59 protein-coding genes (1 of these 59 running past the window's edge) are annotated in these 57,671 nt (G+C 45.1%); 57 read left to right on the top strand and 2 right to left on the bottom strand.

Annotated elements, in window-relative coordinates:
• The 3 genes in view from EDD74_RS02025 to rseP are tightly spaced (at most 9 nt apart) and all read left to right on the top strand, a layout consistent with a single transcriptional unit that may run on beyond the window.
• Window positions 1–584: the 3' portion of a phosphatidate cytidylyltransferase gene (locus EDD74_RS02025; RefSeq protein ID WP_008975835.1), read on the top strand. Its footprint begins 256 nt before the window's first position; only the last 584 of its 840 coding nucleotides appear in the window; its start codon lies off the left edge, out of view; it ends in the stop codon at window positions 582–584.
• A 9-nt stretch (window positions 585–593) separates the two neighbouring features.
• On the top strand, window positions 594–1,736 hold the full coding sequence (locus EDD74_RS02020; RefSeq protein WP_008975834.1) for a 1-deoxy-D-xylulose-5-phosphate reductoisomerase: 1,143 nt from the start codon (window positions 594–596) through the stop codon (window positions 1,734–1,736).
• 3 nt (window positions 1,737–1,739) lie between these two features.
• Window positions 1,740–2,774: an RIP metalloprotease RseP gene (rseP, locus tag EDD74_RS02015; RefSeq protein ID WP_116442131.1), complete on the top strand. Its 1,035-nt coding sequence runs from the start codon at window positions 1,740–1,742 to the stop codon at window positions 2,772–2,774.
• Window positions 2,775–2,938: 164 nt separating this feature from the next.
• Here the strand turns inward: rseP and rpsT are convergent, their stop codons facing one another.
• A complete protein-coding gene (rpsT, locus tag EDD74_RS02010; RefSeq protein ID WP_009261739.1) occupies window positions 2,939–3,202 on the bottom strand; it encodes a 30S ribosomal protein S20 in 264 nt (87 codons plus the stop codon).
• 188 nt (window positions 3,203–3,390) lie between these two features.
• On the opposite strand from rpsT, the gene gpr reads away from it, so the two are divergent.
• The 54 genes from gpr (at window position 3,391) to rsfS (ending at window position 56,598) form a co-directional block, all read left to right on the top strand.
• Complete coding sequence (gene gpr, locus EDD74_RS02005) at window positions 3,391–4,359, top strand: GPR endopeptidase (RefSeq protein WP_016440455.1); 969 nt, start codon at window positions 3,391–3,393, stop codon at window positions 4,357–4,359.
• Between the two features lie 123 nt (window positions 4,360–4,482).
• The gene (locus EDD74_RS02000) at window positions 4,483–5,637 is read left to right on the top strand and encodes a stage II sporulation protein P (RefSeq protein ID WP_016438993.1); all 1,155 of its coding nucleotides are present in this window, start codon (window positions 4,483–4,485) and stop codon (window positions 5,635–5,637) included.
• 114 nt (window positions 5,638–5,751) lie between these two features.
• A complete protein-coding gene (locus tag EDD74_RS01995) occupies window positions 5,752–7,674 on the top strand; it encodes a DNA gyrase/topoisomerase IV subunit B (protein ID WP_008975829.1) in 1,923 nt (640 codons plus the stop codon).
• Window positions 7,675–7,690: 16 nt separating this feature from the next.
• Window positions 7,691–9,931 (top strand): DNA gyrase/topoisomerase IV subunit A, encoded by a 2,241-nt coding sequence (locus EDD74_RS01990; protein WP_116442132.1) that lies wholly within the window; start codon window positions 7,691–7,693, stop codon window positions 9,929–9,931.
• 162 nt (window positions 9,932–10,093) lie between these two features.
• On the top strand, window positions 10,094–10,561 hold the full coding sequence (gene rimP / locus EDD74_RS01985; protein WP_009261743.1) for a ribosome maturation factor RimP: 468 nt from the start codon (window positions 10,094–10,096) through the stop codon (window positions 10,559–10,561).
• A 20-nt stretch (window positions 10,562–10,581) separates the two neighbouring features.
• Complete coding sequence (gene nusA, locus EDD74_RS01980) at window positions 10,582–11,715, top strand: transcription termination factor NusA (protein WP_008975826.1); 1,134 nt, start codon at window positions 10,582–10,584, stop codon at window positions 11,713–11,715.
• Between the two features lie 15 nt (window positions 11,716–11,730).
• Window positions 11,731–12,009, top strand: coding sequence for an RNase P modulator RnpM (gene rnpM, locus EDD74_RS01975; protein ID WP_009261744.1), 279 nt, complete (start codon window positions 11,731–11,733; stop codon window positions 12,007–12,009).
• Window positions 11,990–12,319, top strand: coding sequence for a L7Ae/L30e/S12e/Gadd45 family ribosomal protein (locus EDD74_RS01970; protein WP_009261745.1), 330 nt, complete (start codon window positions 11,990–11,992; stop codon window positions 12,317–12,319). The genes rnpM and EDD74_RS01970 overlap by 20 nt, the downstream gene beginning before the upstream one ends.
• A 14-nt stretch (window positions 12,320–12,333) precedes the next feature.
• Window positions 12,334–14,901 (top strand): translation initiation factor IF-2, encoded by a 2,568-nt coding sequence (gene infB / locus EDD74_RS01965; protein WP_008975823.1) that lies wholly within the window; start codon window positions 12,334–12,336, stop codon window positions 14,899–14,901.
• Between the two features lie 126 nt (window positions 14,902–15,027).
• Window positions 15,028–15,387, top strand: a complete 360-nt coding sequence (rbfA, locus tag EDD74_RS01960; RefSeq protein ID WP_008975822.1) for a 30S ribosome-binding factor RbfA — start codon at window positions 15,028–15,030, stop codon at window positions 15,385–15,387.
• 14 nt (window positions 15,388–15,401) lie between these two features.
• Window positions 15,402–16,346, top strand: a complete 945-nt coding sequence (locus tag EDD74_RS01955) for a DHH family phosphoesterase (RefSeq protein ID WP_008975821.1) — start codon at window positions 15,402–15,404, stop codon at window positions 16,344–16,346.
• 42 nt (window positions 16,347–16,388) lie between these two features.
• A complete protein-coding gene (gene truB, locus EDD74_RS01950; RefSeq protein WP_008975820.1) occupies window positions 16,389–17,294 on the top strand; it encodes a tRNA pseudouridine(55) synthase TruB in 906 nt (301 codons plus the stop codon).
• Between the two features lie 38 nt (window positions 17,295–17,332).
• The gene (locus tag EDD74_RS01945) at window positions 17,333–18,247 is read left to right on the top strand and encodes a bifunctional riboflavin kinase/FAD synthetase (protein ID WP_008975819.1); all 915 of its coding nucleotides are present in this window, start codon (window positions 17,333–17,335) and stop codon (window positions 18,245–18,247) included.
• A 188-nt stretch (window positions 18,248–18,435) separates the two neighbouring features.
• On the top strand, window positions 18,436–18,702 hold the full coding sequence (gene rpsO, locus EDD74_RS01940; RefSeq protein WP_008975818.1) for a 30S ribosomal protein S15: 267 nt from the start codon (window positions 18,436–18,438) through the stop codon (window positions 18,700–18,702).
• Window positions 18,703–18,937: 235 nt separating this feature from the next.
• Window positions 18,938–21,025, top strand: coding sequence for a polyribonucleotide nucleotidyltransferase (locus tag EDD74_RS01935; protein ID WP_016438987.1), 2,088 nt, complete (start codon window positions 18,938–18,940; stop codon window positions 21,023–21,025).
• A 167-nt stretch (window positions 21,026–21,192) separates the two neighbouring features.
• Complete coding sequence (gene spoIIIAA, locus EDD74_RS01930) at window positions 21,193–22,158, top strand: stage III sporulation protein AA (RefSeq protein WP_009261751.1); 966 nt, start codon at window positions 21,193–21,195, stop codon at window positions 22,156–22,158.
• Window positions 22,149–22,670, top strand: coding sequence for a stage III sporulation protein AB (locus EDD74_RS01925; protein ID WP_039861331.1), 522 nt, complete (start codon window positions 22,149–22,151; stop codon window positions 22,668–22,670). Before spoIIIAA ends, EDD74_RS01925 begins: the two co-directional genes overlap by 10 nt.
• A 12-nt stretch (window positions 22,671–22,682) precedes the next feature.
• Window positions 22,683–22,877 carry a stage III sporulation protein AC gene (gene spoIIIAC, locus EDD74_RS01920; protein ID WP_008975814.1) on the top strand — a complete coding sequence of 65 codons (195 nt, stop codon included), beginning with the start codon at window positions 22,683–22,685 and terminating at the stop codon, window positions 22,875–22,877.
• A gap of 23 nt (window positions 22,878–22,900) precedes the next feature.
• Window positions 22,901–23,287: a SpoIIIAC/SpoIIIAD family protein gene (locus tag EDD74_RS01915; protein ID WP_008975813.1), complete on the top strand. Its 387-nt coding sequence runs from the start codon at window positions 22,901–22,903 to the stop codon at window positions 23,285–23,287.
• 26 nt (window positions 23,288–23,313) lie between these two features.
• The gene (locus EDD74_RS01910; RefSeq protein ID WP_116442133.1) at window positions 23,314–24,507 is read left to right on the top strand and encodes a stage III sporulation protein AE; all 1,194 of its coding nucleotides are present in this window, start codon (window positions 23,314–23,316) and stop codon (window positions 24,505–24,507) included.
• Window positions 24,508–24,527: 20 nt separating this feature from the next.
• Window positions 24,528–24,908 (top strand): stage III sporulation protein AF, encoded by a 381-nt coding sequence (locus EDD74_RS01905; protein WP_008975811.1) that lies wholly within the window; start codon window positions 24,528–24,530, stop codon window positions 24,906–24,908.
• A complete protein-coding gene (locus tag EDD74_RS01900) occupies window positions 24,901–25,452 on the top strand; it encodes a hypothetical protein (protein WP_008975810.1) in 552 nt (183 codons plus the stop codon). The genes EDD74_RS01905 and EDD74_RS01900 overlap by 8 nt, the downstream gene beginning before the upstream one ends.
• On the top strand, window positions 25,449–26,102 hold the full coding sequence (locus tag EDD74_RS01895) for a SpoIIIAH-like family protein (RefSeq protein WP_008975809.1): 654 nt from the start codon (window positions 25,449–25,451) through the stop codon (window positions 26,100–26,102). The genes EDD74_RS01900 and EDD74_RS01895 overlap by 4 nt, the downstream gene beginning before the upstream one ends.
• A gap of 70 nt (window positions 26,103–26,172) precedes the next feature.
• Window positions 26,173–27,765 carry a peptide chain release factor 3 gene (locus tag EDD74_RS01890; protein ID WP_116442134.1) on the top strand — a complete coding sequence of 531 codons (1,593 nt, stop codon included), beginning with the start codon at window positions 26,173–26,175 and terminating at the stop codon, window positions 27,763–27,765.
• Window positions 27,766–27,842: 77 nt separating this feature from the next.
• Window positions 27,843–28,223: an Asp23/Gls24 family envelope stress response protein gene (locus tag EDD74_RS01885; protein ID WP_008975807.1), complete on the top strand. Its 381-nt coding sequence runs from the start codon at window positions 27,843–27,845 to the stop codon at window positions 28,221–28,223.
• A gap of 154 nt (window positions 28,224–28,377) precedes the next feature.
• A complete protein-coding gene (gene nusB / locus EDD74_RS01880; RefSeq protein ID WP_116442516.1) occupies window positions 28,378–28,782 on the top strand; it encodes a transcription antitermination factor NusB in 405 nt (134 codons plus the stop codon).
• A 4-nt stretch (window positions 28,783–28,786) separates the two neighbouring features.
• On the top strand, window positions 28,787–30,019 hold the full coding sequence (xseA, locus tag EDD74_RS01875; protein WP_116442135.1) for an exodeoxyribonuclease VII large subunit: 1,233 nt from the start codon (window positions 28,787–28,789) through the stop codon (window positions 30,017–30,019).
• Window positions 29,991–30,212 (top strand): exodeoxyribonuclease VII small subunit, encoded by a 222-nt coding sequence (gene xseB, locus EDD74_RS01870; protein ID WP_008975804.1) that lies wholly within the window; start codon window positions 29,991–29,993, stop codon window positions 30,210–30,212. The genes xseA and xseB overlap by 29 nt, the downstream gene beginning before the upstream one ends.
• Window positions 30,202–31,092 carry a polyprenyl synthetase family protein gene (locus tag EDD74_RS01865; protein ID WP_116442136.1) on the top strand — a complete coding sequence of 297 codons (891 nt, stop codon included), beginning with the start codon at window positions 30,202–30,204 and terminating at the stop codon, window positions 31,090–31,092. Before xseB ends, EDD74_RS01865 begins: the two co-directional genes overlap by 11 nt.
• An 11-nt stretch (window positions 31,093–31,103) precedes the next feature.
• Window positions 31,104–32,978, top strand: coding sequence for a 1-deoxy-D-xylulose-5-phosphate synthase (dxs, locus tag EDD74_RS01860; protein WP_116442137.1), 1,875 nt, complete (start codon window positions 31,104–31,106; stop codon window positions 32,976–32,978).
• A gap of 6 nt (window positions 32,979–32,984) precedes the next feature.
• Complete coding sequence (locus EDD74_RS01855; protein WP_008975801.1) at window positions 32,985–33,794, top strand: TlyA family RNA methyltransferase; 810 nt, start codon at window positions 32,985–32,987, stop codon at window positions 33,792–33,794.
• Window positions 33,795–33,812: 18 nt separating this feature from the next.
• Window positions 33,813–34,646 carry an NAD(+)/NADH kinase gene (locus tag EDD74_RS01850; RefSeq protein ID WP_008975800.1) on the top strand — a complete coding sequence of 278 codons (834 nt, stop codon included), beginning with the start codon at window positions 33,813–33,815 and terminating at the stop codon, window positions 34,644–34,646.
• 5 nt (window positions 34,647–34,651) lie between these two features.
• Window positions 34,652–35,101: an arginine repressor gene (gene argR / locus EDD74_RS01845; protein WP_008975799.1), complete on the top strand. Its 450-nt coding sequence runs from the start codon at window positions 34,652–34,654 to the stop codon at window positions 35,099–35,101.
• A 15-nt stretch (window positions 35,102–35,116) separates the two neighbouring features.
• Window positions 35,117–36,805, top strand: coding sequence for a DNA repair protein RecN (gene recN / locus EDD74_RS01840; protein ID WP_008975798.1), 1,689 nt, complete (start codon window positions 35,117–35,119; stop codon window positions 36,803–36,805).
• Window positions 36,806–36,982: 177 nt separating this feature from the next.
• Window positions 36,983–38,020: a SpoIVB peptidase gene (gene spoIVB, locus EDD74_RS01835; RefSeq protein WP_116442517.1), complete on the top strand. Its 1,038-nt coding sequence runs from the start codon at window positions 36,983–36,985 to the stop codon at window positions 38,018–38,020.
• 105 nt (window positions 38,021–38,125) lie between these two features.
• On the top strand, window positions 38,126–38,926 hold the full coding sequence (spo0A, locus tag EDD74_RS01830; protein ID WP_008975795.1) for a sporulation transcription factor Spo0A: 801 nt from the start codon (window positions 38,126–38,128) through the stop codon (window positions 38,924–38,926).
• Window positions 38,927–39,011: 85 nt separating this feature from the next.
• A complete protein-coding gene (gene glgA, locus EDD74_RS01825; RefSeq protein WP_116442138.1) occupies window positions 39,012–40,451 on the top strand; it encodes a glycogen synthase GlgA in 1,440 nt (479 codons plus the stop codon).
• A 54-nt stretch (window positions 40,452–40,505) separates the two neighbouring features.
• Window positions 40,506–41,372 (top strand): methylenetetrahydrofolate reductase [NAD(P)H], encoded by an 867-nt coding sequence (gene metF, locus EDD74_RS01820; RefSeq protein WP_008975793.1) that lies wholly within the window; start codon window positions 40,506–40,508, stop codon window positions 41,370–41,372.
• 5 nt (window positions 41,373–41,377) lie between these two features.
• A complete protein-coding gene (locus tag EDD74_RS01815) occupies window positions 41,378–42,025 on the top strand; it encodes a vitamin B12 dependent-methionine synthase activation domain-containing protein (RefSeq protein ID WP_008975792.1) in 648 nt (215 codons plus the stop codon).
• A gap of 3 nt (window positions 42,026–42,028) precedes the next feature.
• A complete protein-coding gene (locus EDD74_RS01810) occupies window positions 42,029–44,449 on the top strand; it encodes a homocysteine S-methyltransferase family protein (protein WP_116442139.1) in 2,421 nt (806 codons plus the stop codon).
• Between the two features lie 225 nt (window positions 44,450–44,674).
• Window positions 44,675–46,189 carry a 4Fe-4S dicluster domain-containing protein gene (locus tag EDD74_RS01805; protein WP_008975790.1) on the top strand — a complete coding sequence of 505 codons (1,515 nt, stop codon included), beginning with the start codon at window positions 44,675–44,677 and terminating at the stop codon, window positions 46,187–46,189.
• Between the two features lie 506 nt (window positions 46,190–46,695).
• Complete coding sequence (alaS, locus tag EDD74_RS01800; protein WP_116442141.1) at window positions 46,696–49,335, top strand: alanine--tRNA ligase; 2,640 nt, start codon at window positions 46,696–46,698, stop codon at window positions 49,333–49,335.
• Between the two features lie 196 nt (window positions 49,336–49,531).
• Window positions 49,532–49,708, top strand: coding sequence for a 30S ribosomal protein S21 (rpsU, locus tag EDD74_RS01795; RefSeq protein WP_008975787.1), 177 nt, complete (start codon window positions 49,532–49,534; stop codon window positions 49,706–49,708).
• 127 nt (window positions 49,709–49,835) lie between these two features.
• The gene (locus EDD74_RS01790) at window positions 49,836–50,420 is read left to right on the top strand and encodes an HAD family hydrolase (RefSeq protein ID WP_008975786.1); all 585 of its coding nucleotides are present in this window, start codon (window positions 49,836–49,838) and stop codon (window positions 50,418–50,420) included.
• Between the two features lie 18 nt (window positions 50,421–50,438).
• The gene (locus EDD74_RS01785; RefSeq protein WP_009261772.1) at window positions 50,439–51,758 is read left to right on the top strand and encodes an aspartate kinase; all 1,320 of its coding nucleotides are present in this window, start codon (window positions 50,439–50,441) and stop codon (window positions 51,756–51,758) included.
• 22 nt (window positions 51,759–51,780) lie between these two features.
• Window positions 51,781–52,239, top strand: coding sequence for a CBS domain-containing protein (locus EDD74_RS01780; protein ID WP_008975784.1), 459 nt, complete (start codon window positions 51,781–51,783; stop codon window positions 52,237–52,239).
• Window positions 52,240–52,327: 88 nt separating this feature from the next.
• Window positions 52,328–52,636, top strand: coding sequence for a 50S ribosomal protein L21 (rplU, locus tag EDD74_RS01775; RefSeq protein WP_008975783.1), 309 nt, complete (start codon window positions 52,328–52,330; stop codon window positions 52,634–52,636).
• 8 nt (window positions 52,637–52,644) lie between these two features.
• Complete coding sequence (locus tag EDD74_RS01770) at window positions 52,645–52,977, top strand: ribosomal-processing cysteine protease Prp (protein WP_116442142.1); 333 nt, start codon at window positions 52,645–52,647, stop codon at window positions 52,975–52,977.
• A 4-nt stretch (window positions 52,978–52,981) separates the two neighbouring features.
• Window positions 52,982–53,266 (top strand): 50S ribosomal protein L27, encoded by a 285-nt coding sequence (rpmA, locus tag EDD74_RS01765; protein WP_008975781.1) that lies wholly within the window; start codon window positions 52,982–52,984, stop codon window positions 53,264–53,266.
• Between the two features lie 140 nt (window positions 53,267–53,406).
• Window positions 53,407–54,693 (top strand): GTPase ObgE, encoded by a 1,287-nt coding sequence (gene obgE, locus EDD74_RS01760; protein WP_008975780.1) that lies wholly within the window; start codon window positions 53,407–53,409, stop codon window positions 54,691–54,693.
• A gap of 38 nt (window positions 54,694–54,731) precedes the next feature.
• Window positions 54,732–55,022 (top strand): ribosome assembly RNA-binding protein YhbY, encoded by a 291-nt coding sequence (gene yhbY, locus EDD74_RS01755; RefSeq protein WP_008975779.1) that lies wholly within the window; start codon window positions 54,732–54,734, stop codon window positions 55,020–55,022.
• 15 nt (window positions 55,023–55,037) lie between these two features.
• The gene (gene nadD, locus EDD74_RS01750; RefSeq protein WP_008975778.1) at window positions 55,038–55,649 is read left to right on the top strand and encodes a nicotinate-nucleotide adenylyltransferase; all 612 of its coding nucleotides are present in this window, start codon (window positions 55,038–55,040) and stop codon (window positions 55,647–55,649) included.
• On the top strand, window positions 55,646–56,245 hold the full coding sequence (yqeK, locus tag EDD74_RS01745) for a bis(5'-nucleosyl)-tetraphosphatase (symmetrical) YqeK (protein ID WP_008975777.1): 600 nt from the start codon (window positions 55,646–55,648) through the stop codon (window positions 56,243–56,245). Before nadD ends, yqeK begins: the two co-directional genes overlap by 4 nt.
• Window positions 56,246–56,247: 2 nt before the next feature.
• Window positions 56,248–56,598 carry a ribosome silencing factor gene (rsfS, locus tag EDD74_RS01740; RefSeq protein ID WP_116442143.1) on the top strand — a complete coding sequence of 117 codons (351 nt, stop codon included), beginning with the start codon at window positions 56,248–56,250 and terminating at the stop codon, window positions 56,596–56,598.
• Between the two features lie 86 nt (window positions 56,599–56,684).
• On the opposite strand, the gene EDD74_RS01735 is transcribed toward rsfS, so the two are convergent.
• Window positions 56,685–57,509 carry a MerR family transcriptional regulator gene (locus EDD74_RS01735; RefSeq protein ID WP_116442144.1) on the bottom strand — a complete coding sequence of 275 codons (825 nt, stop codon included), beginning with the start codon at window positions 57,507–57,509 and terminating at the stop codon, window positions 56,685–56,687.
• Window positions 57,510–57,671 lie beyond the last annotated feature (162 nt).

Here is a 57,671-nt window from a genome sequence, read left to right as displayed (position 1 = left end):
ATGAGATTACCTGCATCGGAATACTCTTTTTGATCGTGTTGATGGCAGTTTATGTGTTTTCTTTTCCGAAATATCGCTCAGAGCAGGTGATGCTGACTTATTTCGGAATGTTTTATGTGGCAGTGATGCTTTCTTACATCTATCAGACAAGACTGCTCCCACACGGGGCATTTCTCGTAGGACTTGTGTTTATCTGTTCCTGGGGATGTGATACTTGTGCGTACTGTGTCGGAATGCTGATCGGTAAACATAAGATGGCTCCGAAGTTAAGTCCGAAGAAGTCTGTGGAAGGTGGTATCGGTGGGATTGTAGGCGCTGCACTTCTTGGAGCGCTCTATGCTGCGGCAATCAATTATTTCGCGCCGGATGTGCAGGCAAGTGCATTCGCGTATGCATTTATTTGTGCAGTGGGCGGTATGATCTCACAGGTGGGAGATCTTGCGGCATCTGCAATCAAACGAAACCATGATATCAAGGACTATGGCAAGCTGATTCCGGGGCACGGCGGTGTGCTGGATCGGTTTGACAGTGTGATTTTTACAGCGCCGGTGATCTATTATCTCGCTGTGACGATAATGAAGTAGGTGAATAAGATGAAAAAGATAGCAATTTTAGGTTCGACAGGCTCCATCGGCACACAGACGTTGGAGGTTGTGAGAGAAAATAAAGATATCGAAGTATCAGGACTGGCTGCGGGGAATAATATAGAACGACTGGAAGCGCAGATTCGGGAATTTGCACCGAAAGTTGTGGCAGTCTGGAGTGAAGAGCGCGCAAAGGAACTGGCAGATAAGGTCAGAGATCTTGATGTGAAGATTGTATCTGGGATGGAAGGGTTGATTGAAGTATCCACACTTCCGGAAGTGGAGATCTTAGTGACTGCAATTGTAGGAATGATCGGGATTCGACCGACGATTGCGGCAATTACGGCCGGCAAACATATTGCGCTTGCAAATAAGGAGACACTTGTGACTGCGGGGCATATTATCATGCCGCTGGCAAAAGAACACGGAGTGTCGATCCTTCCGGTGGACAGTGAACACAGCGCCATTTTTCAGTCTTTGCAGGGCGGACAGGAGCGGGCGCTCCATAAGATCCTGCTCACAGCTTCCGGGGGACCATTCCGCGGAAGAAGATGGGAAGACCTTCAGAACGTCCAGGTGGAAGATGCCTTGAAGCATCCGAACTGGGAGATGGGAAGGAAGATTACGATCGATTCTTCTACGATGGTCAACAAAGGGCTGGAAGTGATTGAGGCAAAATGGCTCTTTGGAGTGGATGTAGATCAGATTGAGGTTGTTGTGCAGCCGCAGAGTATCATTCACTCCATGGTAGAATATGTAGATGGCGCGGTCATCGCCCAGCTTGGCACACCGGATATGAAGTTGCCGATTCAGTATGCACTCTACTACCCGGAGCGCAGATATCTGCCGGGAGACCGGCTGGATTTCAGAGGGCTTGCACAGCTGACCTTTGAGGAGCCGGATTTGGAGACCTTCTATGGGCTGCGGCTGGCATACGAGGCAGGAAAGGCAGGCGGAAGCCTTCCGACGGTGTTCAATGCTGCAAATGAAAAGGCAGTGAGTAAGTTCTTGAACCGGGAGATCAGATTTTTGGAGATACCGGAGATGATCCAGGCATGCATGGAGGCGCATAAAAATATCGCCAATCCTTCTGTGGATGAAATACTGCAGACAGAGGCAGAAACATATGACTATATAGAAAGCAGGTGGTAACAGATGGGCATTCTTCTTGCCTTGTTACTTTTTAGTTTCATTGTAATTGTCCATGAACTTGGACATTTCTTACTAGCAAAGAAAAATGGGATTGATGTATCAGAATTTTCTCTTGGAATGGGACCGAGGATCCTAAGCTTTGAGCGGGGAGGCACGAGATACTCGTGGAAACTTTTGCCGTTTGGAGGATCCTGTATGATGGGCGAAGATGAGATTGACGATCAGTCGGCGGGAAGCTTTAACAGCAAATCGGTTTGGGCAAGGATTTCTGTCATAGCGGCAGGACCGGTGTTTAATTTTATTCTCGCGTTTATCTTTGCGGTGATCCTTGTTGCCTGGGTTGGTTATGATCCGGCCGTTGCAGACGATGTGATTCCGGGGTCAGCGGCAGAGGAAGCCGGATTGCAGAAGGGCGATGTCATTGTGAAGATGAATCACAAGGATATCAATCTCTGGAGAGAGGTACAGGTATATAATCAAATGCATCAGGGGGAGACAGTCACGGTCACTTATGAGCGGGATGGAAAAGAACATCACGTAGATATCAAGCCGCGGATGGATGAAGAAACGGGGATGTATCTGCTTGGTCTGACCGGAAAGGCACAAAATGAGAAGGCAGATGGACTGAAGGCGCTTCAGTATGGAGCCTATGAAGTGAAATATTGGATCTGTACGACATTGGATGGCTTGAAGATGCTTGTCACCGGAAAAGTCGGTCTTGACCAGATGGCCGGCCCGGTAGGAATTGTAAACCTTGTAGATGATACTTATGAGGCTGCGAAACCGGCGGGAATGGCAATTGTATTCCTGAATCTGATGAACATCGGAATCTTGTTATCGGCAAACTTAGGGGTGATGAATCTGCTTCCAATTCCGGCGTTAGATGGTGGAAGACTGGTATTTTTGATCCTGGAAGTGATCCGTGGCAAGCGGATTGCGCCGGAGAAAGAGGGAATGGTCCATTTTGCAGGATTTGTGCTGCTTTTTGGATTGATGATCTTGATTTTATTCAATGATGTGAAAAATCTGTTTCTGTAAGATTTTTCCAGATCAAAGGATATGTGCAGGCGCTCTTTTATAAGAGCGCCTGCTGTGAGAGAAAATTAGGATTTTGTAGGAATTGGTCCTATGAAATAAAAAAAGAAGTAATCACATGACGGTATGATTACTTCTTTTTATTTCTATTTGATTAAGCTTTCTAATTAAGCAATTCCGTTAACAGCTTTTGTTAAACGAGAAACTTTTCTAGCACAAGTGTTCTTGTGGTAAACACCTTTAGAACCAGCTTTGTTGATCTCAACGATAGCAGCTTTTAAAGCTTCTTCAGCAGCAGCTTTGTCGCTGTGAGCAACAGCAGTCTCTACTTTTTTCACGTAAGTTTTTACTTTTGATTTAATTGCTTTATTTCTAGCAGCTTTTGTTTCGTTTACTAAAATTCTTTTTTTTGCAGATTTAATGTTAGCCAAATCGTACACCTCCAAATATGTGATTTTTTATTTTCTATTCGTTAGGGTAATTCGGCAGATTCGGACACGGACGTTCTGTCGAACACACTTATTTAGTTTAATGGATAGAATCTGTTCTGTCAATACATATTTCCCATTTTTTTGTAAAAACTATTAAAAAACAGAGTGGAAATGAGGGGAAGAATGTAATGTTGGAAAATTATAATATTCGTACAGACTTGGCGCTGGAGACAAGGGAACGGTTTGTGTCGGATCATGTGGAGATTCCGGGTGTGAGTGTGGAAGAGACTTACGACGAGGAGAGAGAGATCCGGACGACCCGCGTCGTTGTTGAGACAGAGAATGGAGCAAAGATGATGGGAAAGCCAGTCGGCACATATCTGACCATCGAGGCGCCGAATATGGCTGTGCCGGATGAAGATTATCACAGGGAAATTTCAAAAAAGCTGGCAGAGGATATCAAAGAACTCATACCGGAACGAAAGGAGGAAGTATCTGTTCTTGTGGTAGGGCTTGGAAACCGCGAGGTGACACCGGATGCACTCGGACCTTATGTGGCAGATCATCTGCATGTCACACGGCACATCGTAAAAGAATATGGAAAATATGCGATGGGAAAAGATCAAGTATATCTTGTCAGTGCTGTAGTGCCCGGGGTTACGGGGCAGACGGGAATGGAGACGCTGGAGATTGTGAAGGGGGTTGTGGAGGAAACGGAGCCGGATTTTGTTGTGGCGATCGATGCACTTGCGGCGAGAAACAGTAAAAGATTAAACCGGACGATTCAGATTACAGATACCGGAATCTGTCCGGGATCTGGTGTGGGGAACCATAGGCTGGCATTAAACAGTGAGACGTTGGGTGTCAAGGTGATCGGGATCGGTGTTCCGACTGTGGTAGATGCGGTGACGATCGTCAATGATACGATGGAAAACTTCATTGTAGCGTTGGAGTCTTCTGAACTGCTAAAAAGTGTAGGGGAGACACTGCGCAGTTACAACGAGGCAGAGAAGCAGGAACTGATCCGGGAGCTGATCGCTCCGCATCTGAATGGGATGTATATGACACCAAAAAATATTGATGACACTATCAAGCGGGTGAGTTTTACAATCTCGGAGGCATTAAATATCTTGTTTTCGGAAGGGACAGCCTCATAAATTTTTTGTTTGGCTCATATAGTTTAAAGGCAGGGCGATTGTGGCAGGATGGACAAGAGCAGCAGAAAATAGTGGGGAAGTGGATGCGTGAAAAAGAGATGGAAGCTGACAGGGACAGGAAGTATGACTGGAAAGATCGCAGTCTTTCTTGTGTTTTTATGTATTTTGCAAAATATGGGGACAGTTTTTGATAAAAAGGCAGTGGCAAAAAGTGTGCAGAAGAGGGCAGAGGAGCGATACCTGCCTTCTCTCTCTTATTTAAAAGCGGAACCTGTTCTTGCTCCGGGGGAGTGGATCGCAAAGCAGGCGATGCAGATTTTGCCTGCCGGTGGATATCTGCGGCGCCAGAAAGTTTATCGGGCATCGCTGGAGGATGAAGAAACGTACGAGATGATCTTGAAAAAGCAGGCGGAGGATGAAAATGAAGTGGGGGCAGATGGAAAACTGGTGAATCCAGAGAAAGCGGTAACGGTAGAGGAGCCGCCCAAGATGGCTCAGGTTCCCCCGGAGATGTCTATCGAGAAGCTGCGGGATTTTGATTATCTGCTCAGCAATTTTTATACGGTGGACAGTGCGACTATGATTGGGCCGGATCAGTTGAATGCGGATGACCTCCTGTCAAGGAGCATGAAGATTGAAAAGCAGGGAGATGCACCGAAAATTCTTATTTTCCATACGCATTCGCAGGAAGCTTTCATCGATTCCGTGGAGGGAGATACAGACACAACGATCGTCGGGATGGGGAAGCTTCTTGCAGAGCGGTTAAATGCACTTGGGATTCCGACGATCCACCATCCGGGTGTCTACGATCTGATCAATGGACAGTTGGACCGGAGCGCAGCATATGAGTATGCGGAGGCGGGAGTACGGCCAATCCTTGAAGAACATCCAAGCATCGAAGTTGTGATCGATCTTCACCGGGACGGCGTGGGTGAGGATACGCATCTGGTGACAGAAGTAAATGGAAAACCGACTGCGCAGATTATGTTTTTTAATGGGTTGAGCCGGACAAAGGATAACGGAGATATCGCATACCTTCCAAACCCATACATACAGGACAATCTGGCATTTTCACTTCAAATGAAGCTGGCGGCAGAACAGATGTATCCTGGATTTACAAGGAGGATCTTTCTCCGTGGGTACCGCTACAGTCTGCACATGCGCCCGAAGTCGCTTTTGATCGAGGCAGGGGCGCAGACAAACACGGTAGAGGAAATGAGAAATGCGATGGAACTGCTTGCAGTGACACTTCAGAAAGTGATTGTAGAAAATCCATAAAAACAGGAGTTTAGAAGCGGAAAGAACAGCTGTTCGAAAATAAAGTTGAAAATCCTGAACATTTGTGGTAGAATGTGTGAAGCTTTGATAAAGAACGTGAAAGGACAGGGGTAAATGGCTAAGAAAAATACATATGATGCAGATAGTATTTCGGTGCTCGAAGGGCTGGAGGCGGTCCGGAAGCGTCCGGGAATGTATATAGGAAGTGTGTCTACAAAGGGACTGAATCATCTGATCTATGAGATTGTGGATAATGCGGTGGATGAACATCTCGCCGGATTCTGTAATAAGATCAGTGTTTTTTTAGAAAAAGATGGTTCAGCTACGGTGGAGGACAATGGACGAGGAGTTCCAGTCGGCATGCACCAGAAGGGAATTTCTGCAGCGAGGCTTGTCTACACGACCTTGCATGCGGGAGGAAAGTTTGATGATTCGGCTTACAAGACAAGCGGTGGACTCCATGGTGTCGGATCTTCCGTAGTCAATGCGTTGTCAGAATATATGGATGTGAAGATCAGCCGGGACGGCGGGGTACACCATGACCGGTATGAGCGGGGGATTCCGGTCGTAGAGCTGGAAGACGGCCTTCTCCCGGTGATCGCAAAGACGAGAAAGACCGGTACACTTGTGAATTTTTTGCCGGATGGAGAGATTTTTGAGAAGACAAAGTTTAAGGCAGATGAGGTGAAGAGTCGTCTGCATGAAACGGCGTATCTGAATCCGGAACTGACGATTATCTTTGAGGATCGGAGACGAGAGCAGACAGAACATATTGAGTTTCATGAGCCGGATGGGATCATCGGTTTTATTAAAGATATGAACCAGAAGAAAGAGGTCATCCATGAGCCAGTCTATTTTAAAGGGGAAGCAGAAGGCATCGAGGTGGAAGTGGCATTTCAGTATGTCAATGAGTTCCATGAAAATGTGCTTGGTTTCTGCAATAACATTTACAATGCGGAGGGCGGTACGCACCTGACTGGATTCAAGACGACGTTTACTACAGTTATCAACCAATATGCGAGGGAACTTGGAATTTTAAAGGAGAAAGATTCCAATTTTACCGGAGCAGATATTCGAAACGGGATGACGGCGATCGTCTCGGTAAAGCATCCGGATCCTAGATTTGAAGGACAGACGAAGACGAAGCTTGACAATCCAGATGCATCCAAAGCTACCGGAAAGGTGACCGGGGAAGAGATTGTTCGCTACTTTGACCGAAATCTTGAGACGTTGAAGAAGGTGATCGGCTGTGCAGAGAAAGCGGCGAAGATCCGCAAGACAGAAGAACGTGCAAAAACGAATCTGCTGACGAAGCAAAAATATTCGTTTGACAGCAACGGAAAGCTTGCAAACTGTGAGAGCCGTGATGCATCAAAGTGTGAGATCTTTATCGTTGAGGGAGATTCGGCGGGAGGATCCGCAAAGACGGCGCGTGACCGGATGTATCAGGCGATCTTGCCGATCCGTGGAAAGATTTTGAATGTGGAGAAGGCAAGCATTGATAAAGTGCTGGCAAATGCGGAGATCAAAACGATGATCAATGCGTTTGGGTGTGGGTTTTCAGAAGGATATGGGAATGATTTTGACATCAGTAAGCTCCGCTATGATAAGATCATTATCATGGCAGATGCAGATGTGGACGGAGCGCATATTTCTACATTGCTTCTGACCTTATTCTATCGCTTTATGCCGGAGTTGATCTTTGAGGGACATGTCTATATTGCGATGCCGCCGCTTTACAAGGCGATGCCGAAGAAGGGTGAGGAAGAGTATCTGTATGACGATAAGGCACTCGAACAGTACCGGAAGCGTCAGACCGGTCCGTTTACTCTGCAGAGGTACAAAGGTCTCGGGGAGATGGATGCAGAGCAGCTTTGGGAGACCACATTGAATCCGGAGACAAGAATGTTAAAATTGGTAGAGATTGAAGATGCGAGAATGGCATCTAGTGTGACAGAGATGCTGATGGGAAGTGATGTTCCGCCGAGACGTGCATTTATCTATGAGAATGCGGCAGAGGCAGAACTGGATATATAGTTAGGTGAGGTAAAATATGAACGAGCAGCAAGTGATAAGAACCGAGTATTCGGATGTGATGAAGAAGTCTTACATTGATTATGCGATGAGTGTCATCATAGCAAGAGCACTGCCGGATGTCCGGGATGGTTTAAAGCCGGTACAGAGAAGAACGCTCTATGATATGTATGAACTTGGGATCAGATATGACAGACCATACAGAAAGTGTGCCCGTATCGTCGGAGATACGATGGGTAAATATCACCCACACGGTGACAGTTCCATCTATGAGGCGCTGGTTGTTATGGCGCAGGATTTTAAAAAGGGAATGGTGCTGGTAGACGGTCACGGGAATTTTGGGTCGATAGAAGGGGACGGCGCTGCGGCGATGCGTTATACGGAGAGCCGTCTGGCCAAAATCACGCAGGAAGCGTATCTGGCAGATCTTGATAAAGACATTGTAGATTTTGTGCCAAATTTTGACGAGACAGAAAAAGAGCCGGAAGTGCTTCCGGTCAGAATTCCGAACCTCCTTGTCAATGGTGCGGAGGGAATCGCAGTCGGTATGGCCACGAGTATCCCGACACATAACCTAGGTGAGGTGATCGATGCAGTAAAGGCATACATGAGGAACAATGAGATCACAACGGAAGAACTTCTGACATATCTGAAGGGGCCGGATTTCCCGACCGGGGGCATCGTAGTCAACAAAGATGATCTGCCATCCATCTATGAGACCGGTACAGGAAAGATTAAACTTCGCGGAAAAGTAGAGGTAGAGAATGGAAAAGGCGGAAAGAAACGTCTGGTCATCTCTGAGATTCCTTATACGATGATCGGCGCAGGGATCGGAAAGTTTTTGAACGATATCTGTGCACTGGTGGAGGCAAAGAAGACAAATGATATCGTAGACATCTCGAATCAGTCTTCCAAAGAAGGGATCCGTATTGTTCTCGAACTGAAAAAAGATGCGGACATTGAAAACCTGAAAAACATGCTCTATAAGAAGACGCGTCTGGAAGATACGTTTGGGGTGAACATGCTTGCAGTTGCCGATGGAAGACCGGAGACGATGGGGCTCCGCCAGATCATCGAACACCACGTAGATTTTCAGTTTGAACTGATGACGAGAAAATATAAGACATTGCTTGCAAAAGAACTTGCGAAAAAAGAGATTCAGGAAGGTCTGATCAAGGCGTGTGACGTCATTGACTTGATTATTGAGATCTTAAGAGGCAGCAAGTCGATCAAAGATGCGAAGGAATGCTTGATCCACGGAACTGTGGAGAATATTACGTTTAAGACAGCGGCATCCAAGAAAAAGGCAGCAAAACTGTGCTTTACCGAGAAGCAGGCAACAGCGATTCTGGAGATGCGCCTCTATAAACTGATCGGTCTGGAAATCGAAGCGCTGATGAAGGAACATGAAGAGACGTTGAAAAACATTGAAAAGTATGAAGATATCCTGAATAATTATGATTCGATGACGAATGTGATCATTGATGAACTGGAAGGATATAAAAAAGCTTACGCAAGAGAACGCCGTACTGTGATCGAGAATGGAAAAGAGGCAATTTATGAAGAGAACAAGGTGGAAGAACAGGATGTGATCCTGCTTCTGGATCGCTTTGGATATGCAAAGACTGTGGATGTAGCAACGTATGAGCGGAATAAAGAAGCCGCAGACAGCGAGAACAAGCACATTGTTCCGTGTAAAAATACTGGAAAAGTTTGTATTTTTACGAATACCGGAAAGATGCATCAGGTAAAAGTCTCAGATATTCCATATGGAAAGTTTCGAGATAAGAGTGTTCCGATCGATAATCTGGGGAACTACGACAGTGCGCAGGAAGAGATCGTATATCTCTGTGCGGAAGAAGAATTAAAAGATGCGAAACTGCTATTTGTGACAAGGCAAAGTATGCTAAAACAAGTGGCCGGAGAAGAGTTTCTTGTATCAAAGCGGACGACTGCGGCAACGAAGCTTCAGGAAGCGGACGAAGTCGTTGCGGTTATAAAGGTTTTGGAAGAGCAGAATATCGTGCTTCAGACGGAAGGAGGATATTTCCTGCGGTTTCTTCTTTCGGAGGTGCCGGAGAAGAAAAAAGGTGCAGTCGGTGTGCGCGGAATGAAGCTGCAAAAGAGTGACCGGATTGAGCAGATTTATCTGTTTGCAGACGGGGTTGACACAAAGGGAAGTTATCAGGAAAAAGAAGTTTCCTTAAACCGGCTCAAGTTAAATAAGCGGGATGGAAAAGGGACGAAGACACGATTATAAAGCGAAAGCGGCAAAAAGCGCTTGCTTTTCCCAGAGAGTTGTGCTATGCTCTTTAATAGATTGATATGTAACTGACAGAAGAGTGGGCAAGACGTCCACTCTTCTTTGTATCATGCAGATTTGTCAGAGACGAAAGAACAAGAACAGAAAGGAAGAGATGATTTGTCAAAAAGAGAAGTATATGAACAGAAAACAGAAGAACTGATTCTGCCGATCGTGGAGGGCAATGGATTTGAACTGGTAGATGTGGAGTATGTAAAGGAAGGAAGCAACTGGTACCTGCGCGCTTATATCGATAAACCGGGAGGAATTGCAGTAGATGACTGTGAAGTAGTCAGCCGTGCATTTTCAGAGATTCTGGACCGGGAAGATTATATCGAGGATACTTATATTTTTGAAGTCAGCTCTCCGGGACTTGGAAGACCGCTAAAGAAAGAGAAAGATTTTAAACGCAGTCTGGGAGAAGAAGTGGAGATCAGAACGTACCGTGCGATCGACAGACAGAAGGAATTTACCGGTATTTTAAAATCGTATGACAAAGACACTGTCACTATCGAATATGAAGATGGTGAACCGAAGACATTTGAGAGAAGCGAGATCGCATTGATCCGTCTTGCACTTGATTTTTAAACAGTTAGGAGGAAATAGAAATGAACACTGAGTTATTAGAAGCGCTGACGATCTTAGAAGAGGAAAAAGACATCAGCAAAGAGACCATGTTAGATGCAATTGAGAATTCATTGATGAATGCCTGCAAGAACCATTTTGGAAAAGCAGATAACATTAAGATCATCATGAACAGGGAGACATGCGATTATTCCGTATTTGCGGAGAAAGTCGTTGTGGAGGAAGTAGAAGATGAGGTGATGGAGATCAGCCTTGCAGATGCAAAGATGATCGATTCAAAATTTGAACTTGGCGACATTGTCCAGATTCCGGTAGAATCAAAGGAATTCGGAAGAATTGCCACACAGAATGCAAAAAACCTGATCCTCCAGAAAATCCGCGAGGAAGAAAGAAAAGTGGTTTATGACCAGTATTTTGAAAAAGAAAAAGATATCGTTACAGGTATTGTTCAGAGATATGTTGGCAAAAATGTAAGTATTAACCTTGGTAAGGCAGATGCGATGCTGACAGAGAATGAACAGGTCAAAGGAGAGGTATTTAAGCCGACAGAGCGTATCAAACTGTACGTGGTAGAAGTAAAGAATACGACAAAAGGACCGAAGATCTTAGTTTCTCGTACACATCCAGAACTTGTAAAGCGTCTGTTTGAGTCAGAAGTTGCAGAAGTCAAAGACGGAACAGTAGAGATCAAGAGTATTTCCAGAGAAGCAGGTTCTCGTACAAAGATCGCTGTATGGTCCAATGATCCGGATGTTGATCCAGTTGGAGCATGCGTCGGAATGAACGGTGCAAGAGTCAATGCGATTGTCAACGAACTGCGCGGGGAGAAGATCGATATCATCAACTGGAGTGAGAATCCGGCAATCTTAATTGAGAATGCATTAAGCCCGGCAAAAGTTATTTCTGTTATGGCAGATCCGGATGAGAAGACAGCAAGTGTGATTGTTCCAGATTACCAGCTTTCTCTTGCAATCGGAAAAGAAGGGCAGAACGCAAGACTTGCAGCGCGTCTGACTGGCTATAAGATTGACATTAAGAGCGAGACACAGGCCATTGAGGCAGGAGATCTTCCGGAAAACTATATGGATATGGCGATGGAAGCAGCAGAAGTGGATGAGCCGGAGCAGACAGAGGACTATCTGGCAGATGAAGAATAGAAACGGAGTGATTGTTTGGGCAGCGTAAAGAAGATTCCTATGCGGAAGTGCGTAGGATGTGGTGAAATGAAAAGTAAAAAAGAGATGATGCGCGTACTGAAAACGTCAGAAAACGAATTCATTCTGGATGCGACCGGCAAGAAAAACGGCCGCGGGGCATACCTTTGCTTTTCACGGGAATGTCTGGAAAAGGCAGTGAAAAACAGAGGGCTTGAGAGATCTTTCAAACAATCCATTCCGGCAGAGGTATATGAACATTTAAAAGAGGAGATGGATGCGATTGAAACAAAGTAAAGCACTTTCGCTGATCAGTCTGGCGACCAAGGCGGGAAAGACAGTAAGCGGAGAGTTTTCAACTGAGAAAGAGACAAAGTCAGGAAGAGCAGAACTTGTCATTGTGGCAGAGGATGCTTCTGACAATACAAAAAAGAAGTTTCAGAACATGTGTGATTTCTATGAAGTACCAATTTATTTTTATAAGGATAAAGATACGTTGGGGCATGCAATGGGAAAAGAATTCCGGGCATCGCTTGCCGTGCTGGATGCAGGATTTGCAAAGGGAATTAAGAAGCAGATAGAGGATGAGAGGCAGACAATGGCATAGAGGAGGTAGAGCGTATGACAAAAGTCCGGGTACATGAACTGGCAAAAGAGTTAAACAAGTCAAACAAAGAAATTTTAGATTTTTTACAAGAGAAGAAAGTAGAGGTGAAAAGCCACATGAGTTCCCTTACAGATGAACAGGAAAACATGGTGAAAGATGCTTTTGGAGGAAAGAAGGAAGCATCGTCCGAGGAGACACCAAAAAAGAAAAATATCGTGCAGGTATTCCGTCCGCAGAATACACAGAATGGAAAGCGTCAGGGCGGACAAAGATCGAACAATGGCGGCAATAATCAGAGAGGAAACGGTACAGGACAAAAGGATCGTCAGAACAACAATTACCGTTCCGGAAATGGCACAAACAGCCGTGGAAACAACAATAATCAAGGATCCAGAAATGGCGATAACAGAGGAGAACGTTCCGGAAACCGTCCGTTTAACAGAGGAGAGCGCTCCGGGGAGAATCGTGGTGAGAACAGAAACTACAATAACCGTGGAGACAATCGTCCGGATGGAAGAGGAGATCGCCAGGGTCAGAAAGGCGGATTCTCCGGTCAGGGAAGAAGAGATGACCGCGGACAGGACAACAGAAGAAATAACGGAAGAAGAGATGACAGAAGACAGGAGAATGGAAGAGGAACTTCTCCGTCCATTCCTGCACCAATTGTTCCGGAGCAGAAACCACAACGCCAGAAGGGCAAGGAGAACTATAAAAAGAAAGATTACCGGGATGACGACAGAGAAGAAAGACTTCCAAAAGGGAAGAAACAAAAACCGATGTCACAGCCGGTAAAACCACAGCCAAAGCCAGTGGAAAAAGAGGAAGAAAAGATCAAAATGATCACAATTCCAGAGACACTTACTATTCAGGAACTTGCAGATAAGATGAAGATCCAGCCATCGGTAATTGTCAAAAAATTATTCATGCAGGGCAAGATCGTGACAGTGAACCAGGAAGTAGACTTTGACACTGCCGAAGAGATCGCAATGGAATTTGAATGCCTTGTGGAAAAAGAAGAAGTTGTCGATGTGATCGAGGAATTATTAAAAGAAGACGAAGAGGATGAAAGCACAATGGTGAAACGTCCTCCGGTTGTATGTGTCATGGGACACGTAGACCATGGAAAGACTTCTCTTCTTGATGCGATCCGTAACACAAATGTGATCGATCGTGAAGCAGGTGGAATCACACAGCACATCGGTGCGTATGTGGCAACGATCAATGGAGAGAACATTACATTCCTTGATACACCGGGACATGAAGCATTTACAGCGATGCGTATGCGTGGAGCGAGCTCAACAGATATCGCGATCCTTGTTGTTGCAGCGGATGACGGTGTGATGCCGCAGACGGTAGAAGCGATCAACCATGCGAAAGCGGCAGGCATCGAGATCATCGTTGCAGTAAATAAGATTGATAAGCCAAGTGCAAATGTAGAGAGAGTCAAACAAGAATTGACAGAATACGGCTTGATTGCAGAAGACTGGGGCGGAAGCACAATCTTTGTTCCGGTATCTGCACATACACATGAAGGAATCGATGAACTGCTGGAGATGATTCTTCTGACAGCAGAAGTATCTGAGCTGAAGGCTAATCCGAATCGCCGTGCAAGAGGAATTGTCATCGAAGCGCAGCTTGACAAAGGAAAAGGTTCTGTGGCAACAGTTCTTGTGCAGAAAGGAACACTTCATGTAGGAGATCCGATCGCAGCAGGCTCTGCATACGGGAAAGTAAGAGCGATGATGGATGATAAAGGAAGACGTGTCAAAGAAGCAGGACCGTCTATGCCGGTGGAGATCCTCGGATTAAATGATGTTCCAAATGCTGGTGAGATCTTTGTTGGATGTGAGTCTGATAAAGAAGCAAGAAGCTTTGCAGAGACATTTATCTCTCAGAACCGTGTGAGAATGCTTGAAGAGACAAAATCAAGAATGTCCTTAGACGATCTGTTCAGCCAGATCCAGGCAGGAAACTTAAAAGAACTTGGAATCATTGTAAAAGCCGATGTACAGGGATCTGTGGAGGCGGTAAAACAGAGTCTTCTGAAGCTGTCTAACGAGGAAGTTGTCATTAAGATCATCCACGGCGGTGTCGGCGCGATCAATGAATCTGATGTCAACCTTGCATCCGCATCCAATGCGATCATCATCGGATTTAATGTCCGTCCGGATGCGACTGCAAAGGAAATCGCTGAGCGCGAAGGTGTTGATCTTCGTCTGTACCGTGTCATTTACGATGCGATCGAAGATGTGCAGGCAGCGATGAAGGGAATGCTGGATCCGGTATTTGAGGAGAAAGTGCTCGGACATGCGGAAGTACGTCAGACATTCAAGGCATCTGGTGTTGGAACAATCGCAGGTTCCTATGTGCTTGATGGTACATTTGAGAGAGGATGTTCTGTCAGAGTATCGAGAGATGGTGTTGTGATCTTCGAGGGTGCTCTTGCTTCGCTGAAACGTTTCAAAGACGATGTCAAGGAAGTTAGAGCCGGATATGAATGTGGTCTTGTATTTGAGAAGTTTAACGATGTCAAAGAAGAAGACCAGGTTGAAGCATTCAAGATGGTAGAAGTGCCAAGATAGGCAAAAAATAAGATAGAGAAGTTGGGGAAACTGCATTTTCAGACTAAGGAGGTTGATCAATGTCCGAGAGATATAGTCTGAAAATCGCAGTTTCCGGCACATCTAAGCATGGAAAGGAGAACAACGATGAGAAAGAACAGTATTAAGAATACAAGAGTCAACATGGAAGTACAGAGAGAATTAAGCAGTATCCTTCGTGACGGGATCAAAGATCCTAGAGTGGCACCGATGACATCGGTTGTTGCTGTGGAAGTAGCACCGGATCTGAAGACATGTAAAGCTTATATCAGCGTTCTTGGGGATGAGAAGGCACAGCAGGATACTGTTGCAGGACTTCAGAGCGCAGAAGGATACATCCGCAGAGAGTTGGCACATCGTCTCAATATGAGAAATACGCCGGAAGTCAAATTTGTTCTGGATCAGTCCATTGAATATGGCGTGAGCATGTCTAAGAAAATCGACGAAGTGACAAAGGATATCAAATAGAGGGAAGCGAAAATATGGAATTAGAAAGATTATTGCAGGGAGTCCGCCGTGTGGCGCTAGGCGGACATGTCCGCCCGGATGGAGACTGTGTCGGTTCTACACTCGGATTGTATCAGTATCTTCAGAAAAATTACCCGGAGATTACAGTGGATGTTTACTTGGAGCCGGTGCCGGATTCTTTTCGGTTTATCGGTGCGGCAGCAGATATCCGTTCGGAAGTCACAGAGACAGAAACCTATGATCTTTTCATTCTTTTGGACTGCGGCGATTCGGATCGTCTTGGATTTTCCAAAATGCTCTATGAGCAGGCAGGACGGACAGCGTGCATCGACCACCACATCAGCAATCAGGCATTCGCTGATGAAAATGAGATCGACCCGGATGCAAGTTCTACTTCGGAGTTGGTGTATCGTCTGTTAGACAAAGAAAAGATTACAAAGGAGATCGCAGAATGTCTGTACCTTGGTATTGTACATGACACTGGGGTATTTCAGTATTCCTGCACTGCGCCGGAGACGATGGAGGCGGCAGCCGAACTGATGCGGAAAGGCATTGACTACTCCGGAATCATTGACCGTACTTTTTATCAGAAATCTTATGTACAGAATCAAGTGCTTGGGAAGGCACTGCTGGACAGCAAACTGCTTCTTGATGGGAAATGTATCGCATCCTTTTTGACAAAAGAAGAGATGGATGTTTATGGAGTAAAACCAAAAGAATTGGATGGGATCGTCAGTCAGCTTCGCGTGACGAAAGGGGTTGAAGTGGCGATTTTTCTCTATGAATTATCTCATCATGAGTTTAAAGTCAGTCTGCGGGCAACGGGTGAAGTAGATGTCAGCCGGATCGCACAGCAATTTGGCGGTGGTGGTCATAAGAAAGCGGCAGGTGTTACCATGAAAGGAAGCGCAGAAGAAATTCTTTCCCGGTTGGTAGAAGAAATCCAAAAACAGCTCTAGAAACAGACAAAAGAAAATGGAGAAAAGAAAGGCAGAAGACAGATGATACACGGAGTGATCAATGTATATAAAGAAAAAGGGTTTACTTCTCACGACGTCGTGGCAAAGCTCAGAGGGATTTTAGGTCAGAAAAAGATCGGCCATACCGGGACACTCGATCCGGATGCGACAGGAGTTCTGCCGGTATGCCTTGGGAAAGGGACAAAACTCTGTGATCTGTTGACGGATAAGGATAAGACATACCGGGCGGTGATGCTGCTTGGGACTGTCACAGATACACAGGATAGTTCCGGAGAAGTGCTGGAGAAAAAAGATACCGCATCGCTTACAGTCGAAGAGGTAACTGCATGTATTCAGAAGTTTGTCGGGAATTATGAGCAGGTTCCGCCGATGTATTCCGCATTGAAAGTCGGGGGAAAGAAGCTTTATGAACTGGCAAGGGAAGGAAAGACAGTTGAGCGGAAGGCGAGACCGGTCCAGATCCACAGCATTGAGATCATGGAGATAGATCTGCCTCGAGTGACGATGGAAGTATCTTGCTCAAAGGGGACTTACATCCGCACACTTTGTCATGACATTGGGGAAAAACTTGGATGTGGGGCTTGTATGGAATCACTGCTTCGGACAAAAGTAAGTCGTTTTGAGCTGGGAGATAGCCTGACGTTAGGTGAGATTGAAAAGAAGAAGCAGGACGGGACGCTGATGGAGGCAATCATTCCCATCGATGCCATGTTTCCAGAATGCAGGAGTGTGGATGTGAAAGAGGCTGGAAACCAGTATCTGTACAACGGCAATCCATTTTCCCTTTCTTTTGTAAAGAAAAGAGAGAAGTATGAGCCGGAAGAACGGGTGCGGGTGTACGATGCGCAGGGAGTGTTTGTCGGAATTTATCGCTACCGTCAGGAGGAAAAGATGTTCCGGCTCGAGAAGATGTTCTACGAAAAGTAAAATCTCACAATACGGATAAGGATAGAAGAGGAAATGACATGCAGTATGTAAGAGAACTAGAATGCTATCAGGAACAGAGAAAAGCTGCAGTGACACTGGGGAAATTTGACGGCCTGCACAGAGGCCATCAGAAACTGGTCAGCCGTGTGAAGGCACATGCATCCAAAGAGGTGGTAAGTGTTGTCTTTGCATTTGACATGGCTCCGCTCTATGAACGACTGGGCAAACAGAAGAAAAGTCTGATGACCGGGAAAGAACGGTATGAGCATCTCGATGGACAGACAGATTATCTGATTGACTGTCCATTTACGGAGGAGATATCCGGCATGGAAGCAGAGACGTTCATCAAAGAAGTGCTGGTGGATCAGTTCCATGCAGCGTATATTGCGGTCGGGACAGATTTTCATTTTGGACATGAGAAACGCGGAGATATTCATATGCTGAAGCAGTATGCAGGGATATATGGATACGAGCTGGAAGTCGTGGACAAAGAACTGTATCAGGGCAGAGAAATCAGCAGTACTTATATCAAAGAAGAAGTCCGCGCCGGACATATGGAAGTGGCAAGAGAATTGCTTGGATATCCGTATGCAATGAGTGGTGTGGTGGAGCATGGCAGAAAGCTTGGGAGAAAGCTTGGGATTCCGACGATGAATATCACTCCGGATATCGGAAAGCTGGCGCCGCCAAACGGCGTCTATGCGTGCCGTGTGCGGATTGATGGGAACTATTATCAAGGGATTGGGAACCTTGGCAATAAGCCGACTGTGGATGCGGATGGAAAATTGATTTTAGAAGTCAATGTTTTTTCGTTCGACAGAGAAACCTACGGACAGACCATCCAAGTAGAACTGCTCTCGTTTGTGCGGCCGGAGCGCAAGTTTGCCTCTGTGGAGGAGCTGAAAAGCCAGATGGAAGCAGATATTGCAGCGATTAAACGCAGGGAACTGTGAATTGTGCATAGTGACGAAAACTGAGAAAAGAAAAGAAAATTGAAAATAAATCTTGAAAAACAAATTCAATTATGCTAATCTAACTAAGGATTTACGAGCCGATATCCGGTAACTGGAAGACTCCAACCGTTACTTAATATCTGGCGCTCAAATATTAATAATAAGAAAGAATAAAGGAGGATCATCACATGATCGCAAAAGAAAAGAAACAGGCTATTATTGCAGAATACGGAAGAACAGAAGGAGATACAGGTTCACCGGAAGTTCAGATCGCAATCTTAACAGCAAGAATCAATGAATTAACAGATCACTTTAAAGCAAATCCAAAGGATCATCATTCAAGAAGAGGTCTTCTTAAAATGGTAGGTCAGAGAAGAGGCTTACTTGCTTACTTAAAGAAAACTGATATTGAAAGATACCGTTCTTTAATTGAACGTTTAGGACTTAGAAAATAATCAAAGTGATTTTAGCAGGGGATGGTTATTCGTGCCATCCCTTGTTTTCAGTTACAAGTGCCGGATGAAAAACATTCGGTGCAGAAGTTTATGAAAAACGGCAGGAAAGTATGAGCCGAGACCACTGAAAAGCATATTTCCGCAGGAACTGTCAGCAGTGTTGACAGCGTCCAAAGCAGAAATGTATTTTTCAGTAGTTTCGGTACAGCCTGCCGGCGAAGAAAAGGAGAACAGTATGTTTAAAAAATTTGAAATGGAATTAGCCGGAAGAACTCTGCGTGTCGATGTAGGCAGAGTGGCAGCACAGGCCAATGGTGCGGCTTTGATGCACTATGGAGAGACGGTTGTATTATCGACAGCGACAGCATCTGAAAAACCGAGAGAGGGCATCGATTTCTTCCCGCTCTCCGTTGAGTATGAAGAGAAATTATATGCGGTAGGAAAGATCCCGGGAGGGTTTAACAAGAGAGAAGGGAAAGCGTCTGAAAATGCGATCTTAACATCTCGTGTCATTGACAGACCGATGAGACCTCTGTTTCCAAAGGATTACAGAAACGATGTGACATTAAATAACCTCGTATTGTCTGTGGATCCGGACTGCAGCCCGGAACTGACAGCAATGTTAGGTTCTGCGATCGCCACAGCAATCTCTGACATCCCGTTTGATGGGCCTACTTCTACTACACAGGTAGGACTGATCGACGGAGAGTTTGTATTCAATCCGAATGCGGCACAGAGAGCGGTTTCTGATCTGCAGTTGACAGTTGCTTCCACAAGAGATAAGGTCATTATGATCGAGGCAGGTGCAAATGAAGTGCCGGAGGCGAAGATGATCGAGGCGATCTTTGCGGCGCATGAAGTGAACCAGGAAGTGATCAAGTTCATCGATACGATCGTGGCAGAGTGTGGAAAAGAAAAGCATGCATACACAAGCTGTGCAGTGCCGGAAGAATTGTTTGAGGCGATCAAAGAGATCGTGACACCGGAAGAGATGGAAGAAGCGGTATTCACAGATGAAAAACAAGTCAGAGAAGAAAATATCCGCGTGATCCGTGAGAAGTTAGAAGAAGCATTTGCAGAGAACGAAGAGTGGCTGGAACTCTTAGGAGAAGCATTATATCAGTATCAGAAGAAGACTGTCCGCAAGATGATCTTAAAAGATCACAAGCGTCCGGATGGAAGAGCGATCGATCAGATCAGACCGCTTGCAGCAGAGACTGATTTGATTCCGAGAGTACACGGTTCCGCAATGTTTACAAGAGGTCAGACACAGATCTGTACTATTACAACACTTGCACCGCTCTCAGAGGCGCAGAGAATTGACGGTCTTGATGAGGCAGAGACTTCCAAGAGATATATGCACCACTATAACTTCCCGTCATACTCTGTTGGTGAGACAAAGCCGTCAAGAGGACCGGGACGTCGTGAGATCGGACATGGTGCGCTTGCAGAGAGAGCGCTCGTACCGGTACTTCCAAGCGAGGCCGAGTTCCCGTATGCGATCCGTACAGTATCAGAGACATTTGAATCAAATGGTTCTACTTCCCAGGCAAGTGTATGTGCATCCAGCATGTCGCTGATGGCAGCAGGTGTTCCGATCAAATCAGCAGTGGCAGGAATTTCCGCAGGTCTTGTGACAGGGGAGACAGACGATGACTATATCGTTCTGACAGATATCCAGGGACTCGAAGACTTCTTTGGAGATATGGACTTTAAGGTTGCCGGAACACATAAAGGTATCACAGCAATCCAGATGGATATTAAGATTCACGGATTGACAAGACCGATCATCGAGGAAGCAATTGCATGCACAAAGAAAGCAAGAACTTATATTTTAGATGAAGTAATGAGCAAGGCGATTGCAGAGCCGCGTGCTTCTGTTGGACCGTACGCTCCGAAGATCCGTCAGATGCAGATTGATCCTGCAAAGATTGGTGATGTTGTCGGACAGCGCGGAAAGACGATCAATGCGATCATTGAACAGACTGGTGTGAAGATTGATATTACAGATGACGGTGCAGTGTCTGTATGCGGTGTAGATGCAGAGGCGATGGAAGAAGCGATGAAGATGATTGCGATCATTGTCACAGACTTTGAAGCCGGACAGGTGCTGGAAGGAAAAGTCGTAAGCATCAAAGAATTTGGAGCGTTTGTAGAATTTGCTCCGGGTAAAGAAGGAATGGTACACATTTCCAAGATTTCCAAAGAGCGCATCAAAAATGTAGAAGATGTTCTGACACTTGGCGATAAAGTCAAAGTAGTCTGCTTAGGAAAAGATAAGATGGGAAGAATGAGCTTCTCCATCAAAGATGTAGCAGAATAAGAAGTTGAATTTTATAAATATACGAAAAAGACTCCGTACAGGGAAATCTGTGCAGAGTCTTTTTTGCATAGAAAAGTTCTTCGGACTCTTATCGAAATACATTCCGTGTGAGAATCTGGTTCTAAACAGACAAGTTTCTCATATACTGTTTTAAGAGGTGGACAAAGATGAACAGAGCAATCGGAAAAAACAGTCAGGTGCTGCAGATTCTTGCAAGAGAGATTCAGGAACTGATCAGCCAGGAAGAGATAGACATGGAAGGACTTCAGGAGATCCGTCTTCGTGTAGGAAGTCCGGTAATCTTAAATATCCGTGGAAAAGAGAGGATTCCAAAGCGGAATGGAAAACCGCATCTTGTCACGAAGACAGAAATGCGCGAGACGGTAGATTATATCAGCAGCTATTCTTTATATGCTTTTGAAGAGGAGCTGCGACAGGGATTTCTGACAGTGGAAGGAGGACATCGGGTAGGAATGGCAGGAAAAGTGATTATGGATCAGGGAACGATAAAGAATATCCAGTATATTTCATCCGTCAACATCCGGGTGGCACATGAGGTAAAGGACTGTGCAGGGAAAGTATTGCCGTATCTTACATACGATCAACAGCTGTACCACACGCTGATCATTTCCCCTCCGGGATGTGGGAAGACAACATTGCTGCGGGATTTGATCCGTCAGATTTCAGACGGAAATCGATGGATTCAGGGGGAAAGTGTAGGCGTGGTCGATGAACGCTCAGAACTGGGGGCATGTCATCTTGGGATTGCACAGAATGAGCTTGGGATCCGCACGGATATTTTAGATGGATGTCCCAAGGCAGAGGGAATGCTCATGTTGATTCGGTCGATGGCTCCCAAAATACTTGCAGTCGATGAGATCGGGGCGCCGGAGGATATTCATGCGATGGAGTACGCAATGCATTGCGGATGCCGTATGCTGGCAACTGTTCATGGCACATCGATGGCAGAGGTGCAAAAGAAACCTGTGCTGCAGCAGCTGATTCAGAAAAAGAGGTTTGGTCGTTACGTTGTTTTGAAAAATGGGATTCATATCGGAGAGGTAGAAGGAATTTATGATGAAAGAGGAACACTGCTTTACCGAGAACAATACGAGAAGGGGGCATGCATGTGAAAGGAATCGGAATTATCTTGATCGTTCTTGGGACGAGTGGAATCGGGTATCTGACGGCGGCTGATCTCAAACGACATCTGAACGATCTGAAATGGCTGCGGAGGATCCTTTTGTTGTTAAAAGAAGAAATCGCATACACGCACGCACCGCTTGAGGAAGCATTTGCCCGCATTTCAAGAAAAGTAAAGGCGCCGTACTGCTTGTTTTTGACACAGGTATCCGGACAGCTTGCAAGACGTGCGGGAAGTTCCTTTGCCGAAATATGGTCTTGTGCGGTGGAAGAGCGACTTTGCACAACAAAGCTTACGAGGGAAGAGTTAGAAGAATTAAAAGAATTTGGAAATAGTATCGGGTATCTCGGCGGACATGCCCAGGAAGGGGCGATCGATCTGTATCTGGAACAACTGAAGGTGGAAGTACAAGACGTGCGGGAAGGACTGGCTGCGAAGCAGAAACTATGCAGCTGTCTCGGTGTGATGAGTGGGATTTTTATTACAATTTTATTGATCTAGTGGGAGGAGTACATGAGTGTTCAGCTTATTTTTAAGATTGCGGCAGTCGGGATCCTCGTCTCGGTACTATGTCAGGTATTAAAACACAGTGGCCGGGAGGAACAGGCATTTCTGACAAGTCTTGCAGGGCTTCTGCTCGTACTGTTTTGGATTCTTCCCTATATTCAGGAACTGTTTCATTCCATTGAGCAGCTATTTTCCTTATAAGAGATGGAGAAGGGGGATACGAGTTGAATGCAGTACAGATTGGACTTGTGGGTGTGGCGGGCGCGCTGCTTGCGATTCAGTTTAAAAATGGAAAATCTGAGTATGGCATCTACCTGAGTGTGGCGGTCAGCATTTTCATTTTTCTGAATATTGTAGGGAGACTGGAGATTATCCTTGAGACGCTTCGTGCAATTGGAGATATGATCACCATTGACCGGGCGTATATTGGTACACTGCTAAAGATGGTGGGAATCACTTATGCAGCGGAATTTTCCTCTGGAATCTGCAAAGATGCCGGCTATCAGACGGTGGCATCCCAGATTGAGATTTTCAGTAAACTGACGATATTGGCGCTTGGCATGCCGATCCTGCTGGCACTGTTGGAGACGATTCATGCATTTTTAACGTAGTGAAAATGGGAGTTGGGAGGAGGCACATGAAAGAGCAGAAACCGGTATGGGACAGAAAAAAAGCATGGTGGACAAGAATTCTGTTTGCGCTGCTGTTGCTTTTTTTGTCGACAGCGCATGCAGAGGCATCGGAGATAGAAGAAGAGCAGGCGCTTAAGGATGCAAAGGAAGCTGTGGAGGAGGCTCTTTTCGGAGAGTTTGGCTTTGAGGAAGTGACGGGGGCGCTCGAAAGCATGTTCCCGGAAGGGAAGATGGATTTTTCCAAGATGGTGAAAGAGGTTGAAAAAGGAGATCTTCCGATGTCGTTTGAGGCGGTCGGACAGTTTGTGAAAGATCAGGTTGCCTATGAGTTTGGGCAGAGCAAAAAGAGTCTTGTGTATATATTGATGCTTGCAGTGATTGCGGCTGTATTTGCCAATTTTTCCGGTATATTTCCAAACCGCCAGATTTCAGAGATTAGTTTTTATCTTTTGTATCTTTTATTATTTACCGTGTGCTTAAATGGTTTTCGGATGATGACAGATCTTACGGCGCAGAGACTGACCATTCTGACTTCATTTATGAAGGTGCTTGGACCGGTCTACTTTCTCGCAGTAGCCGTTGCAAATGGGGGTATGACATCGGCAGCGTTTTATAATCTGGTTTTATTTTTGATCTTTCTTGTGGAGCTTTTGATCCTGAATGTCCTGCTTCCATTTGTACAGGTCTATACCATATTGGAGTTATTGAATCATCTTTCTTCCGAAGAATATTTATCGAAAATGGCAGATCTGATCCACACGGGAATCGATTGGAGCATTAAGACACTTCTTGCATGTGTCGTTGGTCTGAATCTTGTTCAGGGAATGCTGCTTCCGGTGATCGATTCTGTCAAGAGAGGGGTGGTGACAAAGACTGCAGAGGCAATTCCCGGTATCGGGGATGCAATTGGAGGAATGACGGAGGTTGTTCTTGGGACAACCGTTCTTATCAAGAACAGTATCGGGATTACCGGCGCCATCATCTGCGTAGGAATCTGTGCGGTTCCGTTTTTGCAGGTCGCAGTGGTCGCATTTCTCTACAAACTGGTGGCGGCGGTAATCCAGCCGGTATCGGATCAGCGGATTGTCGGCTGCATTTCTGGAATCGGCAAAGGGTATCAGCTTCTGCTGAGGATAATCTTTACGACGGGATTACTGTTTCTGCTGACGATCGTGATCGTCACAGCATCGACAACTTAATGCATTTGAAGGAGAGAAAGATGACAGAGGGACTGTATCAATGGGTGGAAAATATTGCGTTTTATATGGTGCTTATGACAGCGGCACTTCATTTGATCCCCGGTGATGGATACCGGAAGTATCTGAAATTTTTCACAGGACTTTTATTGATCTTGCTTGTGATCAGTCCGCTGCTAAAGGTTGCCGGAATGGAAAAAACTTTTGAAGAAGTGTTTCAGAAGCATACTTATGAGGAGGAATTGCGAAAGATCGAGGAGCAGACAAAGTACCTTAAGGAAATCTGCCCGGAAGATTATCTTCCAAAAGACTATGGCGGCAACAATCCACAACAAGACAGAATGCAGGAAGAAGAAATCGCTGAGGAAAGAGAAAAAGAAGGAGGGGAAGAGTACAGTGAATAGGGAACGGTGGGACTGGAAATTTCCAGAAGGATTTCCGAAGAAACATCAACTGCTGGTCGTGCTTCTTGTCGGGATCCTTCTTGTGATCATTGCAATTCCGACTCCGAAACCGGGTGAAAGCTTGGAAAAAGAAGGAACGAGTGAGGCAGATGATAGAAAGACGACGGATTTGGATACGTATCGGGAAACGATGGAGCGAGAATTGGAAGATATTTTAAAACGGACCGAAGGTGTGGGAAAGGTGCGGGTGATGATTACGTTTCGCACATCGGCAGAGAAAGTCGTGGAGAAAGATTTGGAGAAAAGCGAGTCTGCAAGACGAGAGGAAACAGTGTTTGAAGATACTGCGCAAGGAGCGCATACACCGTATGTGCGAAAGGAAGTACACCCTCAGGTGGAAGGAGTGCTTGTAAGTGCAGCCGGAGGGGATGATGCCGTCGTGCGAAAGGAAATCACGGAGGCAGTGCAGGCATTATTTGGTATCGAAACGCATAAAATTAAAATAATGAAGCAGAGTGATTCAAAGAAGGAGGGTTCATTTTGAAAAAACTATTTAAGAAGAATCAGGTAATCATTGCAACACTGGCAGTTATGATCGCGGTGGCGGGATACTTGAACTATTCCGGAAAGCTGTTTGGAGGAGCAGAAGGGAAGGAGACGAGCGGAGAACTGGCGAACAAAGAATTGCTTGATATCTCTGAGCAGGAGCTGGCTGAGACGGCAGGAGATATTGAGAGTACAGACAAGGAGGCAGCGCTGGAGGATTCGGTAGATGGAACACCGGGGGAGGCAGTACTTACAAGCGGGGAGGCGAATAAAGTAGTAGCGGAGGCAAAAGTTTCCAGAGAACAAGTGCGCGCAAAGAATAAGGAGACGCTTCAGGCGATCATTGATAATGCGGAGATCGGTGAAGAGCAGAAGCAGCAGGCAGTCAATGAGATGATCCAGTTGACGGATCTGTCTGAGAAGGAAGTGGCAGTGGAGACACTTCTTGCATCGAAGGGATTTTCAGAGACGGTCGTCAATCTGACGGTGGACAGTGCAGATGTGGTTGTAAGCAACGCAGATCTGACAGATGCTAATCGTGCACAGATTGAAGATATCGTCACAAGAAAAACAGGGATTGCCCCGCAGAATATCGTGATCACACCGATACATAGTGGGGAAGAAGAGGCAAAGGCAGAAGAAAAATAGTTTTTGTTGATAAACAAAAAAAGAGTTGCTATAATAGAAACGTTGAAAAAAAGCAAAGCAGGAGAACATTATGTCAAATATTACGAATGAAATAAAGAAACGAAGAACATTTGCGATTATTTCTCATCCCGATGCCGGTAAGACGACATTGACCGAGAAATTTTTATTATACGGCGGCGCGATCAATCAGGCAGGATCTGTCAAAGGGAAAGCGACCGCAAAACATGCAGTATCAGACTGGATGGAGATTGAGAAAGAGAGAGGAATCTCAGTGACTTCCTCCGTGCTTCAGTTTAACTACGATGGATATTGCATTAACATTCTGGATACACCGGGACATCAGGACTTCTCGGAGGATACTTATCGTACACTGATGGCTGCGGATTCTGCGGTGATGGTGATCGATGCATCCAAAGGTGTGGAGGCGCAGACGAGAAAGCTATTTAAAGTCTGTGTAATGCGTCATATCCCGATCTTTACCTTTATCAATAAGATGGATCGTGAGGCGAGAGATACGTTTGAATTGCTGGATGACATCGAGAAAGAATTGGGGATTGCAACCTGTCCGGTCAACTGGCCAATCGGTTCCGGGAAGGCATTTAAAGGTGTCTATGACAGAGAACATCGGGAAATTGAACTGTTCTCAGACACACAAAAGGGAACAAAAATGGGAGAAGTGAAGAAAATTTCATTGGATGATCCGGAGCTGAGTACACTGATCGAGGAAGATGCACTTTCTCTTTTGGAGGAAGAAGTGGAACTGTTAGACGGAGCAAGTGCTGAGTTTGACCAGGAACTGGTAAGCAAGGGAGAACTTTCTCCGGTATTTTTCGGCTCTGCGCTCACGAACTTCGGCGTGGAGACATTTTTGCAGCATTTCCTTTCTATGACTTCTTCGCCGCTTCCGAGAAAGTCAGATAAAGGAGAGATTGACCCGATGACTGAGAAGGATTTCTCTGCATTTGTCTTCAAGATCCAGGCAAATATGAACAAGGCGCATCGTGACCGTATTGCGTTCATGCGGATCTGTTCCGGTGAGTTTGAGGCGGGCATGGAAGTATATCACATGCAGGGAGGAAGAAAGGTGCGTCTTTCTCAGCCGCAGCAGATGATGGCAAGTGAGCGGAAGATGGTAGAGAAGGCTTGCGGAGGAGATATCATCGGTGTGTTTGATCCGGGAATCTTCTCGATCGGGGATACTCTTACGACTTCAGCAGAGCGGTTCTGCTATGAGGGAATTCCGACCTTTGCACCGGAACATTTTGCCAGAGTACGTCAGGTGGATACGATGAAGCGTAAGCAGTTTATCAAAGGAATTAATCAGATTGCTCAGGAAGGTGCGATCCAGATTTTTCAGGAGTACAACACCGGGATGGAAGAAATTATCGTCGGAGTTGTCGGTGTGCTTCAGTTTGACGTATTAAAATACCGTCTGGAAAATGAATACAATGTGGAGATCCGCATGGATCAGCTTCCATATGAGCACATCCGCTGGATTGAGAATACAGACATTGATCTTGATAAAGTAATCGGAACTTCTGACATGAAGAAGATCAAGGACTTAAAGGATCGTCCGCTTCTTCTGTTTGTCAATAGTTGGAGCATCCGTATGACACTGGATCGAAACGAGGGACTCGTTCTGTCTGAATTTGGCCGTTCTTAAAGTTTTTTGTTTGCAAATAATGAGAAATTTGTTATAATAACTACAACAGACAGCAAACCAGACAGGAGGTTTTAGAAATGGTAAAAGACGAAAGAAATACGTATACGATACATCAGGATCCGAATCTCGGGGAAGTAAAGATCGCCGATGAAGTAGTTGCGATCATTGCAGCTCTGGCAGCCACAGAGGTAGAAGGGGTTGCTTCCATGGCAGGAAATATCACAAATGACCTGATCGCACGACTGGGAATGAAGAATTTATCCAGAGGCGTGAAGGTGGATGTACTGGAAGGAATCGTGACAGTATCTCTGGCACTTGTCCTGAAATATGGCTATAACATCATGGATGTGTCAGCAAAGATTCAGGAGAAAGTCAAAGCGGCGGTGGAGAATATGACCGGGCTTACCGTTGCGGATGTCAATATCCGTATTGCGGGTGTAGACATGGGTGAAGAATAGATTTGAAAAAATCACGGCTCACAGGGAGATTATGAAAGGTTTTTCATAATCTCTTTTCGTGTGCTGAATTCTATTTTGCAATATGGAAGGTTATGTAGTATAATAGAGCCTATCGAAGAGATAACCTTTGAAAAAACAGACAGTGAGGTATACAATGGGAAGATCAGAACTTAGAGAACACATTTTTAGAATATTATTCCGCATCGAGTTTCAACCGAAGGAAGAGATGGAAGAGCAGCTTGCACTTTATCTGGAAGAGCTGGAATCGGCAAAGGACACAGAGAAAGAATACATTCGCATAAAATATGCCGCAATTGCGGAGAAGGTGGAGATGATCGATGAGAAGATCAATGCTTCCGTGACAGGATGGAAGACATCCCGAATGGGAAAAGTAGACCTGACTATTCTTCGTCTTGCAGTTTATGAGATTGAGTGGGATGAGGAAGTGCCGCAGGGGGTTGCGATCAACGAGGCAGTAGAACTGGCGAAGCGATATGGTGGTGAAGAGAGTCCGTCTTTCATCAACGGAGTTCTTGGAAAGATCGTCAATTCGAGGTAGTGCCATGCGCAGTGTATATTCCGTCGGTCAAGTCAATTCTTACATTAAGAATATGTTTACACAAGATTTCATGCTTGGACGCATCTATGTGAAAGGAGAAGTGTCAAACTGCAAATATCACACTTCCGGACATATTTATTTTTCTCTCAAGGATGAGACGGGGACGATCGCCTGCGTGATGTTTGCCGGACAGAGAGGCGGTCTTGCTTTTCGGATGCGAGAAGGGCAGCAAGTCATCGTTCTTGGAAGTGTCAATGTCTATGAGCGCGACGGCAGATATCAACTCTATGCGAAAGAGGTCATCTTAGATGGGGCTGGATTGCTATATGAGAAGTTTGAGAAGCTGAAGCAGGAATTGGAAGAGATGGGGATGTTTGAGCAGGAATATAAGCGGCCGATTCCTCCATTTGCCAGCACGGTTGGTATTGTAACAGCGCCTACAGGGGCGGCAATCCGGGATATCATTCATATTGCATCCAGGAGGAATCCTTATGTGCAGCTGTATTTGTGCCCTGCACTTGTGCAGGGAGAAGACGCTGCAGAAAGCATTGCAGACGGGATACGAAGAATGGATGCATTCGGCGTAGATGTGATCATTGTAGGAAGAGGCGGCGGTTCGATCGAGGATCTCTGGGCATTTAATGAGGAGATTGTTGCCCGGGCGATTTTTGCATGTCAGACTCCGGTCATTTCGGCGGTGGGACATGAGACCGACACAACAATCGCTGACTATGTAGCAGATCTTCGTGCGCCGACACCTTCTGCTGCTGCGGAACTTGCGGTTTATGAATACGATGTTGTCCGCGTATATTTGGATGAGACGGAAAGGAAGCTAAAACGTGCACTTTCGCACGCGGTGGAAGAGAAGCGAAATCAGGTTATGCAGCGGGCCCAGAGGCTTTCTTACCTGCATCCGCAGGTGAAGCTAAATGAGAAACGGCAACAGGCAGTGGATTTGGAAGAACGGTTTAGGCAGAAGATGCAGGAGCGGTTAAAGGAAGCAAAACACGGTCTGTCTGTGCGCGCAGAGCGTCTCAACGGACTTTCTCCGGTCAGAAAATTGGGACAGGGATTTTCTTATGTGCAGAATGAGATTGGAGTCAATATTCGAAAAATCGAAGATGTCTGCCCAGGCGAAATCCTTTCCATTAAAGTGACAGACGGAACGATACGCGCACAGGTGACGGAAGTGGAAAAGGAGGCAGAAGATGGCGGAAAGCACAGTCAAAGAGAATAGAACACTGGAGGAACTGTTTCAGGAACTGGATGGAATGATGCGGCAGATGGAAGAGCCGGGACTTTCTTTGGAACAGTCTTTTTCACTTTATCACAGAGGAATAGAACTCTTGAAGTCATGCAATGACAAGATCGATACAGTGGAGAAACAGATACAGATATTAGAAGAAAATGGAGAATGCCATGAATTTTAGAGACGAGAAAAGAAAGAAAACAGAGGAGATCGAACAGATCCTAAAGGAGTATCTTCCTGTGCAGGAAGGAAAGCAGCAGGTCATCATGGAGGCGATGGAATACAGTCTGATGGCAGGAGGGAAAAGACTCCGTCCGATGCTTCTTTGGGAGACCTTCCGGATGTTTGGAGGTGCCGCAAAGACCGTCAGACCGTTCATGGCGGCAATCGAGATGATCCATACTTATTCGCTCGTACACGATGATCTTCCGGCGATGGATGATGATGATTACCGGAGAGGAAGGAAGACGACACACATCGTATACGGGGAAGACATGGGGATCCTTGCCGGAGATGCATTGTTAAACTATGCGTTTGAGACAGCATGCACCGCATTTGAGGAAGCGCCGGAGGAGGCGATCCGGATCGGGAAAGCACTTCAGGTGCTTGCAAAGAAAGCAGGTATCTACGGGATGATCGGAGGCCAGGTCGTAGATGTCAGTGCTTCTGGAAAGAATATCACAGAAGATATACTTTCTTTTATTTATGAGCTGAAGACAGGAGCGCTTTTAGAAAGTGCCATGATGATCGGTGCGATTCTGGCGGGAGCAGAAGAAGAGGAGGTTGCAGTGATCGAGCAGGTCGCAAAGAAGATTGGGATCGCATTTCAGATTCAGGATGACATTCTTGATGTTACAAGTACAGAAGAAGTGCTCGGCAAACCAGTTTTCAGCGATCAGAAGAATGAGAAGACGACTTATGTGACGCTCTTCGGATTAGAGAAAGCAAAAAAGGATGTAGAACAGATTTCTGAGGAGGCGATTGCTCTGTTAAGGAGTCTGCAGAGAGAGAATGCCTATCTGGAGCAGCTCTTGCAGGAGTTGATACATCGGGAGAAATAGAGGGAGTGCCTATGGTACTGGAAAAAATTCAGAAAGCAAATGATATAAAAAAATTAAAGCCGGAGGAGCTTGAAGTGCTTGCCCAGGAGATCCGGGATTTTCTGATCGAGAAAATCAGTGTGACTGGCGGACATCTGGCTTCTAATCTTGGCGTAGTAGAACTGACGATGGCGATGCACCTGATTTTTGACCTGCCGGAGGATAAAATTATCTGGGATGTGGGGCATCAGGCGTATACGCACAAACTGCTTACCGGCAGAAAAGCCGGGTTTGATGATCTGCGGAAATATGGTGGGATGAGCGGGTTCCCAAAGCGGAAAGAAAGCGATTGTGATGCGTTTGATACCGGGCACAGTTCCACATCCATCTCGGCAGGACTTGGGTATGTAGAGGCACGGGAGATCCTAGGACAAGATCATAAAGTCATCTCTGTTATCGGGGATGGCGCCATGACCGGCGGGATGGCATATGAAGCACTCAACAATGCGGCAGGATTAAAGAGTAATTTTATTATTGTGCTCAATGACAACAATATGTCTATCTCAGAAAATGTGGGAGGCATGTCGAAGTATTTGGATGGTCTTCGAACAGCGAGTGCTTACACCGGACTGAAAAAGGGTGTGGAGGCGGCATTAGGGAAGCTGCCGTATATTGGAGCGAGAGTGACAGGACATATTCGGAAAGCGAAGAGTGGAATCAAGCAGCTGTTTGTTCCGGGAATGTTTTTTGAAGATATGGGGATCACCTATCTTGGCCCGGTGGACGGACACGATCTCAAGGCATTGTGCCGGGCTTTTAGAGAAGCAGAGAAACTTCAGAATGCCGTATTGGTACATGTGATTACAACAAAAGGAAAAGGATATCTCCCGGCGGAGAAATATCCGTCCCAGTTTCATGGGACAGGTCCGTTTGATATTGAGACCGGACAGGCAAAGGAAAAAGCAGGGGAAGATTCTTACACCGATGTCTTTTCCAAAGTGATCTACCGAGAGGCGAAGAAGGAGCCAAAGCTGGTGGCGATCACCGCAGCGATGGCAGGCGGGACAGGATTGGTTCCATTTTCCAAAACCTACCGGGATCGATTTTTTGATGTGGGAATTGCAGAAGAACACGCAGTGACATTTGCGGCGGGACTTGCAGCGGCAGGGCTTAAGCCGGTGGTTGCAATCTATTCCTCTTTTTTACAGCGGGCGTATGACCAGCTGATCCATGACGTCTGCCTGCAGAATCTCCCGGTTGTATTTGCAATCGACCGCGCAGGGCTTGTGGGGAGTGATGGAGAGACGCACCAGGGTGTGTTTGACTTGTCATTTTTATCGACAATCCCAAATATGACGGTGATGGCGCCGAAAAATAAGTGGGAACTTGCGGATATGCTCCGTTTTGCAATCCAGTATCCGGGGCCGGTCGCAGTCCGTTATCCAAGAGGAACAGCGTATACCGGACTGGAAGAGTTCCGCGCGCCGATCGAATATGGAAAGAGTGAAGTGATCCAAACGGGAGAAGGAATAGTTCTTCTCAGTGTCGGACATATGATGGAGACGGCCTTGCAGGTGAGTGATTCCTTAAGAGAGAGAGGAATTCAAAGCACACTGGTCAACAGTCGATTTGTCAAGCCGGTGGATGAAAAACTTTTGGAGGAACTTTCTAAGTTACATACACTTTACGTGACGATTGAGGAAAATGTACTGGCCGGAGGATATGGAGCTCAGGTGCTTGCCTATGTGGAGAAGAAAAGACTTCCCGTTCAGGTAGAGTCCTTCGGAATTCCAGATGAGTATGTGGAACATGGAAATATAGAAGTATTAAGAAAAGAAGTAATGCTGGATGCGGATACGATCACAGAGCGGATCCTGTCCGTGTACCAGAAAAGACAGCAGGAGTAGAAATAGATGAAAGAGCGTTTAGATGTATTACTTGTAAAGCGGAATCTTGCAGAGTCAAGAGAGAAGGCGAAGGCGATCATCATGTCCGGCAATGTATTTGTAGAAGGACAGCGGGAGGACAAGGCGGGAACAACTTTCTCAGATGAGGTTCAGATCGAGATCAAGGGGCACACAATGCCGTATGTCAGCCGCGGCGGATTAAAGCTTGAGAAAGCAATCGCCAATTTTGATGTAGATCTGGAAGGAAAAGTCTGCACGGATGTTGGTTCTTCTACAGGGGGATTTACAGACTGTATGCTCCAGAATGGTGCGAGAAAGGTGTTTGCGATCGATGTAGGGAGAGGACAGCTTGCGTGGAAACTCAGACAAGATGACCGGGTTGTATGTATGGAGAAGACAAATATCCGGTATGTGACACCGGAAGATCTTGGAGAGGAAATTGATTTTTCTTCCATTGATGTGTCTTTTATCTCGCTGACAAAAGTGCTGGAACCGATCCGCAACTATTTAAAACCGGATGGGGAGATTGTTGCCCTGATCAAGCCACAGTTTGAGGCCGGAAGAGAGAAAGTAGGGAAGAAGGGGGTTGTCCGCGAGAAGAGTACTCACCACGAGGTGATCGAACTGGTCACTTCCTATGCGGCATCGATCGGATTTCAGATTCTCGGCATTGAATTTTCGCCGATCAAAGGACCGGAGGGAAATATTGAATATCTGGTACATTTAAAGAAAAGCGAAGTGGGAAGCAATCTGCCGGATATGGAGGATGCACTGTATCAGGTAGTGGAGGCAGCGTTTGAGGCGCTGGCAAAATAAAAGCGAGAGAGGTACGTTATGGAAACGTTTTACATCATTACGAATTACAGTAAAGATGAAAATTATGAGGTGACAAGGCAGATACAAGATTATATAGAAAAGCGCGGCAGAACTTGTATCTTATGTGAGCGAGATGAAGAGGGCAATCTCCTTGCAGACCAGATTCCAAAAGAGACAGACTGTGTCCTGACGCTGGGAGGAGACGGAACGTTGATCCAGGCGGTCAGGGAATTGAGGAACAAGCATCTTCCGTTGATCGGAGTGAATATGGGGACACTCGGATATTTGACAGAGATTGAACTTCCGAAGATCGAAGAAAGTCTGGAAAAGCTGTTTTGCGGGGCGTTTCTTCCGGAACGCCGGATGATGTTGCAGGGAAAGCTTGAAGGAAGAAAGGAAGATATCGCGCTCAACGATATTGTTGTGGCGCGTGCCGGAAGTATCCGTGTGATCCATTTCAATATTTATGTCAATGGACAGCTTTTAAATTCTTACCAGGCAGATGGAGTGATCATCTCGACGCCGACAGGCTCTACCGCGTACAACCTGTCAGCGGGCGGACCGATCGTGGAACCGACGGCAGAGATGTTTGTGATCACACCGATCTGTTCACACGCTTTAAATACAAGCAGTATCGTACTTTCGGCGGAAGACGAGATCGTGATCGAGATCGGAAAAGGAAAAGGAGATACGGTTGAGGAGGCGAGCGTGACGTTTGACGGAGCGGATGTGATTCCGGTCTATACAGGGGACCGTATTACGATCAGCCGTTCTGAAAAGACTGCCAAACTTTTAAAGCTGAGTGAGGAGAGTTTTCTGGAGACGCTGCGCAAGAAAATGAAAGGAAATTAAATAAGATGAAAGTAAGTCGGCATGCAAAGATTGTAGAATTAATCAACCAGTATAATATTGAGACCCAGGAAGAGCTGGCAGAACAGCTGAACAAAGCAGGTTTTCAAGTGACGCAGGCGACTGTTTCAAGAGATATCCGTGATCTGCGGCTTACGAAAGTTGCGGGGGAAAATGGAAAACAGAAGTATGTGATCCTTCAGGTTCCGGAAAAGGATATGAAGGAAAAATACATGCGGATCCTAAAAGACGGGTATGTTTCGATGGAGATGGCGCAAAATATACTGGTAGTCAAAACCGTATCCGGAATGGCGATGGCGGTCGCCGCATCCATTGATTCGATGCAGTGGTACGAAGTCGTCGGCTGTATTGCGGGAGATGATACGATCATGTGTGCAGTCCGCAGCACAGAAGAGACGAAAATTGTGATGGAAAAAATAAGAAAAATTGTATTGTAACGGCAGGAGAAACAGATGTTACAAAATTTACATGTAAAGAACCTGGCGCTGATCGATGAGATCGAAGTAGAATTTAAAAAAGGATTTAACATTCTGACAGGAGAGACCGGTGCCGGAAAATCAATTATTTTAGGCTCTATCGGACTGGCACTTGGCGGGAAGTATTCTGCTGAGATGCTGCGAAAAGGAGCTGCTTACGGATTAGTAGAACTGGTATTTACTGTGGAACATCCGTCCCAGGAGGCACAGCTGAGAGCACTTGATATTTATCCGGAAGAGGGACAATTGATCTTAAGCAGAAAACTGATGGATGGACGAAGTGTCAGCAAGATCAATGGGGAAACAGTAACAACACGGATTCTAAAAGATGTGGCGACGATTCTGATCGACATTCACGGACAGCATGAGCATCAGACATTGATCCACCGGAAGAATCATCTTGCTTTTTTAGACTTGTTTGCAAGAGAAGAGATCGGAGATCTGAAAGATAAGGTCAAAGAGGCATGGAACAGCTGCAAGGCGAACGAAAAAGAACTTGCACTTGCGATCAAAGATGAGGACAGCAGGAGGAGAGAGGAAGATTTTCTTTCTTTTGAGCTGGAGGAGATCACAAAGGCAGAGTTAAAACCTGGTGAAGATGATTTGTTGGAGGAACAGTATAAGCGGATGCTGACCGGGAGACGGATGGCGGAGCATATGGAGGAAGCTTATGCTTATACAAGTGACAATGGCGGAGGAAATGCTGCAGACTGCATTAGCCGGGCAGTTCGTATTTTTCAGGAAATTTCCGGCTGTGATCCACTGGCAGAAAGTTTGTATGAGCAGTTGTCAGAGATAGAGAATCTGTTAAATGATTTTAACCATGAACTTTCTGCGGCGAGAAACTCTGTAGAATTTTCCCCGGAAGAATTCCAGGAGGTGGAGATCAGGCTCAACGAGATCAATCGTTTGAAATCCAAGTATGGAAATTCTGTGGAAGAGATCGAAAAATACGCCGGTCAGGTGGAGGAAAAGCTGGAAAAGCTTCATGACTATGAAAATTATATTGCATCCCTCCAAAAAAAATATGAGGAATCCTGTAGAAAACTGGAAGTTCTTGCGGAAGAACTGTCGGAGATTCGACAAAAACAGGCACAGATTTTTGTGGAGAGGATCCGGCTCGGCCTGAAAGATTTAAATTTCCTCGATGTGCAGTTTGAAATGAAGTTTACCAGACTTTTGGAATGCAGGGAAGATGGGATCGATGAGCCAGAATTTCTTGTGTCGATGAATCCTGGAGAGCCGCTGCGGCCACTGGGCATGGTGGCATCCGGAGGAGAATTGTCGAGGATCATGCTTGTGATCAAAACAGTTCTCGCATATCGAGAAGAGATTGCTACATTGATCTTTGACGAGATTGACACTGGAATCAGTGGGATTACTGCTGGAAAAGTTGCAGAGAAGATGGGAATGCTTGCAAAAGAGTATCAGGTCATTTGTATTACACACCTTGCGCAGATTGCAGCGATGGCAGATGCCCATTATGTGATCGAGAAGACGGTACAGGATGGGGTGACAAAGACTGCGATCAATGAGTTGACGGAGGAAGAGTCTGTGGCAGAACTTTCCAGATTGCTCGGAGGATCTGCAGTGACAGAGTCGATCCGGCAAAGCGCTGTTGAATTGAAAAAAATGGCAGAACTTTCCAAAAGAAAATCAGAGTGAATCAGATAAAATTCCATATACTAAGGCAGACATGAAAGTGTCTGTCTTATTTTTTTCCAAAGGAAGGTTTTGGAATCTTGCGGAAGAAAAAATATACTGTGAGGAATGTACAGTCGTGCAATCTTTTTATGTTGGGAGGAATGAAGTGTGAGAAAATACTGGTATCGGAGGAGTCTGATGATCCTTCTTCTGTTCACGGTGCTGGTAGGCGGCGGCGCCTGCATCGTAAAATATCAGACAATCTCGCAGAAAAGAGAAGTGAGTACGGAGGAAATCAGCGAGGAATATCTGATTCCCGGGGGAATGCCAATTGGGATATATATGGAGACGAACGGTGTGATGGTGCTGGGAACAGATGCAATCGAGGGAACAGATGGAGATAAATATAAACCGGCAGATCATATCGTTCGACAGGGAGATTATATTACAGGGATCAATGATGAGGTGATCACAAACAAAAAAGAATTGATTGCGGCAGTAAAAAAGCTTGATGATGAAAATGTTGTGCTTCATCTTCGCAGAAAAGACCAGCCCGTAGATGTGCGGCTGAAGGCAGTGGAAAGCAGTGAGGAAGAATATCGTCTCGGAATCTGGGTGAGGGACAATGCCCAGGGACTTGGCACAGTGACTTTCTTAAATGGAAATAGTCAGTTTGGTGCACTTGGGCATGGAATCCACGATGTAGATACCAATGAGCTTTTGGAAATCGCCAAAGGAAGTCTCTATGAAACAAGTATCAGTGCAATCCAAAAAGGGGAGGATGGAAGTCCAGGCGGGATGGAAGGCGTGATCGTGTACAATCGATATAATATTCTCGGGGAGATCACGGAAAATACAGATGCGGGAATATTCGGTACGGTAGACCGGATCCATGAATTATTTGCGGATCAGACACCGCTGAAAGCAGGGAGAAAGGCAGAGATCCAAAGAGGACCGGCAAAAATCAGGTGCTGTGTAGATGGTGTTGTCAGAGAATATGATGTCAATATATTGAAAGTGGATCTCTCGGAGCGGGAAGTCAATAAGGGGATCGTGTTGGAAGTGACAGATAAAGAACTTCTTGAGAAGACGGGCGGGATTATCCAGGGGATGAGCGGAAGCCCGATCATCCAGAATGACAAGATCATTGGAGCGGTAACTCATGTGTTTGTGCAGGATGCGAAGAAAGGCTATGGCATTTTTATCGAAAATATGTTGGAACATGTAAAATCCTGACAGGACTGTCGAATAATGAGGAACCCTTTTTCTTGATTCGCCACCTGTGGCAAGTCTATAATGAATGCTGTGGAATGAAGGCAGAAATTGAAGGAGGATGTAGCCATGGGAAAACTGAATGTAGCTATTGCTGACGATAATGAGAGAATGTTGGATCTTCTTGGGGAACTGATCGATCGGGACAAGGAACTGACGCTGGTTGGAAAAGCGAACAATGGGGAGGATATGTGCAAAATTATAGAACAAAAACAGCCGGATGTCGTCCTTTTGGATCTGATCATGCCGAAAATGGACGGATTGAGTGTGATGGAACAGATCAACACAGATAAAAAAATCAAAAAGCATCCGAGTTTTATCGTTGTGACAGCTGTCGGACAGGAACAAATGACAGAAGATGCCTTTGAAAAAGGAGCGAATTACTATATTATGAAGCCATTTAACAACCGGATGCTGTTAGATAAGATCAAACATGTGAATCGAGTTTACCGCCCGGCAGCCCCGGACCGGGAACTGGAAAGCAGCAGGAAAGATCTGCCGGAGTATGATCTTGAGGAGGAAGTAACCGATATGATTCACGAGATCGGGATTCCTGCACATATCAAAGGATATCATTATCTGCGGGATGCGATCATAATGGCTGTGGAAGATATGGATGTGCTAAATGCAATCACAAAAATCCTCTATCCGACTGTTGCGAAGAAAAATCAGACAACATCAAGCCGGGTAGAGCGGGCGATCCGCCATGCGATTGAGGTGGCATGGACGAGGGGGAAATTGGAGACGATCGATGAAATGTTTGGATATACGGTCAGCAGCGGAAAGGGGAAACCGACTAACTCGGAATTTATCGCACTTCTTGCGGATACTATCCGCCTGAGAGGAAGACGCAGGCAGCTTGTGGAATAAAAAGGACTCAGTTCTATCTTATGTCTTTTCATTTTTCTGAAAATACGATATAATAACAGAAAGTAAAAAGTTTGGAGGGAATCATATGAAAAGGATTTTGTTCGCAGCGTCAGAGTGTGTGCCGTTTATCAAGACTGGGGGACTTGCAGATGTTGTAGGTTCGCTGCCGAAATACTTTGACAAAGAGAAGTATGATGTCAGAGTCATGCTTCCAAAATATATGTGTATGAAAGAAGAGTGGAAAGAAAAATTAGAGTATCGGACTCATTTTTATATGGACTTGAACTGGAGAACACAGTATGTCGGTGTGTTGGAATATGTGCACGATGGCGTGACATTTTATTTTATTGACAATGAATTTTATTTTAATGGGTTTGCCCCTTATGGCAATATCTATGAAGACATTGAGAAATTTGCCTTTTTCTCCAAGGCAGTTTTAAGTACGCTTCCGATAATCGATTTCCGGCCGGATATCATTCATTGCCATGACTGGCAGACCGGGTTGATCCCGATTTATCTTGATAATTTCCGATATTCTAATGAATACTATCGGAACATTAAGACGATCATGACGATACATAATCTGAAATTCCAGGGAACGTGGGATACAAAGACGGTGAGGGATATCACAGGATTGCCGGATTACTATTTTGTTCCGGATAAGCTTGAAGCATACAAGGATGCCAATTATCTGAAAGGCGGAATTGTCTATGCAGATCGCATTACAACGGTGAGTAACTCTTATGCAGAGGAGATCAAGATGCCGTTTTATGGAGAGAATCTTGATGGGCTGATGCGTGCACGGGCAAACTGCCTGCAGGGAATCGTGAACGGAATAGATTATGATGTCTATAATCCAAAGACAGATGAATTGATTACGAATAACTTCTCGGTGGAAAATTTCCGCAAAGAGAAAGCGAAAAATAAACTGGCGCTTCAGGAAGAACTTGGACTGGAGAAAAACGCAAAGACCATGATGATCGGAATCGTATCAAGACTGACAGACCAGAAAGGATTGGATCTGATTGCCTACATGATGGATGAGTTATGTCAGGAGAATATCCAGCTTGTCGTACTTGGAACCGGAGAAGAACGCTATGAGAATATGTTCCGCCATTTTGCATGGAAGTATCAGGGAAAAGTTTCGGCGAATATTTATTATTCAGAAGCATTGTCACATAAGATCTATGCATCGTGCGATGCGTTTTTAATGCCATCACTATTTGAACCATGTGGATTAAGTCAGCTGATGAGTCTGCGCTACGGAACACTTCCGATCGTGCGAGAGACGGGAGGACTGAAAGATACGGTGGTTCCGTACAATGAATTTGACAAGACCGGAACCGGATTCAGTTTTGCAAACTACAATGCACATGAGATGATGGACATCATACGTTATGCAGAACATATTTATTATGATAAGAAGAGAGATTGGAATAAGATTGTAGAACATGCAATGCAGCAGGATTTTTCCTGGGATAATTCTGCAAAACAGTATGAGCAGTTGTACGATGATTTGATCTAAGGCACACCCAAAATAACAGCATGAGAATATTGCAGCTAAGGAGATTACGAGAAGATGAAGATTATAGATAAATTACAGGAGAACAAAATACATATTTCATTTGAGATTTTTCCACCAAAGACGGATGCAGGAATTGAGGCCGTTTTAAGCGCCACAGAGCAGATCGCGAAGCTTGCACCTGCGTTCATCAGCGTCACTTACGGCGCAGGAGGCGGAACGAGCAAGAATACTGTACAGATTGCCTCGGATATTCAAAAGAAAATGGGTGTGACCAGCCTGGCGCATCTGACCTGTGCTTCTTCGACAAAAGAGGAAGTATTGTCGGTGGTAGACCGATTAAAGGCGGAGGGGATTGAAAATATCCTGGCACTGCGCGGAGATATTCCGGAAGGTCTGGAATTTCCGGAGACAGACCAGTATCATTACGCATATGAACTGATCCGAGAGATTAAAAAGCAGGGCGATTTTTGCATTGGGGCGGCATGTTATCCAGAGGGTCATGTGGAAAATGAACACAAAGAAGATGACATCGCTTATCTGAAGCAGAAGGTAGACTGTGGAGTGGATTTTCTTACAACGCAGATGTTTTTTGACAATGCGATTCTCTATAACTTCCTCTATCGTATTCGGGAAAAAGGGATCACTGTTCCGGTACTCCCGGGAATCATGCCTGTCACAAACAGCAGACAGATGACAAGAATCTGCAAATTATCCGGAACGGTTCTGCCGCAGCGGTTCCATGCGATCTTAGACCGTTTCGGGGAGAAGCCGGAAGCGATGAAGCAGGCGGGAATCGCTTATGCGACAGACCAGATCATTGATCTGATCGCCAACGGAATTGATCACATCCATATTTACTCAATGAATAAGCCGGAAGTGGCGGCAGCGATTATGACAAATCTGTCAGAGATTTTGAGGTAATGCCGATGGAAATGCGGATAAAGGAAGCAATCCGCTATCTTGGCTATGGAAGACATGCGGTAGATGATGGAACATTTGCACTGATCACAGAAGTTTTTAGAGAACTTGATCAGATAAAATGTGCGAAGTCAGTCTATCGCATTTTTGATTTGCAGGTCAAAGGAGCGGATCAGATAGAAATTGGCGGATGGACAGTCACAAGCAAAAACCTCTCAAAAAATCTTACGGGATGTGATCAGATTGTTTTGTTTGGGGCGACGCTTGGGACGGAGGTGGACAGATGGATCCGGAGATACTCTCTGACAGATATGGCGAAGGCAGTTGTCGGTCAGGCATGTGCTGCTGCGGAATTGGAAGAGTATTGTGATGACTGTCAAAAGAAAATCGCAGAAGAGTATCAGAGACAGGGAAGGTATCTGCGCCCGCGGTTTAGTCCGGGATACGGAGATTTCTCAATTTCCTGTCAGGAGACACTGATGCGGATGTTAGACTGTGCGAAGACGATCGGTCTTACCCTCACAGGAGGCGGGATGATGACACCGACAAAATCTGTCACCGCAGTGATCGGAGCCAGCACAGAACAACAGCCATGCCATATCAAAGGATGTGAGGCGTGTGAGAAGAAGGATTGTTTATACAGAAGGAGTAGTTAGAGGATGCTGTTAGAACGTTTGGGAAAAGAATTACTGTTTCTCGATGGAGGAATGGGCACATTGTTACAGGAGAAAGGGTTACAGCCGGGAGAACTTCCAGAGAGCTGGAACTTAAAAAGACCGGAAGAAGTCATTGCGATCCACCAGAATTATTTTGAGGCGGGAAGCGATATTGTACTGACCAATACTTTTGGCGCGAATGCGTTGAAGTTTCACAGTGAAGACTGTCCTTTGCAGGAGGTTGTCGCCAGAGCTGTGGAAAATGTGCGGGAGGCGGCACGGCGTGGTGTCAAAGATGGCAGAGAAATCTATGTGGGTCTGGATATTGGACCGACCGGAAAGTTGTTAAAGCCGATGGGAGATCTTGCCTTTGAGGATGCCTATGAGGCATTTGCAGAAGTAATGGAATATGGTGAGAAAGCCGGAGCAGATCTCATTCATATTGAGACGATGAGCGATACTTATGAAGTGAAGGCAGCAGTTCTCGCGGCGAAAGAGCGCACAAGTCTTCCCGTATTTGCAACGATGATCTTTGACGAACGCGGAAAGCTTTTGACGGGGGGAGACGTTCCTTCGGTGGTTGCGATGCTGGAAGGACTTCGTGTGGATGCCCTCGGAATCAACTGTGGTATGGGACCGGAGCAGATGCTTTCGATTTTGGAGGAACTTTTGACTTACACGTCGCTGCCTGTGATTGTAAAGCCAAATGCAGGACTTCCGAAACAGCGGGACGGGCAGACTTACTACGATGTAATGCCGGAAGAATTTGCTTCTACGATGAAACGGATTGTAGAGAAGGGCGCCTGCATTATAGGGGGATGCTGCGGAACAACACCGGCACATATCAGACAGATGACAACACTATGTCAGGGGATGAAGGCAGTTCCACCGGTAAAGAAGCACCATACACTCGTATCTTCTTATGGAACCTGCATAAGTTTTGGCAGAAAGCCTGTCATCATTGGAGAACGCATCAATCCAACTGGGAAAAAGAAATTAAAACAGGCATTGAAAGATGGAGATTTTGACTATATCCTGAAAGAAGGGATCATGCAGCAGGAGAAAGGCGCACATATTCTAGATGTCAATGTAGGACTTCCCGACATCGATGAAGTGGCAGTGATGGAAAAAGTGGTGACAGAACTTCAGAGTGTCACAAGCCTTCCACTTCAGATTGATACGGTGCTTCCGGAAGCGATGGAACGTGCGATGAGAATTTACAATGGAAAGCCGATGCTCAACTCTGTCAATGGGAAACAGGAGTCGATGGACCAGGTGTTTCCACTGGTGCAGAAGTATGGTGGCGTCGTTGTTGCGCTGACGATTGATGAAGACGGCATCCCGGATACGGCAGAGGGGCGTCTTGCAATCGCGGAAAAAATCATCTGTGAGGCGGAAAAATATGGGATCGATCGGAAAGACATTGTTGTTGATGTGCTTGCGATGACGATCAGTTCTGAACCGGAAGGAGCGCTTGTGACATTGAAAGCATTGAAACTCGTGCGGGAAGTATGCAAAGTAAATACGGTGCTTGGCGTATCCAATATATCTTTTGGACTTCCGAAACGTCCTGTGATCAATGCGCATTTTTATACGATGGCGATGCAGCAAGGGCTTACATCGGCAATCCTCAATCCGTTCTCGGAGGAGATGATGAATTCTTATTATGCGTTTTGTGCGCTGATGAACTATGATGAGAACTGTGCTTCCTATATAGAGCGGTACAGTAAAACTGTCGAGGAAGAACAACAGTCTATAGCGGGCAGTCCGACACAGGCCGGGCAGGAGATGTCCCGGGCGGGAGAAATGTCACTGCAGACAGCGATCGAACGTGGATTAAAGGAAGAGGCGGGACATCTTACGAGAGAGCTCGTCAGAGAAAAAGAGCCGCTTGCGATCATCCAGGAACAGTTGATCCCGGCGCTGGATGTTGTTGGAAAAGGATTTGAGAAGGGAACAGTCTTTCTTCCGCAGCTTCTGATGAGTGCAGAGGCAGCGAAAGAAGCATTTGCCGTGCTGAAAGAAGTGCTGGAACGAAGCGGACAAAAAGAGCAGAAGAAAGGAAAAGTGATCCTTGCTACAGTCAAAGGAGATATCCATGACATCGGGAAGAATATCGTGAAAGTTCTGTTGGAAAATTATAGTTTTGATGTGATCGATCTTGGAAAGGATGTGGATCCGGAGGTGATTGTGCATACTGCAAAACAAGAGGGAATCAGACTGGTCGGACTGAGCGCGCTGATGACTACGACTGTTGTGAGCATGGAAGAGACGATCCGATTGCTGCGGGAACACTGTCCGGACTGCAAAGTGATGGTCGGAGGTGCTGTTTTAAATCCGGAATATGCAGAGATGATCGGGGCCGATTTCTATGGAAAAGATGCCATGCAGTCTGTCTATTATGCGCAGCGTGTATTTGCATAAAGACCTCTCATATAAGATAGCAATCTCCTTCCAAATATGGAAGTGGGAGAGTGGAAGCAAGTTACATTGTATCTGAAAGAATGCATTCGAGAACATTGACAAACGATTAACACTCTTTTATGATTAAAGTAATAATGTATCGGAACCGATGTCCGATGGAAAAGCAGCTTGTGACATTGTAAAAATGTCATGGATATATGCTGGAAAGATAAAGGAGGAAGAAGAATGGGAATGCGAGGATTAGAAACACCTGTCAGAAAAATCAGAAGACAAGTATTCCGTGAAGTATCGAAAGTAGCATTTGAGTCAACATCAGAGAATCTGATTGAAGAGATTGAGGAAATCCCATATCGTCTTGTGACGGAGGATGGAGAAAAATATAGGGACAGTATGTATCGTGCGAGAGCTGTTGTCAGTGAGCGTGTACGCCTTGCGATGGGAATGTCTTTGCGTCCGGAAGACCGTCCGGTTCATATTACAGCAGGAGTGGAAGAAAGTAATATTTCTGAGAAGTATTATGAGCCGCCGCTCATGCAGGTTGTGCCATCTGCGTGTGCTGCGTGCGAAGAGCGTGGATATGAGGTCAGCAATATGTGTAAAGGCTGTCTGGCACATCCATGTGCAGAGGTCTGTCCAAAAGATGCGATCTCTATGGTAAACGGACATTCTTATATCGATCAGTCAAAGTGTATCAAGTGTGGAAAATGTAAGTCTGCCTGTCCATACGATGCAATTGCAAAGAAAGAGCGCCCATGCGCGAGAGCATGCGGAGTAAATGCGATTGTCAGTGACAAAGTAGGAAGAGCAAAGATTGACAATGAGAAATGTGTTTCCTGTGGAATGTGTATGGTAAGCTGTCCATTCGGAGCAATCTCGGATAAGTCACAGATCTTTCAGTTGGGAAGAGCGCTCAGAGAAGGCGGCGAGATCATTGCAGAGATTGCACCTGCCTTTGTTGGACAGTTTGGAACGGATGTCACACCAAGAAAAATTAAGTCTGCATTATTGGACTTAGGCTTCAGCGAAGTATATGAGGTCGCACTGGGAGCGGATATTGGAGCTGTTTCAGAGGCGCATCACTATGCGGAAAAAGTAGCTACGGGAGAGTTGCCATTCCTTCTGACATCTTGCTGCCCGTCGTGGTCTATGCTTACAAAGAAATTTTTCCCAGACCTTGTAGACGAAGTTTCTCAGGAATTGACACCGATGGTTGCGACTGCAAGGACGATCAAACAGAAGCATCCAAATGCAAAGGTGGTATTTATCGGTCCGTGTGCGTCAAAGAAATTGGAGGCATCAAGAAGAAGTGTGCGCAGTGATGTGGATTTTGTGATCACTTTTGAAGAACTGCAGGCGATGTTTGATGCGAAAGACATTGATTTTGATAATTATGAAGGAGAATCCTCCTTCCATGATGCAACCGGAGCCGGCCGTGGCTATGCAGTGGCAGGTGGTGTCGCAAATGCGATCGAGCAGTGTATCAATGAGTATTATCCGGATATCGATGTGAAGATCGAACATGCAGAAGGACTTGCAGAGTGTAAAAAATTGTTGACACTTGCAAAGGCAGGCAAGATGAATGGATGTCTGATCGAAGGAATGGGATGTCCGGGAGGATGTGTTGCCGGAGCGGGAACGAATCTTCCGGTGAATAAAGCACAGGCAGAATTGAAAAAATTTGTGTCAACTTCTACTAAAAAGCTTCCTCCAAAAGAACTGGCAGAGATCGAGTTGAATTAGAAGCAGAAGGAAGAAGCTTTGCACGGCTTTACAAATGCAGAGTGCTGTGTTATGATAACAGAAGAAAAGTCGGAGAGAAAGATCCGAATGGAGGGAAGAATATGGCATTTTTTGCAGAACTTATTATCACAGTTGTGAAAATGGTATTTCTGATGGCAGTAGCAGTTCTTGGAGTCAAAGCCGGACATGCTCTGCGTGTCAGAAAAGAAAAAAAATAAGAAGATCCCCTTTCAAATGAAAAGGAGAAGGACACTGCCTACGAGAGAGATTGCAGTAAGTTATCAGGTCTGTCCGGCAGAGAATGCCGCAGACAGACAGCGTATGCGATCTCAGTTGAATAGGCAGTGTTTTTTATTACAGAAGTGTAATCTTTTTGCCGCCTGGATCAGAACGGCATGTTTTCTGCTGTCTGTTCATTGACAAGGCAGGCAAACCTATTTATAATTAGGAAGTATTTAGCAAATAAGTCGATCAGACATGAAATAGTTTGCCTTAGGAGGAAAAGTATGAAACAATACGGAGTAAATGAATTGAGAAAGATGTTCCTTGAATTTTTTGAGAGCAAAGGACATCTTGCAATGAAGAGTTTTTCACTGGTGCCGCACAATGACAACAGTCTGCTCCTGATCAACTCGGGAATGGCGCCGCTGAAACCATATTTTACAGGACAGGAGATTCCGCCGCGCAAGCGCGTGACAACCTGCCAGAAGTGTATCCGTACCGGAGATATTGAGAATGTCGGAAAGACAGCACGCCACGGTACATTTTTTGAGATGCTTGGAAATTTCTCTTTCGGAGATTACTTTAAGAGAGAAGCTATCCAGTGGTCATGGGAATTTTTGACAGAAGTGGTAGGACTTGATGCAGACCGCTTATATCCGTCTGTGTATGTGGATGATGAGGAAGCATTTGAGATCTGGAACAAGGAGATGGGAATTCCGGCAGAGCGTATCTTCAAGTTTGGAAAAGCAGATAATTTCTGGGAGCATGGAGCTGGTCCATGTGGTCCATGTTCTGAGATCTACTATGACCGCGGGGAGAAATACGGATGCGGAAGCCCGGATTGTACAGTTGGATGTGAATGCGACAGATATATGGAGATTTGGAACAATGTATTCACTCAGTTTGACAACGATGGACATGGAAATTATTCTGAGTTAGAGCAGAAGAATATCGATACCGGTATGGGATTGGAACGTCTTGCTTCTGTTGTGCAGGATGTAGATTCTATTTTTGATGTGGATACTGTCAAAGCACTTCGTGATAAAGTGTGTGAAGCAGCGAACGTGACTTACAAGAAAGATGCGGATCAGGACGTATCGATCCGTCTGATCACCGATCATATCCGCTCTGCAACATTTATGATTTCAGATGGAATCATGCCGACAAACGAAGGACGCGGGTATGTACTTCGCCGTCTGATCCGCCGCGCGGCAAGACATGGCCGTCTTCTTGGAATTGAAGGAAAATTCCTTGCAAAATTAAGTGAGACAGTCATCGAAGGTTCCAAAGACGGGTATCCGGAATTAGATGAAAAGAAAGATTTTATCTTCAATGTGCTGACGCAGGAGGAAGATAAGTTTGACAAGACAATCGATCAGGGATTGCATATTCTCTCGGTGATGCAGGAAGAGATGAATCAGGCCGGAGAAAAGGTACTTTCTGGAGAAAATGCATTTAAACTGTATGATACTTATGGATTTCCACTTGATCTGACAAAAGAAATTCTGGAAGAAAAAGGTTATGGAATTGACGAGGAAGGTTTCCAGGTAGCAATGGAAAAACAGAGAGTCCAGGCAAGAGAAGCCCGCAAAGAGACAAACTATATGGGTGCAGATGCGACTGTATATGATGAAATCGATCCGTCTGTCACAACCGAATTTGTCGGATATGACACACTGTCCTGTGATTCTAAGATCACAGTGCTTACAACAGAAAGTGAGATCACGGAAGCGGTTGCAGATGGACAGAGAGCTACAATCTTCGTAGAGAAGACACCGTTTTATGCTACAATGGGTGGACAGGAAGGCGATACTGGAATCATCCATACTGCAGATGCAGAGTTCGCAGTAGAAGAGACGATCAAGCTGCTCGGAGGAAAATTCGGACACATCGGTCGTGTGACAAAGGGAATGTTCCGCACAGGAGATACTGTGACACTTGAGGTGAGATCGAAAGAACGCTTGAATACATGTAAGAATCACAGTGCAACACATCTGCTCCAGAAGGCATTAAAAACAGTACTCGGATCTCATGTGGAGCAGAAAGGTTCTCTTGTGACACCAGACAGACTTCGTTTTGACTTCGCACATTTTTCTGCGATGACAAGAGAAGAGATTGAGGCAGTAGAAGCGCTTGTAAATGAAGAAATCGCAAAGAACAATCCGGTCGTAACAGAAGTAATGAATGTGGAAGAGGCGAAAAAGACAGGTGCAATGGCACTTTTCGGAGAAAAGTACGAAGAAGATGTGCGCGTTGTCACAATGGGAGACTTCTCTAAAGAACTTTGCGGTGGAACACATGTAAGTAATACTGGTCTGATCACAACATTTAAGATCGTGTCCGAATCCGGTGTGGCAGCTGGTGTGCGCCGTATTGAAGCGCTGACTGGGGACGGTGTATTTGCTTATTATAAAGCACAGGAACAGAAGCTTGCAGAAGCGGCAAAATTATTAAAAGCAACACCAGAGAATCTGGCGGAGAAAATCAGTCATCTGCTCGCAGAGACAAAGTCACTTCACAGTGAGATCGAAAGCTTAAAAAGCAAAGCGGCTCAGGAAGCTGTCGGCGATGTGATGAATCAGGTAGAGGAGATTTGCGGAGTGAAAGTGCTTGCAGTCCGTGTGGAAGATGTAGACATGGGAGGACTTCGTGAGCTTGGCGATCAGTTAAAAGAAAAACTCGGAGAAGGAGTTGTAGTGATCGCTTCAGCAGCAGGTGGTAAGGTTAGCCTGATGGCGACAGCTACAGAAGGTGCGTTAAAGAAAGGTGCTCATGCAGGAAATCTGATCAAAGCAATTGCTGGTCTTGTAGGTGGAGGCGGCGGAGGTCGTCCGAATATGGCGCAGGCTGGCGGAAAGAATCCAGAAGGAATTGACGCAGCATTGTCGAAAGCGAAAGAAGTGTTAGCAGAACAGATTCAGTAGATGCGTGCAAACTGGTTGATTTTTTTGAAAAAGTCTGAAAAAAGAAGAAAAAAGTAATAAAAATCATTCCGGAAATTTGCAGGAAACTATTGACGAAATCAAAAAATATGCTATAATCATATGTAGTGCAATAAAAATACCCGAACAGTCGTATGATGCACAATATAGGGCTGGAGGGGAGGTTAGGTGTGAGACTATGTCAAATGTAATCGTAAAAGATAATGAGACGTTAGATAGCGCTTTACGCAGATTCAAAAGAAACTGTGCAAAAGCTGGTATTCAGCAGGAGATTCGTAAAAGAGAACATTACGAAAAACCAAGCGTAAGACGTAAAAAGAAATCTGAAGCTGCTAGAAAACGTAAATATAATTAATGAATATGTGCAGAAGTGAGGAGTGTTTTTACAAACACTCCTTTTTCAATGTGTAAAGATAGAAAGAGCTTAAATGGTTTTATATAAATGAAATGATGAGAAGAATACAAAAAAGAGGAGGAAAAAGATGATAGATACTGTGATTTTTGATCTTGGGAAAGTGCTTGTTGAGTATGACTGGGAATCTTATCTAAAGCAGTTTTGTTTTGACGAGAAGACTTTTCAAGTGTTGGCAGATGCGATTTTCTTAAGTGAGGCCTGGATCCTTGGGGACCAGGGTGCTGTTACACCAGAAGAATGGCTGCAGTGCTTCCTTCAAAATGCACCGCATAATGAGAAGGAGGTGCGGCAAGTATTTGAAGGACTTGCGGGCTGCATACATAAATTCCCTTACACAGATCGTCTCATCGCTCATTTTCGTGAAAAAGGGTGCCGGATCTATTATCTTTCCAATTATTCGGAAGGATTATATGAAATGACAAAAGAGGAACTGGGATTTATCAATAGCTTTGACGGAGGTGTTTTTTCTTACAAAGAAAAATGTATAAAACCGGAAGAAAAGATATACAAAACCCTTCTGACGAGGTATAATATAAAACCGGAGAATGCGATATTCTTTGATGACAGACCAGAGAATGTAGAGGCGGCAAAGATGCTCGGCATCCAGGGCGTTGTTTTTACACCAGAAGTTGCAGAAGAATATCTTGGATAAATGAGAGGAAGGTACCGAATGAGAAAAGTAGTAAAATTTGGCGGGAGTTCGCTTGCAAATGCGGCTCAGTTTAAAAAAGTAGGAGAGATTATCCGGGCGGATCAGACAAGACGCTATGTAGTTCCATCTGCACCGGGAAAACGGCATATTAATGACACGAAAGTCACAGACATGCTCTACCACTGCTATGAACTGGCAGAGAAAGGAAAGAAATTTCTCCCACTGTTAAACGAGATCAAAGCACGCTATGAAGAAATCATTGACGGACTTCAGCTGGAGTTATCTCTTGATAAAGAATTTGAGGTGATCGCGGAACAGTTTTTAAAAAAGGCAGGAAGAGATTATGCGGCATCCAGAGGAGAATATCTGAATGGGATTGTTATGAGCAGTTATCTGGGCATCACGTTTATTGATGCGGCAGAAGTGATCTTTTTTGATAAGCAAGGAAATCTTGATCTGACACGGACCGAAGATGTACTCGCGAAACGTCTTGAAAATGCAAATCGTGCGGTGATTCCGGGATTTTACGGAATGGGAGCGGATGGAAAGATCCACACATTTTCAAGAGGAGGATCAGATATTACGGGATCGATCGTGGCAAAGGCTGCGAAGGCGGATATGTATGAGAACTGGACGGATGTTTCGGGATTTCTGATTGCAGATCCAAGGATTATCCACAATCCTCAGCCGATCGAGACGATCACATACAGAGAGTTGAGAGAGCTTTCTTATATGGGGGCCACAGTCCTGCACGAGGATGCTATCTTTCCGGTGAGAAAAGACGGAATTCCGATCAATATCCGCAATACCAATGCACCGCAAGACCCTGGTACGATGATCGTGGAAAGTACTTGCCGTCAGTCGAAGTATACGATCACCGGGATTGCAGGAAAAAAAGGATTTGCTTCGGTTCATATTGAAAAAGAAATGATGAATGCAGAGATCGGTTTTGGGCGAAAAGTTCTTCAGATTTTTGAAGACAATGAGATTCCGTTTGAACATATGCCGTCAAGTATTGATACGATGACAGTGCTTGTGGATCAGTCTGTGTTTGAGGAGAAAGAGCAGGCTGTAATTTCCGGAATTCAGCGGGCAGTACAACCGGATCATATTCAGCTGGAATCAGACTTCGCTTTGCTTGCCGTTGTTGGACGAGGGATGGCGCGTGCGAGAGGAACAGCCGGGCGCATTTTCTCTGCTTTGGCACATGCAAATGTCAATGTCAAAATGATCGATCTTGGATCCAGTGAGTTAAATATTATTATCGGAGTGAAAAATGAGGAGTTTGAAACTGCCATCCAGGCAATTTATGATATCTTTGTAAAAACACAGATTTAACAGCTAAAGAGAGGACAGATATATGAACATTTTATTTTTTCTAAGACCGAAGAGTGATCTTGCATATGTCTATGACAATCACACATTGCGACAGGTGTTAGAAACAATGGAGCATCATAAATATTCTTCTGTTCCGGTATTGAACCGGGAGGGAAAATATGTGGGAAGCATCACAGAGGGCGATCTTCTCTGGTGGATCAAGGATCATGCCAATCTTGACCTGAAAAAGGCGGAAAATATTCTGATGACAGAGGTCACAAGACGTTATGATTATCAGGCCGTGAATGCAGGCGCAAAGATGGAGGATTTGATCGACCGCGCGATGGAGCAGAATTTCGTCCCGGTCGTAGATGATCAGCAGAATTTTATCGGAATCATCACAAGACGCGAGATCATCAGCTACTGCTATAAGCATATGGAAAGAGGAATAAAAAGTATAAAAAAAATCAGTAAACCTATTGACACAATGAAAAACAGATGATAGTATATAGGAGATGCCGCACAGCGAGGTATAAGAATCTTATTTAAGGTCACCAAAGCTGGCGAGTAATGATAATAGGAGGTGCCATATGTACGCAATTATAGCAACAGGTGGTAAACAGTACAAAGTAGCCGAAGGCGATATCATTAGAGTAGAGAAACTTGGTGTAGAAGCTGGAGAAACTTTCACATTTGACCAGGTGCTTGCAGTTAGCGATGCTGAATTAAAAGTTGGAAATCCGACAGTAGAAGGTGCAACAGTTACAGCTTCTGTAATCGGAGATGGAAAAGCTAAAAAAGTTATCGTTTACAAGTATAAGAGAAAAACTGGATACCATAAGAAAAATGGTCACAGACAGCAGTACACAGCTGTTAAGATCGAAAAGATCAACGCTTAATCAAGACCATGATTCAGGTAACGATTTTAAAAAATGAAAAGCATGCATGTGTTGGTTTTCGTACGAAAGGACATGCCGGAATGAGCGAGGCGGGGCAGGATATTGTTTGCGCAGCAGCTTCGGTACTGATCATTAATACAGTGAATGCAATTGACCGTTACACATCAGATGAGACAAGTTTGGTATCGGATGATGAGGAAGGTGTAATTGAATTTGAACTGCCAAATAGTCCTTCGGAGAGGGCTGCACTGTTGTTGGATGCGATGATTCTCGGTCTTGAGAGCATAGTAGATGACGAAAACTACGAGCAATATATTGATATAACATTTGAGGAGGTGTAAGACCATGATGAAATTAAACCTTCAATTTTTCGCTCACAAAAAGGGAGTTGGTTCTACAAAGAACGGTAGAGACTCTGAATCTAAGAGATTAGGTGCGAAAAGAGCTGACGGACAATTTGTAAAAGCTGGAAATATCCTTTACAGACAACGTGGAACAAAGATTCACCCAGGAGTTAACGTAGGACGCGGTGGAGATGATACTTTATTCGCTTTAGTTGACGGAGTTGTAAGATTCGAAAGAAAAGGAAGAGATAAGAAACAAGTTTCTATCTATCCAGTAGCAGAATAATAAGTATGAAAATAGGCTTCAAATCATCAGGTTTGGAGTCTTTTTTAAATTCTACTATCTATCATTACAAGATTCTGATATAATAATAGCATTCATGGAACAATAGAACAGAGAGATTGACATAGAAAGGAAACAAAAATATGTTTGCAGACAGAGCAAAAATTTATATCCGTTCCGGAAAAGGCGGGGATGGACATGCAAGTTTCCGGAGAGAATTGTATGTGCCAAACGGCGGACCGGACGGAGGAGACGGCGGAAAAGGCGGAGATGTGATCTTTGAAGTAGATGACGGACTCAACACACTTGCAGATTACCGTCATAGAAGAAAGTATGTCGCAAAAGATGGAGAACAGGGTGGAAAGCGCAGATGTCATGGGAAGAATGCGCCGGATATCATCCTGAAAGTTCCAGAAGGAACGATCATCAAAGAGGCAGAGTCTGACAAGGTGATCGCAGATATGTCCGGAGAAAATAGAAGACAGGTAATTCTCAGGGGAGGAAAAGGAGGACTTGGCAATCAGCATTTTGCAACTGCGACGATGCAGGTGCCGAAGTATGCACAGCCAGGACAGCCTGCACAGGAACTCTGGGTGAATCTGGAACTGAAAGTGATTGCGGATGTTGGGCTGATCGGATTTCCAAATGTAGGAAAATCGACGTTCCTCTCTCGTGTGACAAACGCAAATCCGAAGATTGCAAATTATCATTTTACAACATTGAATCCGAATTTAGGTGTTGTAGATTTTAAAGATGGCGGAGATGGCTTTGTAATCGCTGACATTCCGGGTCTGATCGAAGGAGCATCACAGGGAGTTGGATTGGGATATGAATTTTTACGTCACATTGAGCGTACAAAGATGATGATCCATGTTGTCGATGCGGCTTCTTCGGAGGGAAGAGATCCGATTGAGGATATTTATAAGATCAATGCAGAACTGGAAAATTACAACAGCGAGATCGCAAAGCGTCCTCAGGTGATCGCGGCAAATAAGACAGATTTGATTTATGCGGAGGATGAAGATCCGGTAGAGAAGATTCGGGCGGAGTTTGAGCCAAAAGGAATCAAAGTATTTCCGATTTCCGGTGTTTCCGGTGAGGGTGTGCAGGAACTCCTCTACTATGTACGTGAACAGCTGAAGACATTGGATGTACCTCCGGTTATTTTTGAACAGGAGTATTTCCCGGAGGAGGAATTAATTACGATCGATCTTCCTTATACGGTAGAGAAAGAAGACGATGTATATGTTGTGGAAGGGCCAAAGATCGAGAAGATGCTTGGTTACACCAATCTGGATTCCGAGAAGGGATTTGCGTTCTTCCAGAAATTCTTAAAAGATACCGGTATTCTTCAGCAGCTTGAAGATGCAGGCATCCAAGAAGGAGACACTGTGCGGATGTATGGTCTGCAGTTTGACTATTACAAATAGAAAAGAGTTTTTGACAGAGAAACAGAGGTGGATAAAAGATGACAACAAAACAGAGAGCATATTTAAAGAGTCTTGCTATGACGATGGATCCAATTTTCCAGATTGGTAAATCCAGCATGACACCTGCGCTTACTGAGGCGATCAGCGAGGCGCTGGAGGCAAGAGAACTGATTAAAATCAGTGTTTTAAAGAACTGTGCAGATGATCCAAAAGAACTTGCACAGTTGATCGCAGAACGAACACGGGCACAGGTTGTGCAGGTGATCGGAAAGAAAATCGTACTTTACAGAGAAGGAAAAGACAATAAAAAGAAAATTATTCTGCCGTAAAGGAGAATGAGAACAATGAAAATCGGAATCATGGGTGGGACATTTGATCCGATCCACAATGGTCATCTAATGCTCGGAGAGTACGCAGCCAGACAGTTCCGCCTCCAGAAAGTGTGGTTCCTGCCAAATGGAAATCCACCACACAAATCAGGGGAGACCGCAGTCCGGCATCGGATTGAGATGGTGAAACTGGCTCTGGAAGGGCATGACCGTTTTGAATTGAATCTGTACGAGGCAGAGAAGGGAACCGTATCGTATTCTTATGATACGATACGGAACTTAAATGAACTTTACCCGGAACACGAATTTTATTTTATCATAGGCGCGGATTCGCTTTTTTCCATTGAGTCATGGAAATGTCCGCAAAGCCTTTTGTCTGACTGTACGATTCTGGCGGCATGCCGTGATGAGAAAGATCAGTCGCAGGTACAGGAGCAGATTGATTATCTGAAGAAAAAGTATCAGGCGGGGATAGAGCTGCTTCTCACACCGATGATGGATGTTTCCTCAAGTGATATCCGTCAGATGGTCCAGTATGGAATGGATATCAGCAGTCTTGTTCCGCCTGGAGTCAAAGAGTATATTCATGAGCACAGACTGTATCTTACGGAGGAAAAGGGAAAGTGAAAGAAAATGCAAACATTCATGCAATTAAAAAAGAAGTAAAACTACATCTCGACAGTGACAGATATGAGCATACGCTTGGAGTGATGTACACAGCTGCTTCACTGGCGATGTGCTACGGGGAAGATATTGAGAAGGCGATGACTGCAGGGGTGCTTCATGACTGTGCCAAAGGGATTCCAAACAGTAAGAAAATAAAGCTGTGCGAAAAATACCAGATCGAGGTCACAGAGTCTGAAAAGAAAAATCCAGAATTGCTGCATGCAAAGCTTGGCGCTTATATGGCAGTACACAAATATCATGTCGGTGATGAGACGATTGCGCAGGCAATCACATCTCATACGACCGGGCGGCCGGGAATGACACTTCTTGAGAAAATTATTTATATTGCAGATTTTATAGAACCGGGAAGGAAAGAGATTCCAAAACTGGACGAGATCCGAAGGATGTCTTTTCAAAATATTGATCAGGCATTGTTTACAATCTTGGAAAATTCTCTCGCCTATTTGCGGACACGGGATAAGGTGATCGATCCGATCACAGAGAAGACTTATCTATATTACAAAGACTTATTTGAAAAACGGACAGAGGAGGCATAAAAATGGATCACTCAAAAGAAATGGTGCGTCTTGCTTACGAGGCGCTGAGCGATAAAAAGGGAGAAGATATCCGTATCATCGATATCTCACAAGTATCTGTACTTGCAGATTATTTCATCATTGCAAATGGTTCCAGTGAAAATCAAGTAAAAGCGCTGGTCGACAACGTGGAAGAATATCTGCACAAAGGTGGATACGAAGTAAAACAAAGAGAAGGACAGGGACTCGGAAATTGGGTACTGTTAGATTTCGGCGACTTGATCGTGCATGTATTTGACAGAGAAAACCGTCTGTTCTATGATTTAGAGAGAATCTGGAGCGATGGAAGAACGGTAGAGATCGAATCTTTATAAAAGAAAATCAAAAGAACAGATGTCTGAAAGCGGAACAGGACTTTCGGCATCTGTTTTTTTGATTCCGAAAACAGATAAGAAGAAATTTAATTTTTTTCCACACGGCAAGTGATCCGGATAATAAAATCTTCTTCATTCTGCACTGTCAGGCTATCTAAGATGGCATCTTCATAGAAATGTGTACCGAGCTCCAGATTGTTTTGCTCTGCGTAATGGAGCATTGTGCGGTAAGTACTTTCCAGAGTCTTCCAGTCCCCTTTATGATAGGCGGCCATATAATTTCCGGCAGGTTTTTGGACAAAGGCTATATTTTTGGGCTTTCTGTCAAGCATCTGGTAGAAGACACGATAGTTATTGAAGATCCCGTTTCGGATATCGGTTGTTTTTTGTTGATATCCGATTGCATAGGGACTTTTGATTTCGTGTTCTGTACAGTAGTCCAAAAATGTTCCGATTGCAGCTGCCCATATTTGGTCATCGCTCTCTCCTCCGATCGCTGACTGGATCAGATAGCGATCGGGTTCCGGACAGACGGTAATAGTATGTGTATCTTTTTGGAAATGTTTTTCGATGAACTGTCTTTTCGTATGCATCAATTGTTTGAGCATTTTTAATTCGTTGATTTTCTTTTGCAGGAGTTGTTCTTTCTCCTTGAAAAGTTTTAAAAATTGCTGAGGAGTTCGTGAGTCCATGTAACTTTGGATTTCAGCTAATGGCATATTTAGTTCCCGGAGGATGGAAATAACCTCCAGAATTTCGAATTGTGCAACAGAATAATAGCGGTAGCCATTTTCTTCCTGTTTGATTTCAGGAGAGAAAAGCCCAATCTCATCATAGTAAAATAAAGTATGTTTTGTGACCCCGGCAAGCTTTGCAAATTCTCCGGTTGTCATATATATTTTTTTCTCCATAAAAAAATCTCCTCTTGACTATCGGGTTACCCTATACTTTATTATATCTTTTGGTAAAAAAAATACAAGGAGCTTCCTGTATAATTCAAATATAAGGAATTCCAAGAAAGAAGGTTGAGAAAAAAATACCTCAGTGTAGAATAAGATTACTGACTTTGCACG

The sequence above is a fragment of the Faecalimonas umbilicata genome, from assembly GCF_004346095.1.
GTDB classification, from domain to species: Bacteria; Bacillota; Clostridia; order Lachnospirales; family Lachnospiraceae; genus Faecalimonas; species Faecalimonas umbilicata.
The sequence above is the reverse complement of the archived record's forward strand: the minus strand, read 5'-3'. Positions and strand labels throughout refer to the sequence as shown.

Bases quoted from the DNA above. Each gene is read 5' to 3' on its own strand.
- EDD74_RS02020 (WP_008975834.1), top strand. From the start codon at position 594: ATGAAAAAGATAGCAATTTTAGGTTCGACAGGCTCCATCGGCACACAG.
- rseP (WP_116442131.1), top strand. From the start codon at position 1,740: ATGGGCATTCTTCTTGCCTTGTTACTTTTTAGTTTCATTGTAATTGTC.
- gpr (WP_016440455.1), top strand. From the start codon at position 3,391: ATGTTGGAAAATTATAATATTCGTACAGACTTGGCGCTGGAGACAAGG.
- EDD74_RS02000 (WP_016438993.1), top strand. From the start codon at position 4,483: ATGACTGGAAAGATCGCAGTCTTTCTTGTGTTTTTATGTATTTTGCAA.
- EDD74_RS01995 (WP_008975829.1), top strand. From the start codon at position 5,752: ATGGCTAAGAAAAATACATATGATGCAGATAGTATTTCGGTGCTCGAA.
- EDD74_RS01990 (WP_116442132.1), top strand. From the start codon at position 7,691: ATGAACGAGCAGCAAGTGATAAGAACCGAGTATTCGGATGTGATGAAG.
- nusA (WP_008975826.1), top strand. From the start codon at position 10,582: ATGAACACTGAGTTATTAGAAGCGCTGACGATCTTAGAAGAGGAAAAA.
- EDD74_RS01970 (WP_009261745.1), top strand. From the start codon at position 11,990: ATGCGATTGAAACAAAGTAAAGCACTTTCGCTGATCAGTCTGGCGACC.
- infB (WP_008975823.1), top strand. From the start codon at position 12,334: ATGACAAAAGTCCGGGTACATGAACTGGCAAAAGAGTTAAACAAGTCA.
- rbfA (WP_008975822.1), top strand. From the start codon at position 15,028: ATGAGAAAGAACAGTATTAAGAATACAAGAGTCAACATGGAAGTACAG.
- EDD74_RS01955 (WP_008975821.1), top strand. From the start codon at position 15,402: ATGGAATTAGAAAGATTATTGCAGGGAGTCCGCCGTGTGGCGCTAGGC.
- truB (WP_008975820.1), top strand. From the start codon at position 16,389: ATGATACACGGAGTGATCAATGTATATAAAGAAAAAGGGTTTACTTCT.
- EDD74_RS01945 (WP_008975819.1), top strand. From the start codon at position 17,333: ATGCAGTATGTAAGAGAACTAGAATGCTATCAGGAACAGAGAAAAGCT.
- rpsO (WP_008975818.1), top strand. From the start codon at position 18,436: ATGATCGCAAAAGAAAAGAAACAGGCTATTATTGCAGAATACGGAAGA.
- EDD74_RS01935 (WP_016438987.1), top strand. From the start codon at position 18,938: ATGTTTAAAAAATTTGAAATGGAATTAGCCGGAAGAACTCTGCGTGTC.
- spoIIIAA (WP_009261751.1), top strand. From the start codon at position 21,193: ATGAACAGAGCAATCGGAAAAAACAGTCAGGTGCTGCAGATTCTTGCA.
- EDD74_RS01925 (WP_039861331.1), top strand. From the start codon at position 22,149: ATGCATGTGAAAGGAATCGGAATTATCTTGATCGTTCTTGGGACGAGT.
- spoIIIAC (WP_008975814.1), top strand. From the start codon at position 22,683: ATGAGTGTTCAGCTTATTTTTAAGATTGCGGCAGTCGGGATCCTCGTC.
- EDD74_RS01910 (WP_116442133.1), top strand. From the start codon at position 23,314: ATGAAAGAGCAGAAACCGGTATGGGACAGAAAAAAAGCATGGTGGACA.
- EDD74_RS01905 (WP_008975811.1), top strand. From the start codon at position 24,528: ATGACAGAGGGACTGTATCAATGGGTGGAAAATATTGCGTTTTATATG.
- EDD74_RS01890 (WP_116442134.1), top strand. From the start codon at position 26,173: ATGTCAAATATTACGAATGAAATAAAGAAACGAAGAACATTTGCGATT.
- EDD74_RS01885 (WP_008975807.1), top strand. From the start codon at position 27,843: ATGGTAAAAGACGAAAGAAATACGTATACGATACATCAGGATCCGAAT.
- nusB (WP_116442516.1), top strand. From the start codon at position 28,378: ATGGGAAGATCAGAACTTAGAGAACACATTTTTAGAATATTATTCCGC.
- xseA (WP_116442135.1), top strand. From the start codon at position 28,787: ATGCGCAGTGTATATTCCGTCGGTCAAGTCAATTCTTACATTAAGAAT.
- xseB (WP_008975804.1), top strand. From the start codon at position 29,991: ATGGCGGAAAGCACAGTCAAAGAGAATAGAACACTGGAGGAACTGTTT.
- EDD74_RS01865 (WP_116442136.1), top strand. From the start codon at position 30,202: ATGAATTTTAGAGACGAGAAAAGAAAGAAAACAGAGGAGATCGAACAG.
- dxs (WP_116442137.1), top strand. From the start codon at position 31,104: ATGGTACTGGAAAAAATTCAGAAAGCAAATGATATAAAAAAATTAAAG.
- EDD74_RS01855 (WP_008975801.1), top strand. From the start codon at position 32,985: ATGAAAGAGCGTTTAGATGTATTACTTGTAAAGCGGAATCTTGCAGAG.
- EDD74_RS01850 (WP_008975800.1), top strand. From the start codon at position 33,813: ATGGAAACGTTTTACATCATTACGAATTACAGTAAAGATGAAAATTAT.
- argR (WP_008975799.1), top strand. From the start codon at position 34,652: ATGAAAGTAAGTCGGCATGCAAAGATTGTAGAATTAATCAACCAGTAT.
- recN (WP_008975798.1), top strand. From the start codon at position 35,117: ATGTTACAAAATTTACATGTAAAGAACCTGGCGCTGATCGATGAGATC.
- spoIVB (WP_116442517.1), top strand. From the start codon at position 36,983: ATGATCCTTCTTCTGTTCACGGTGCTGGTAGGCGGCGGCGCCTGCATC.
- spo0A (WP_008975795.1), top strand. From the start codon at position 38,126: ATGGGAAAACTGAATGTAGCTATTGCTGACGATAATGAGAGAATGTTG.
- glgA (WP_116442138.1), top strand. From the start codon at position 39,012: ATGAAAAGGATTTTGTTCGCAGCGTCAGAGTGTGTGCCGTTTATCAAG.
- metF (WP_008975793.1), top strand. From the start codon at position 40,506: ATGAAGATTATAGATAAATTACAGGAGAACAAAATACATATTTCATTT.
- EDD74_RS01815 (WP_008975792.1), top strand. From the start codon at position 41,378: ATGGAAATGCGGATAAAGGAAGCAATCCGCTATCTTGGCTATGGAAGA.
- EDD74_RS01810 (WP_116442139.1), top strand. From the start codon at position 42,029: ATGCTGTTAGAACGTTTGGGAAAAGAATTACTGTTTCTCGATGGAGGA.
- EDD74_RS01805 (WP_008975790.1), top strand. From the start codon at position 44,675: ATGGGAATGCGAGGATTAGAAACACCTGTCAGAAAAATCAGAAGACAA.
- alaS (WP_116442141.1), top strand. From the start codon at position 46,696: ATGAAACAATACGGAGTAAATGAATTGAGAAAGATGTTCCTTGAATTT.
- rpsU (WP_008975787.1), top strand. From the start codon at position 49,532: ATGTCAAATGTAATCGTAAAAGATAATGAGACGTTAGATAGCGCTTTA.
- EDD74_RS01790 (WP_008975786.1), top strand. From the start codon at position 49,836: ATGATAGATACTGTGATTTTTGATCTTGGGAAAGTGCTTGTTGAGTAT.
- EDD74_RS01785 (WP_009261772.1), top strand. From the start codon at position 50,439: ATGAGAAAAGTAGTAAAATTTGGCGGGAGTTCGCTTGCAAATGCGGCT.
- EDD74_RS01780 (WP_008975784.1), top strand. From the start codon at position 51,781: ATGAACATTTTATTTTTTCTAAGACCGAAGAGTGATCTTGCATATGTC.
- rplU (WP_008975783.1), top strand. From the start codon at position 52,328: ATGTACGCAATTATAGCAACAGGTGGTAAACAGTACAAAGTAGCCGAA.
- EDD74_RS01770 (WP_116442142.1), top strand. From the start codon at position 52,645: ATGATTCAGGTAACGATTTTAAAAAATGAAAAGCATGCATGTGTTGGT.
- rpmA (WP_008975781.1), top strand. From the start codon at position 52,982: ATGATGAAATTAAACCTTCAATTTTTCGCTCACAAAAAGGGAGTTGGT.
- obgE (WP_008975780.1), top strand. From the start codon at position 53,407: ATGTTTGCAGACAGAGCAAAAATTTATATCCGTTCCGGAAAAGGCGGG.
- yhbY (WP_008975779.1), top strand. From the start codon at position 54,732: ATGACAACAAAACAGAGAGCATATTTAAAGAGTCTTGCTATGACGATG.
- nadD (WP_008975778.1), top strand. From the start codon at position 55,038: ATGAAAATCGGAATCATGGGTGGGACATTTGATCCGATCCACAATGGT.
- rsfS (WP_116442143.1), top strand. From the start codon at position 56,248: ATGGATCACTCAAAAGAAATGGTGCGTCTTGCTTACGAGGCGCTGAGC.
- EDD74_RS01735 (WP_116442144.1), bottom strand. From the start codon at position 57,509: ATGGAGAAAAAAATATATATGACAACCGGAGAATTTGCAAAGCTTGCC.